The 56,472-nt window shown below is 60.5% G+C and carries 56 protein-coding genes, 1 other RNA gene, 1 pseudogene and 1 riboswitch (1 of these 59 only partly in view); of the genes and pseudogenes, 26 read left to right on the top strand and 32 right to left on the bottom strand.

Translation table 11 applies throughout. The annotated features are described in order from the left end of the window. Positions 1-1,654 carry the 5' portion of an ABC transporter substrate-binding protein gene (locus tag QMK33_RS02205; RefSeq protein ID WP_283562911.1) on the bottom strand. 74 nt of this gene lie to the left of the window's left edge, so 1,654 of the gene's 1,728 nt are visible here — the first part of the coding sequence; the start codon lies at positions 1,652-1,654; its stop codon lies off the left edge, out of view. 119 nt (positions 1,655-1,773) lie between these two features. Between QMK33_RS02205 and QMK33_RS02200 the strand changes: the two genes are divergently transcribed. Further along, positions 1,774-2,448 (top strand): DUF1361 domain-containing protein, encoded by a 675-nt coding sequence (locus tag QMK33_RS02200; protein ID WP_283562910.1) that lies wholly within the window; start codon positions 1,774-1,776, stop codon positions 2,446-2,448. Here QMK33_RS02200 and QMK33_RS02195 read toward each other — a convergent pair. Then, a complete protein-coding gene (locus tag QMK33_RS02195; protein ID WP_283562909.1) occupies positions 2,445-3,011 on the bottom strand; it encodes a hypothetical protein in 567 nt (188 codons plus the stop codon). The genes QMK33_RS02200 and QMK33_RS02195 overlap by 4 nt on opposite strands. Positions 3,012-3,039: 28 nt before the next feature. Further along, positions 3,040-3,630: a hypothetical protein gene (locus QMK33_RS02190; RefSeq protein ID WP_283562908.1), complete on the bottom strand. Its 591-nt coding sequence runs from the start codon at positions 3,628-3,630 to the stop codon at positions 3,040-3,042. 94 nt (positions 3,631-3,724) lie between these two features. Between QMK33_RS02190 and dgt the strand changes: the two genes are divergently transcribed. Together dgt and QMK33_RS02180 are read left to right on the top strand one after the other, a co-directional pair. Beyond that, positions 3,725-5,116 carry a dGTP triphosphohydrolase gene (dgt, locus tag QMK33_RS02185; protein WP_283562907.1) on the top strand — a complete coding sequence of 464 codons (1,392 nt, stop codon included), beginning with the start codon at positions 3,725-3,727 and terminating at the stop codon, positions 5,114-5,116. Between the two features lie 11 nt (positions 5,117-5,127). Further along, positions 5,128-5,478 (top strand): hypothetical protein, encoded by a 351-nt coding sequence (locus tag QMK33_RS02180; RefSeq protein ID WP_283562906.1) that lies wholly within the window; start codon positions 5,128-5,130, stop codon positions 5,476-5,478. On the opposite strand, the gene QMK33_RS02175 is transcribed toward QMK33_RS02180, so the two are convergent. From QMK33_RS02175 to guaA, 3 genes are read right to left on the bottom strand one after another with little or no spacing between them, the layout of a single operon-like run. Beyond that, positions 5,459-6,190: a type 1 glutamine amidotransferase gene (locus tag QMK33_RS02175; protein WP_283562905.1), complete on the bottom strand. Its 732-nt coding sequence runs from the start codon at positions 6,188-6,190 to the stop codon at positions 5,459-5,461. The genes QMK33_RS02180 and QMK33_RS02175 overlap by 20 nt on opposite strands. A gap of 12 nt (positions 6,191-6,202) precedes the next feature. Beyond that, a complete protein-coding gene (locus QMK33_RS02170; RefSeq protein ID WP_283562904.1) occupies positions 6,203-6,853 on the bottom strand; it encodes a DUF4291 domain-containing protein in 651 nt (216 codons plus the stop codon). A gap of 10 nt (positions 6,854-6,863) precedes the next feature. Next, positions 6,864-8,411 carry a glutamine-hydrolyzing GMP synthase gene (gene guaA / locus QMK33_RS02165; RefSeq protein WP_283562903.1) on the bottom strand — a complete coding sequence of 516 codons (1,548 nt, stop codon included), beginning with the start codon at positions 8,409-8,411 and terminating at the stop codon, positions 6,864-6,866. A 273-nt stretch (positions 8,412-8,684) separates the two neighbouring features. On the opposite strand from guaA, the gene ffs reads away from it, so the two are divergent. The 11 genes from ffs (at position 8,685) to QMK33_RS02110 (ending at position 17,685) form a co-directional block, all read left to right on the top strand. Next, positions 8,685-8,781: signal recognition particle sRNA small type (gene ffs / locus QMK33_RS02160), an RNA gene on the top strand. Between the two features lie 140 nt (positions 8,782-8,921). Continuing rightward, entirely contained in the window at positions 8,922-9,578 is a 657-nt protein-coding gene (gene fsa, locus QMK33_RS02155) for a fructose-6-phosphate aldolase (protein WP_283562902.1), read from the top strand. Positions 9,579-9,671: 93 nt separating this feature from the next. Then, on the top strand, positions 9,672-9,875 hold the full coding sequence (locus QMK33_RS02150; protein WP_283562901.1) for a fructose-6-phosphate aldolase: 204 nt from the start codon (positions 9,672-9,674) through the stop codon (positions 9,873-9,875). Between the two features lie 78 nt (positions 9,876-9,953). Next, positions 9,954-10,634: a cell division ATP-binding protein FtsE gene (locus tag QMK33_RS02145; RefSeq protein ID WP_283562900.1), complete on the top strand. Its 681-nt coding sequence runs from the start codon at positions 9,954-9,956 to the stop codon at positions 10,632-10,634. 30 nt (positions 10,635-10,664) lie between these two features. Then, complete coding sequence (locus QMK33_RS02140; RefSeq protein ID WP_283562899.1) at positions 10,665-11,549, top strand: glycosyltransferase; 885 nt, start codon at positions 10,665-10,667, stop codon at positions 11,547-11,549. Between the two features lie 41 nt (positions 11,550-11,590). Continuing rightward, positions 11,591-12,775, top strand: coding sequence for a DegT/DnrJ/EryC1/StrS family aminotransferase (locus tag QMK33_RS02135; protein ID WP_283562898.1), 1,185 nt, complete (start codon positions 11,591-11,593; stop codon positions 12,773-12,775). Position 12,776: 1 nt separating this feature from the next. Next, entirely contained in the window at positions 12,777-13,796 is a 1,020-nt protein-coding gene (locus QMK33_RS02130) for a Gfo/Idh/MocA family protein (RefSeq protein ID WP_283562897.1), read from the top strand. 18 nt (positions 13,797-13,814) lie between these two features. Then, a complete protein-coding gene (locus QMK33_RS02125) occupies positions 13,815-14,465 on the top strand; it encodes an HD domain-containing protein (protein WP_283562896.1) in 651 nt (216 codons plus the stop codon). A gap of 63 nt (positions 14,466-14,528) precedes the next feature. After that, a riboswitch (SAM riboswitch) is annotated at positions 14,529-14,637 on the top strand. Between the two features lie 218 nt (positions 14,638-14,855). Then, positions 14,856-16,316 carry an amino acid permease gene (locus QMK33_RS02120; protein ID WP_283562895.1) on the top strand — a complete coding sequence of 487 codons (1,461 nt, stop codon included), beginning with the start codon at positions 14,856-14,858 and terminating at the stop codon, positions 16,314-16,316. A gap of 128 nt (positions 16,317-16,444) precedes the next feature. Then, complete coding sequence (locus QMK33_RS02115) at positions 16,445-16,729, top strand: TIGR03643 family protein (protein ID WP_283562894.1); 285 nt, start codon at positions 16,445-16,447, stop codon at positions 16,727-16,729. A 128-nt stretch (positions 16,730-16,857) separates the two neighbouring features. Next, positions 16,858-17,685 carry a carboxypeptidase-like regulatory domain-containing protein gene (locus tag QMK33_RS02110; protein ID WP_283562893.1) on the top strand — a complete coding sequence of 276 codons (828 nt, stop codon included), beginning with the start codon at positions 16,858-16,860 and terminating at the stop codon, positions 17,683-17,685. Here QMK33_RS02110 and QMK33_RS02105 read toward each other — a convergent pair. The 13 genes from QMK33_RS02105 to QMK33_RS02045 all read right to left on the bottom strand — a co-directional run bounded on the left by QMK33_RS02105 (position 17,675) and on the right by QMK33_RS02045 (position 32,572). Further along, on the bottom strand, positions 17,675-19,153 hold the full coding sequence (locus QMK33_RS02105) for an oligosaccharide flippase family protein (protein ID WP_283562892.1): 1,479 nt from the start codon (positions 19,151-19,153) through the stop codon (positions 17,675-17,677). The genes QMK33_RS02110 and QMK33_RS02105 overlap by 11 nt on opposite strands. A 56-nt stretch (positions 19,154-19,209) precedes the next feature. Then, positions 19,210-20,586, bottom strand: a complete 1,377-nt coding sequence (locus tag QMK33_RS02100; RefSeq protein WP_283562891.1) for a DUF7033 domain-containing protein — start codon at positions 20,584-20,586, stop codon at positions 19,210-19,212. A gap of 13 nt (positions 20,587-20,599) precedes the next feature. Further along, on the bottom strand, positions 20,600-21,907 hold the full coding sequence (locus tag QMK33_RS02095) for a hypothetical protein (RefSeq protein ID WP_283562890.1): 1,308 nt from the start codon (positions 21,905-21,907) through the stop codon (positions 20,600-20,602). Between the two features lie 151 nt (positions 21,908-22,058). Beyond that, positions 22,059-22,772: a PIG-L deacetylase family protein gene (locus QMK33_RS02090; protein ID WP_283562889.1), complete on the bottom strand. Its 714-nt coding sequence runs from the start codon at positions 22,770-22,772 to the stop codon at positions 22,059-22,061. Then, on the bottom strand, positions 22,759-23,697 hold the full coding sequence (locus QMK33_RS02085) for a hypothetical protein (RefSeq protein ID WP_283562888.1): 939 nt from the start codon (positions 23,695-23,697) through the stop codon (positions 22,759-22,761). The genes QMK33_RS02090 and QMK33_RS02085 overlap by 14 nt, the downstream gene beginning before the upstream one ends. Before the next feature lie 125 nt (positions 23,698-23,822). Beyond that, the gene (pseI, locus tag QMK33_RS02080) at positions 23,823-24,872 is read right to left on the bottom strand and encodes a pseudaminic acid synthase (protein WP_283562887.1); all 1,050 of its coding nucleotides are present in this window, start codon (positions 24,870-24,872) and stop codon (positions 23,823-23,825) included. A 9-nt stretch (positions 24,873-24,881) separates the two neighbouring features. Beyond that, positions 24,882-26,405 carry a UDP-2,4-diacetamido-2,4,6-trideoxy-beta-L-altropyranose hydrolase gene (gene pseG / locus QMK33_RS02075; RefSeq protein WP_283562886.1) on the bottom strand — a complete coding sequence of 508 codons (1,524 nt, stop codon included), beginning with the start codon at positions 26,403-26,405 and terminating at the stop codon, positions 24,882-24,884. A gap of 65 nt (positions 26,406-26,470) precedes the next feature. Then, positions 26,471-27,205 carry a cytidylyltransferase domain-containing protein gene (locus QMK33_RS02070; RefSeq protein WP_283562885.1) on the bottom strand — a complete coding sequence of 245 codons (735 nt, stop codon included), beginning with the start codon at positions 27,203-27,205 and terminating at the stop codon, positions 26,471-26,473. A gap of 50 nt (positions 27,206-27,255) precedes the next feature. After that, positions 27,256-28,062, bottom strand: a complete 807-nt coding sequence (locus QMK33_RS02065) for an SDR family oxidoreductase (protein ID WP_283562884.1) — start codon at positions 28,060-28,062, stop codon at positions 27,256-27,258. Further along, a complete protein-coding gene (locus tag QMK33_RS02060) occupies positions 28,044-28,943 on the bottom strand; it encodes an aldo/keto reductase (protein ID WP_283562883.1) in 900 nt (299 codons plus the stop codon). The genes QMK33_RS02065 and QMK33_RS02060 overlap by 19 nt, the downstream gene beginning before the upstream one ends. Then, positions 28,940-30,124 (bottom strand): UDP-4-amino-4,6-dideoxy-N-acetyl-beta-L-altrosamine transaminase, encoded by a 1,185-nt coding sequence (gene pseC, locus QMK33_RS02055; protein ID WP_283562882.1) that lies wholly within the window; start codon positions 30,122-30,124, stop codon positions 28,940-28,942. Before pseC ends, QMK33_RS02060 begins: the two co-directional genes overlap by 4 nt. A gap of 40 nt (positions 30,125-30,164) precedes the next feature. Then, positions 30,165-31,187 carry a UDP-N-acetylglucosamine 4,6-dehydratase (inverting) gene (gene pseB / locus QMK33_RS02050; RefSeq protein ID WP_283562881.1) on the bottom strand — a complete coding sequence of 341 codons (1,023 nt, stop codon included), beginning with the start codon at positions 31,185-31,187 and terminating at the stop codon, positions 30,165-30,167. A 53-nt stretch (positions 31,188-31,240) separates the two neighbouring features. Then, on the bottom strand, positions 31,241-32,572 hold the full coding sequence (locus QMK33_RS02045) for a glycosyltransferase family 4 protein (protein ID WP_283562880.1): 1,332 nt from the start codon (positions 32,570-32,572) through the stop codon (positions 31,241-31,243). Between the two features lie 44 nt (positions 32,573-32,616). Here QMK33_RS02045 and QMK33_RS02040 point away from each other — a divergent pair. Beyond that, positions 32,617-33,177, top strand: a pseudogene (locus tag QMK33_RS02040) (hypothetical protein); the annotation flags it as partial. A gap of 69 nt (positions 33,178-33,246) precedes the next feature. Then, a complete protein-coding gene (ffh, locus tag QMK33_RS02035) occupies positions 33,247-34,617 on the top strand; it encodes a signal recognition particle protein (RefSeq protein ID WP_283562878.1) in 1,371 nt (456 codons plus the stop codon). Between the two features lie 65 nt (positions 34,618-34,682). Here the strand turns inward: ffh and QMK33_RS02030 are convergent, their stop codons facing one another. The 12 genes from QMK33_RS02030 to QMK33_RS01975 form a co-directional block, all read right to left on the bottom strand. Beyond that, a complete protein-coding gene (locus tag QMK33_RS02030; protein ID WP_283562877.1) occupies positions 34,683-34,994 on the bottom strand; it encodes a hypothetical protein in 312 nt (103 codons plus the stop codon). Between the two features lie 617 nt (positions 34,995-35,611). Then, complete coding sequence (gene accC / locus QMK33_RS02025) at positions 35,612-36,955, bottom strand: acetyl-CoA carboxylase biotin carboxylase subunit (protein WP_283562876.1); 1,344 nt, start codon at positions 36,953-36,955, stop codon at positions 35,612-35,614. Between the two features lie 115 nt (positions 36,956-37,070). Beyond that, complete coding sequence (gene accB / locus QMK33_RS02020) at positions 37,071-37,544, bottom strand: acetyl-CoA carboxylase biotin carboxyl carrier protein (protein WP_283563200.1); 474 nt, start codon at positions 37,542-37,544, stop codon at positions 37,071-37,073. 138 nt (positions 37,545-37,682) lie between these two features. Then, complete coding sequence (efp, locus tag QMK33_RS02015) at positions 37,683-38,246, bottom strand: elongation factor P (protein WP_283562875.1); 564 nt, start codon at positions 38,244-38,246, stop codon at positions 37,683-37,685. A gap of 120 nt (positions 38,247-38,366) precedes the next feature. Continuing rightward, on the bottom strand, positions 38,367-39,359 hold the full coding sequence (locus tag QMK33_RS02010; RefSeq protein ID WP_283562874.1) for a beta-ketoacyl-ACP synthase III: 993 nt from the start codon (positions 39,357-39,359) through the stop codon (positions 38,367-38,369). 58 nt (positions 39,360-39,417) lie between these two features. Further along, a complete protein-coding gene (plsX, locus tag QMK33_RS02005; protein ID WP_283562873.1) occupies positions 39,418-40,359 on the bottom strand; it encodes a phosphate acyltransferase PlsX in 942 nt (313 codons plus the stop codon). 122 nt (positions 40,360-40,481) lie between these two features. After that, on the bottom strand, positions 40,482-40,715 hold the full coding sequence (gene rpmF, locus QMK33_RS02000; RefSeq protein WP_283562872.1) for a 50S ribosomal protein L32: 234 nt from the start codon (positions 40,713-40,715) through the stop codon (positions 40,482-40,484). 59 nt (positions 40,716-40,774) lie between these two features. Further along, positions 40,775-41,314 carry a YceD family protein gene (locus QMK33_RS01995; protein WP_283562871.1) on the bottom strand — a complete coding sequence of 180 codons (540 nt, stop codon included), beginning with the start codon at positions 41,312-41,314 and terminating at the stop codon, positions 40,775-40,777. A 79-nt stretch (positions 41,315-41,393) separates the two neighbouring features. Beyond that, complete coding sequence (locus QMK33_RS01990) at positions 41,394-41,762, bottom strand: helix-turn-helix domain-containing protein (protein ID WP_283562870.1); 369 nt, start codon at positions 41,760-41,762, stop codon at positions 41,394-41,396. Beyond that, complete coding sequence (locus QMK33_RS01985) at positions 41,759-42,067, bottom strand: type II toxin-antitoxin system HigB family toxin (protein ID WP_283562869.1); 309 nt, start codon at positions 42,065-42,067, stop codon at positions 41,759-41,761. Before QMK33_RS01985 ends, QMK33_RS01990 begins: the two co-directional genes overlap by 4 nt. A 75-nt stretch (positions 42,068-42,142) precedes the next feature. After that, complete coding sequence (pdxA, locus tag QMK33_RS01980) at positions 42,143-43,180, bottom strand: 4-hydroxythreonine-4-phosphate dehydrogenase PdxA (RefSeq protein WP_283562868.1); 1,038 nt, start codon at positions 43,178-43,180, stop codon at positions 42,143-42,145. 130 nt (positions 43,181-43,310) lie between these two features. Further along, complete coding sequence (locus tag QMK33_RS01975) at positions 43,311-44,768, bottom strand: leucyl aminopeptidase family protein (protein WP_283562867.1); 1,458 nt, start codon at positions 44,766-44,768, stop codon at positions 43,311-43,313. A 147-nt stretch (positions 44,769-44,915) separates the two neighbouring features. Here QMK33_RS01975 and QMK33_RS01970 point away from each other — a divergent pair, with 147 nt between their 5' ends. The 10 genes from QMK33_RS01970 (at position 44,916) to QMK33_RS01920 (ending at position 54,691) form a co-directional block, all read left to right on the top strand. Then, positions 44,916-46,550 (top strand): M1 family metallopeptidase, encoded by a 1,635-nt coding sequence (locus tag QMK33_RS01970; RefSeq protein ID WP_283562866.1) that lies wholly within the window; start codon positions 44,916-44,918, stop codon positions 46,548-46,550. A gap of 63 nt (positions 46,551-46,613) precedes the next feature. Further along, complete coding sequence (locus tag QMK33_RS01965; protein ID WP_283562865.1) at positions 46,614-47,168, top strand: GNAT family N-acetyltransferase; 555 nt, start codon at positions 46,614-46,616, stop codon at positions 47,166-47,168. A 184-nt stretch (positions 47,169-47,352) separates the two neighbouring features. Then, positions 47,353-47,643 carry a hypothetical protein gene (locus QMK33_RS01960; protein WP_283562864.1) on the top strand — a complete coding sequence of 97 codons (291 nt, stop codon included), beginning with the start codon at positions 47,353-47,355 and terminating at the stop codon, positions 47,641-47,643. Positions 47,644-47,687: 44 nt separating this feature from the next. Then, entirely contained in the window at positions 47,688-48,476 is a 789-nt protein-coding gene (rsmA, locus tag QMK33_RS01955; protein WP_283562863.1) for a 16S rRNA (adenine(1518)-N(6)/adenine(1519)-N(6))-dimethyltransferase RsmA, read from the top strand. A gap of 112 nt (positions 48,477-48,588) precedes the next feature. Beyond that, a complete protein-coding gene (locus tag QMK33_RS01950) occupies positions 48,589-49,158 on the top strand; it encodes a hypothetical protein (protein WP_283562862.1) in 570 nt (189 codons plus the stop codon). Positions 49,159-49,296: 138 nt separating this feature from the next. After that, complete coding sequence (locus QMK33_RS01945) at positions 49,297-50,256, top strand: NAD(P)-dependent oxidoreductase (protein ID WP_283562861.1); 960 nt, start codon at positions 49,297-49,299, stop codon at positions 50,254-50,256. Positions 50,257-50,428: 172 nt separating this feature from the next. Further along, positions 50,429-50,902, top strand: a complete 474-nt coding sequence (gene greA, locus QMK33_RS01940) for a transcription elongation factor GreA (protein ID WP_283562860.1) — start codon at positions 50,429-50,431, stop codon at positions 50,900-50,902. A 152-nt stretch (positions 50,903-51,054) separates the two neighbouring features. Further along, on the top strand, positions 51,055-51,903 hold the full coding sequence (locus tag QMK33_RS23460) for a nuclease A inhibitor family protein (protein ID WP_349361669.1): 849 nt from the start codon (positions 51,055-51,057) through the stop codon (positions 51,901-51,903). A gap of 206 nt (positions 51,904-52,109) precedes the next feature. After that, complete coding sequence (locus QMK33_RS01925; RefSeq protein ID WP_283562859.1) at positions 52,110-53,753, top strand: M28 family peptidase; 1,644 nt, start codon at positions 52,110-52,112, stop codon at positions 53,751-53,753. Between the two features lie 98 nt (positions 53,754-53,851). After that, on the top strand, positions 53,852-54,691 hold the full coding sequence (locus QMK33_RS01920; RefSeq protein WP_283562858.1) for an alpha/beta hydrolase family protein: 840 nt from the start codon (positions 53,852-53,854) through the stop codon (positions 54,689-54,691). 120 nt (positions 54,692-54,811) lie between these two features. Here QMK33_RS01920 and QMK33_RS01915 read toward each other — a convergent pair whose 3' ends face one another. After that, on the bottom strand, positions 54,812-56,287 hold the full coding sequence (locus QMK33_RS01915) for a DNA/RNA non-specific endonuclease (protein ID WP_283562857.1): 1,476 nt from the start codon (positions 56,285-56,287) through the stop codon (positions 54,812-54,814). Positions 56,288-56,472 lie beyond the last annotated feature (185 nt).

Genomic DNA, 56,472 nt, shown 5'->3' with positions numbered 1-56,472 from the left:
GGTAGGTAAGGCCCTCGAAGATGGCGCCCGGCTGGGCCGGTGCCGTGGCCAGTGCGCCCTGGAAGGCGGGGCCGTACTGCAGCAGTGCGTTGCTGAAAAACAACAATAATTCGAAGCCTTGGTTGGCAAAAACCGAGGGTGGCAGCTTCTGCCGGGTCAGGTAGAGCTGGCGGAAGCGGCGGTAGCCCGGGGCCTGCCGGTCGAAGTAGCGGGGCTGGTAGTAATACGCCCCGCCCAGCTGGCCCAGGCCGAGGCTGGGGTTGTCGAGCCAGGTGCCGGGGGCCAGCAGCGCTGGCCGGGTGGCTGCGGGCACGGCCGCCAGCGCCGCAAAAGCAGCGGGGCCGGCCTTGCGATTATCAGAGGCTACCAACACGTGGCTGGCGCCGGCCAGCTCCGTTGCCACGAAGGCGGCGGCCAGGCTGGCGGGGTCGTCGGGGCGGAAGGCGTGGGTGGCGGCCAGCTTGCCGCCGGCCGCTTCGTAGGCGGCCTGGTAGGCGGCGGCAAAGTCGTTTTCGTCCTTGCTATCCTCGTGCAGCAGCACGGCCGGCCGGCCCGTGCCAAACGAGGTAGCCGCAAACTGCGCGGCCACGCGCCCCTGGGTAGCGGCGCTGGGTGAGTAGAGGTAGTGATAGGGGTTATCAGTCACTAAGTCAGGGTCTTGCGAAAGTGGGTTAACGCAGATAATCTGGTGGTCGCGGGCGTAGCGGGCCAGCAGTTTGGCCCCCGACTTATACACCGGGCCCACCAGCATGTCCATGCCGGCCAGCTCGGGCAGGGCCAGTACCGACTTGAGCGTCAGCGTGTCGGCGCCCGTGTCGTAGGCAAACAGCTGCACCGGGTGGCCCGCGCGCTGCAACGAATCCTGGGCCAGGCGCAGGCCGGCGTAGAAGTCGGTCACGAACTGGTTTTTGCGCTGCGTCTGCCAGGTATTGTCCTGTAATTCAAAGGGTAAGAGCACCCCGATATTATAGGTGCCCTTGCGGGGTAGCGCTTTGGGAGCGGCGGGGGCCGCGGCGGCAGTAGCGGCGGCGTAGCGGTTGCGGTCGAGCTTAAACTGCGTCACCAGTGCATCGAGCTGCTGGCGGTCGGCGTCGGAAAGCGGGCCGCTACCCAGCAGAAAATCGGCGTAGAGGCGGCCGATGAGCTTGCTTTGCGGGTAGCGCTTTTGGAGGCGCTGCCAGGTAGCGCGGTCTTGCAGCTTAGCTAAGTAGCTGGTTTGCATGGCCTCGCGCGGGGCGGCGTACTGCTCGGCGGGCAGCTGGCCCAGCGTGCGCAGGGCGGTGTCGTAGTCGCCCTGCTCAAACGATACCTGGCCTTGCAGGTACAGCGCCTCGTTGAGGCTGGGATAGCTGGGGTACTGGTTGCGGATGAGGTTGAGCATCTGCTCGGCCTCGGCCCACTGGCGGGCGCGGGTGGCGGCCACGGCGTAGAGGTAGGCCGCATCGGGGGCCTGGGAAAAGTGGTTGATGGGCTGGGCCAGCGGCTCCAGCTCCTGCATGGCCACGGCGTAGCGGCCCTGGTCGAGCTGCGCCTTGCCGGTGCGGTAGCGCGTGAGCTGGCCTTGGGCGGCGGCGCCCAGGCTCAGCAGGGCCAGGGGTAGAATAAGCAGCCGCTGCCACGGCAAGGCGGCAACGGCAGAGAACAATCGGGTCATGCAACGGGGGAGGGCCGGGGTTGGCCGCCACAAAGGTACATTGCCCTTGGCGGGCCCAAAATGCAACTGGCCCCGCCCAGCGGCCTACCTTAGATTCATCACCAGCTTCCCGTTTGCTTATGCCGCTTTCGTTGCCTGCCCTGCGTCGCCGCCTGCCGCTGCTGCTAGCCCTGGGCCTGTCGCTGGTTCTAAGCTTTGCCCTCATTGCCGGGCGGGTGCTCATCACCCAGAAGCTGTGGCTGGTATTTTTGCTCTGGAACCTGTTTTTGGCCGCCATCCCGTTTGCCCTGAGCGCGGCCCTCACGCTGGCCGCCCGCCCACCCGGCGCGCGGCTGCTGCTGCCGGTGGGCGTGGTGTGGCTGCTGTTTTTTCCGAACGCGCCCTACCTCATCACCGACCTTTTTCACCTGGAGCACCGCCCCGGCGTACCCTATTGGTACGACTTGGCCCTCATCCTGTCGTGCGCCTGGAACGGGCTGATGCTGGCCTTCGCCTCGCTGCTCGATATGCACGCGCTGGTGCGCCAGCGGCTGGGCTTCGCGGCGGGCTGGGGCTTTGTGACCATCGCGCTGGGCCTCAGTGCTTTTGGGGTGTACCTGGGCCGCTACCTGCGCTATAATTCCTGGGATGTGCTCAGCAACCCGTTTACGCTGGTGTATGATATTGTGCAGCAGTTTCTGCACCCCTTTCGCTACTGGCAGGCCTGGGGCGTGACGGTCGTTTTCTGGGCCTTTCTGCTCATTGCCTATGCCACGGTGCGGCTGCTGGGGCAATCGAAGGAGCCGGTGGGTTAGGGCTCGAAAGCCCAGTGCACGCTCACGTGGTGCTGCTGCAAAAAGCCCACGATGCGCGCGGCTTCGGCCTCGCGCAGCATCTTCCCAAACCGGATGGTTTCGGCCCCGTAGTCGAACAGAACCGAGCCGCTGCCCCATTCGCTGCGCTGATTCTTAGCAAGGCTGGTGGGCCACTCGTCGGGCTGGGTGCGCAGGTAGCGAATCTTGTGTACATCATAGTTTTGCGTAGTGCCCAGTGGCCCTACTTTCTGCCTGATGCGCAACACGCCCCCGGCCAGCGTAACCACCTCCTGGCCTACTAGCTGCCAGAAGAACAGATAGCCGAAAACCAGCAGGCCAATTAGCCACATCGCCAGCCACTTAAGCAAAAAGATGGTGGGCGAACCCATGCTCGGCGGGCCAATGGTGAGCCCCAGCACCAGCGCCCGAATGGCGAAGAAGCCCCCCACAAGCCACCCGGACAGCCAAAAAAGCAGGAAGCCCAGGAGGCAGCCCGACTTTTCGGCTTGAATACGAATGGTATGCGTGTCGAGGTTGCTGCTGAACTGGGGCTTGCGGGTCATTGGTCGGCAAGATAGTAGCCGGCAGTAGCTAAGCCGGTTTCTGCGCGGCGGCCAGGGCCGGGGCCACCAGCGCGGCGGGAAGGGCGCCCAGCTGAGCCAGCTCTTCCAGGGCCAGGCGGGCTTCGGCCGGCGCCAGGTTGCGGCCGAAGGCAATGGCCTCGGTAGCCGTGTGAAAGCAAATAACCCCGCCGTCGAAGCTCTTGGCAGAATCCCCTTTAGTGGAAGCAATGCCGGGTTCCCGAATTTCCAGCTTGCGAATATTGCGCACCTCGAAGCGCCGGTAGTAGAAAACCCAGTGCAGTAGCTGGCGCCGCACCACGACCGTGCCCTGGCCGATAGCCAGCATCTCGCGGCTCATAACCAGCAGCAGCTCTATGAGTAGCATAAAGCTCAGCAGGCCCCAAAAAACCACTCGAATAAGCCCAATGGCATTCAGCCCGAAGCCCGGCCCTACCAAGAGGCTGCCTAAAATGCGGCTCCACGGGTTGTCCGTAACCAAGACGAGCACGAAAAGCGCGGGGTACACCAGCGTTAGCCAGGCCCCGGTGTGTTGCAGAAACAGGTACACGGTGCGGCCGTCGCGTTGCCAGCGCAGGTCGCCGGCGGCGGGCTTTTTCATAAGCAATGAGAGGGGGGAGGCAGCCGCAAGGCCCGCCCGGCTGCAACTTGCGCCGCCGGGGCACTAGTTACGGCTCCTGCGTCTCAATTTCTCTATGTCACTTCCGCTTAGTTGGCCCCGCCTGCTTTCCACCCGCCGCTACCCCGACCGCCCCGCCGAGGCCCCGCAGCCCGGCCGCTCGCCCTATTTAGCTGATTATGACAGGGTTGTGTTTTCGTCGGCCTTCCGGCGCTTGCAGCGCAAAACGCAGGTAATGCCGCTGCCCGAAACCGATTTTGTGCACACCCGCCTCACGCACTCGCTCGAAACGGCCTGCGTGGGCCGCTCGCTGGGCCGCCTCTCGGCCCGCCGCGTGCTCGAAAACGAGCCCGCTATTGCGCATGAGCTCCCCGATTTTGCCCAGGATTGCGGCGACATCGTGGCCGCCGCCTGCCTGGCCCACGACATCGGCAACCCGCCCTTCGGCCACTCGGGCGAAGACGCCATTTCGGCCTATTTCACCAGCCGCGCCGCCGAGCGCTTTATCACCGGCCTCGGCACGGCCGAACAAAGTGATTTGCAGCACTTTGAAGGCAATGCCGCCGGTTTTCGCATTCTCACCCATACGTACCCGGCGCTCAGCAGCGGCTCGGCCGGGCTGGGGCTCACGTACGCCACGCTCGGCGCGTTTACCAAGTACCCGCGCCCCTCGGTTATCGACCCCGGCAAGCGGCAAAACGGGGCCAGTGAGAAGAAATACGGCCATTTTCAGGCCGAAAATCCGCGCTTCAAGCTGGTGGCCGCCGAGCTGGGCCTGCTGCCCAAAGACGGCCCGGCCGGCTTCTACCACCGCCACCCGCTGGCCTTTTTAGTGGAGGCGGCCGACGACATTTGCTACCGCATCATCGACTTTGAGGACGGCCTCAAGCTGGGCCTCATCGACCACGAGCGCGGCCTGGCGCTGCTGCGCCAGCTGCGCGCCGCCGCCCCCAACGCCCGCCCCAAAAGCGCCGGCAGCGGCGGCCTTGACTGGCGCGACTGGCAGGAGGAGCTGGGCTACCTGCGCGCCACGCTCATCGGCCAGCTCGTGGATGAAACCGCCACCCGCTTTGCCCAGCACGCGCCCGCCATCCTGGCCGGCACCTACGATGCCTCGCTCATCAAGGAGCTGAGCGGCTACGAGTTTCTGCAAGAGATTCAGCAGCTGAGCGTTAATAAACTGTATCGCTCGCGCCCGGTGCTAGAGATTGAGGCGGCTGGCTTTGAGGTGCTCGGCGGCCTGCTCGATGTGTTTCTCTCCGCTATTTTCGACAAGAAGGAAAACCACCGCTCCCGTAAATTACTCGACCTGCTACCGGCGCAATTTCGGGCCATCGGCCCGCAGGCCGGCGCGTCGGCGTACGAACAGATTTTATTGCTCACCGACTACGTGGCCGGCATGACCGACCAGCACGCGTTGAGCCTATACAAGACCATTAAGGGAATCGAACTACCAAAGGGATTTTAGCTGGTTTTGCCGTGACTGACCTCGAAAAATTGCAGCAGATGAGTCTTCATGACACTGCTATCAACTCCTTGCAGATAAACTTCGAGGCGCGTCAACTCGCACTTGTAGTTGCACCCTATAACGAAGCGCTGGATATTTATGAGGAGTTACATCTCTCGTTTTTGGGTGTCAATAAGCTGAGTAGCTCATTTTTAGAAACAAAGACTATTCCTTTCAATGAGGTAGAAGTTACGAGCCACGAGGTCACTATTTTGGCTGGAGAAATGACAGTCACATTCATTATCCTGACGGGCTTTGGGGAGCCAAGCGCCAAATTGTCTTTTGCGTTTGAGCAGGTCACGCTTAATCAGTCGAGGGCGTAAGTGTTTCTTCTTCATACAAGGCTACCATGTTTTCTAGTAGCGACTCTACCAGTTTTCGGCCCTTCCACACCGATTTTAATTTGCTGCGAATTTGGGCTGCCGTTTGCGTAAATTCTTCTTCTTGAGCGGTTTCGTGGTTTTCGAAATTAATTAATTGCTCTACCATTTCCTCCGTCATTTCGGGGTGAAACTGGAGGCCAATAATACCATCGCCCCATACGAAGCCTTGCGCCGCGCAGCCCGCCGACATGCCCACCCGCAGGGCGCCCGGCGGCACCGTAAACGTATCAACGTGCCAGTGCAATACCGTGGCTTTGTCGGGCCAGCCGCGTAATAGGGAGTGGGTGAGGGCTTTAGCCGAAAAGCGCACCGTCCAGAAGCCAATTTCTGGCTCGCCGTTGGGCCGCACCTCGCCGCCCAGCGCCTGCGCCACGAGCTGCGCTCCCAGGCAAATAGCCAGCGTGATTTTGCCCGCCCGCAGCACCGCTTGCAGAAACTCTTTTTCGGCTACCAGCCAGGGAAATCCGGCCTCGTCGTGCACGCTCATGGCCCCGCCCAAAATCAGCAGTCCATCAAAATCGGCCAGCGCTGGAAAAACCGGATTTGGCTCAAATAACCGCGTGTAGGTAAGCGGGTGGCCGTGCGCGGCCAGCCAGGCAGCGGCGTGGCCGGGCCCTTCATCGGGCAGGTGTTGGAGGCAGTGCCAGCGCATAGGGGAGGGGGGCTAAGTAGCCAGGGGGGTAATGCCGATTTTCTGCGCCAGCGTGGCGTTGGAGACGAGGTACACCCGCTCCTGCGGGATATGCAAATGCTCCAGTTGCCGATTAGCTACGTGTATTTTCTGCTGCTGCACAAAGCCAGTTACATCTTCGATACGCGTGACTTGGTACTTACCAAACTGTTCCAGCGCCTCGTTTTTGAGGCCAAGCTGCAAGGCGCGCCGAATCAGCTTGTCGCCGTAGGGGCTGTGGTCGGGGTCCCATTGCAGGCGCACGTTTTTGGTGGCTAGCTCGCGCTTCCAGGTTTCTTCCGACTCATAATTACCCGCCATGAAGTTCGAAAACACGGCTTGGCTGAGAATTTCCTCGAAGGCTGCTTTATCCAGCCACAATGCCAGTACGCGCTCCTGATTTTCCTTGCTGGCCCAGCCGCAGCGGTACATCATCCACAGGAAGTTGGGCTTAATCCACGACATGCGGCCGTAGCTGAAGCTGGGCCCGCCCAGGTACTGGTTTTCGACTGCAAACCGGGCGATAGCTGAGTTATACGCCTGGTAAACAACCACTTGTTTTTCAGTATGATGGGCAACAATATGTTGCCCATCGACTGGTAAAAACGGATGCGAGACCGAATAAAGCTCCGTGCGAAGGGTCATAGCTGGCTAGTTACTCCCACTCAATCGTAGCGGGCGGCTTCGAAGAAATATCGTACACCACGCGGTTGATGCCGCGTACCTGGTTGATAATCTTGTTGCTAACCTCGGCCAGAAACTCGTAGGGCAGGTGGGCCCAGTCGGCGGTCATGCCATCCACGCTGGTTACGGCGCGCAGGGCCACCACGCGCTCGTAGGTACGCTCGTCGCCCATCACGCCCACGCTCTGCACGGGCAGCAGCATCACACCAGCCTGCCACACTTTATCGTAGAGGCTGTGTTCTTTCAGCAGGTTAATAAACACGTTATCAGCACGTTGTAGTAAGTCCACTTTCTCGGGCGTGATGTCGCCCAGGATGCGAATGCCCAGGCCGGGGCCGGGGAAGGGGTGGCGGTTGAGAATCTCGCCAGGCAGGCCCAGCGCCGCGCCCACCTCGCGCACCTCATCCTTGAAGAGCATACGCAGCGGCTCCACTATTTTGAGGTTCATCTTCTCGGGCAGGCCGCCCACGTTGTGGTGGCTTTTGATGGTCACGGCCGGCCCGCCGTGCACCGACACCGACTCAATAACATCGGGGTAAATGGTGCCCTGGGCCAGCCAGCGCGCGCCCTCCACCTTCTGCGCCTCGCGGTCGAATACCTCAATAAAGGTGCGCCCAATGGCCTTGCGCTTGCCCTCGGGGTCGCTGATGCCGGCCAGCGCGGCGTAGAACTCGGGCGCGGCGTTCACGCCCGTCACGTTCAGGCCCAAGCCCTCGTAGGCCTTCAGCACGGCGGCAAACTCATCTTGCCGCAGCAGGCCATTATCCACAAAAATGCCGTGCAGGCGCGGGCCCACGGCCCGGTGCAGCAGCAGGGCAGCCACGCTGCTATCCACGCCGCCCGAGAGGCCCAGAATCACCTGGTCGTCGGGGCCGATGGTGGTTTGCAGGGCTTCCACCATCGAATCCACGAAGTGGTCGGGCGTCCAGCTTTGGGCACAGCCGCAAATACCCACCACAAAGTTTTCGAGCAGCTGCTTGCCCTCCGTCGAGTGCGTCACCTCGGGGTGAAACTGGATGCCGTAGGTATCCTGGCCGGGCAGCTTGTAGGCAGCTACGGCCACTTCCTTGGTGCCAGCAATAATTTGGTAATCAGCTGGTAGCGTCTTGATGGTGTCGCCGTGCGACATCCACACCTGCGTGTCGGGGTGCAGGCCCGTGAGCAGGGGCGAGGCCGCGTCGAGGCTGCTGAGCCGCGCCCGGCCATACTCGCGAATGGTGGCCGGCAGCACTTCGCCGCCGCCCTGCTGGGCCAGCAGCTGCGCGCCGTAGCAGATGCCCAGCACTGGCACCCGGCCCAGAATTGCGCTCAGGTCGGGGTTGGGCGAGTCAGCATCGCGCACCGAGCAGGGCGAGCCCGAAAGAATGACGCCCCGCAGGTCGCCAGCACTAATGCGCTCGGCCAACTGGGGGGCGTGGGTGTAGGGATGAATTTCGCAGAAAACGTGCAGCTCGCGAATGCGCCGGGCAATGAGCTGCGTGTACTGCGAACCGAAGTCGAGAATGAGTATTTGCTCCATAAATCACGGATTACGCGGATTTTAACGGATTTCACGGATTTTGTGGACGACTCGTTTATAGTCGGCCGCTTTTCGCGATATCCATCAGTATAGTGCGTGGGCTGCCTGATGGTGAAGAGTTGGCCCCGCAAAAGTACCTCCGCTGGCTTGCTTGCTCAGAAATCCTGAATCTTACACGCTGATAATGTGCACGTAAATTTTTTATAAGCAGCAATCGTCCACAAAATCCGTGAAATCCGCTAGAATCCGCGTAATCCGTGATTACCTTTGTGCCCGGCGAGTCAGAACGACCAGCTCCTACTGAACTCCCCCAGGGCCGGAAGGCAGCAAGGGTAGGTGGTTGAGCGGTGCGATTTTGGCTCGCTTTTTTTTGCCCTTTCCTATGGTTTCCAGCCGGCCCTGAGCCGCGTTTATCTGCCGATTTTAGGCAGGCAGCGCGTAGCTTTGGGCCGGCTTTTTTAGTTTAGATTGCCGCAAAGACAACCTACCCAAGTAGTTAATAGCTTACAAATGAAGTTTTTCGTTGATACGGCCAACCTGGCCGAAATTCAAGAAGCCGTAGACCTGGGCGTGCTAGATGGCGTAACTACCAACCCCTCGCTGATGGCCAAAGAAGGCATCCGCGGCACCGACGCCGTGATGGCCCACTACCGCGCCATCTGCGAGATTGTGGACGGCGACGTATCGGCCGAAGTTATCGCCACCGACTTCGAGGGCATCATTCGAGAGGGCGAGGCCCTGGCCGACCTGCACCCCAATATTGTGGTGAAAGTGCCCATGATTAAGGAAGGCATCAAAGCCATTAAGTACTTCAGCGAAAAAGGTATTCGTACCAATTGCACGCTTATTTTCTCGGCCGGGCAGGCCCTGCTGGCCGCCAAGGCCGGTGCCACCTACGTGTCGCCCTTCGTGGGTCGCCTCGACGATATCGGCGCCGACGGCCTGGGGCTGATTGCCCAGATTATCGAGATTTTTGCCAACTATGGCTACGCCACCGAGGTGCTGGCCGCCAGCGTGCGCCACGTGCCCCACCTCATTCAGTGCGCCGAACTAGGGGCCGATGTCGTAACCTGCCCGCTCAGCGTTATCACCGGCCTGCTCCACCACCCGCTCACCGACAAGGGTTTAGCTACTTTCCTGGCCGACCATAAAAAGGTAAACGCGTAGAGAATGTAGGACAAGCTTTAGCTTGCCTTTGGTCGCGTATTAGTCAAGCATACCATTACTTTACACGGCAAGCTAAAGCTTACCCTACATCTCGTGTATATCATCAAAGTAAAAGGCAAGGCCAAGATTCCGGATTACATCCAGCTGCGCGATGAGCATTTTGTGCTGATTGCTTACTTCCGGGCCGACCGGCCGCTCAAAGACCTGCACCGCTACGGCCTCGAAGGCCAAGAGGTGCCATTGGCCGCCGTTATCTCGGAGCTGGAATTTGGTAAGCTGCGTAAGCTGGAATTATAATAATCCCCGGGGTTATTTGCTTTAAAAATAGCGTATTAGGCGCATAAGTACTTGTTAACTAATGATTGCTAATTGCAAATGACCGAGCCAATTGTGGAGCTGCACGGCGCGACCATCGTGCAGGAGGAGCGGGCGGTGCTGGAGCACGTGTCTTTTGCGCTGGGCAAGAGTGAGTTTGCTTACTTGGTGGGGCGCACCGGGGCCGGCAAGTCGTCGCTGCTCAAAACCCTGTACGCCGACCTGCCGCTGCTGGTGGGCACGGGTAGCGTGGCCGGCTACGACCTGCCCGGCCTGGGCACCGGCAAGGTGCCGTATCTGCGCCGCAAGCTGGGCATCGTATTTCAGGATTTTCAGTTGCTGAGCGACCGCACGGTGGGCGAAAACCTGCTGTTTGTGCTGAATGCTACCGGCTGGCGCGGTAAGGCCCGCAAGCAGCAGCGCGTGCAGGAAGTACTGACCCAGGTGGGCCTGAGTGGCGTAGGCGGCCGCATGCCGCACCGCCTTTCGGGCGGCGAGCAGCAGCGCGTGGTAATTGCCCGCGCCCTGCTCAACGAGCCGGTGCTGCTGCTGGCCGACGAGCCCACCGGCAACCTCGACCCCGAGGTAGCGGCCGGCATCATGGAGCTGTTTGCCGAGATAAACCACGCGGGCACGGCCATTCTTATGGCGACGCACAACTTTCAGCTGCTCGAAAAGTACCCGCACCGTGTGCTCACGTGCAAGGAAGGCGCGCTGCTGGATTCGGCGCGGGCGTCGTAGGCGGTGGCCCCCATGGCTGCTGGCTTATCCGTGCTGATTCCCGTTTTCAACCGCGATGTTACGGCGCTGGTGACCAGCATAATAACGCAGGCAGCCGAGTGGACCGGCCCGCTGGAAATCCGCCTGCTGGATGACTATTCGACGAACGATTGCCGCCGCCTCAACCGGCTTCTAGCTGCCCAGCCGGGGGTGTTTTACGAAGAGCTGCCCGCCAATGTGGGTCGGGCAACTATTCGTAATAAATTAGTAAACAAGGCGTTGCATAATTGGCTGCTGCTGCTCGATAACGATAGCCTGCTGCCCGATGGGCAGTTTATTGCCCGCTATGCCCAGGCCTTGCGCACGCAGCCTACCGCGCGCCTTTTCATCGGGGGCACCGCCTACGAGGCTGCCCCGCCCGCCGACCCGGCGCTACACCTACGCTGGCTGTATGGCCGCGCCCGCGAAATGCGCCCGGCTGCCGTGCGTCAGCGCGACCCCACGGGCCAGCTCACTATCAATAATGCCTTGGTAGCAAAAGAGCTGCTGGGCCAGTTTCCGCTCGATGAGCGCCTGAGTGGCTACGGCCACGAGGACACCCATTTTGGCCTAGCGCTGGCGCAGGCGGGTGTAGCGGTGCACCACCTCGACAACCCGGTGCTGCACGACGGCCTGGAGCCCGCCGAAACTTTCCTGGATAAAAGCCGGCAGGCTGTGCGCAACCTGGCCCAGGTGCTGCGCACCGATGGGCTGGGGGCCGATACGCGGCTGGTACGTGCCGCCGCCCGCCTGCGCCGGGCGGGCCTGGCCAGCGTAGCCCAGCGAGCGCTGGCGGCGCTGGCCCCGGCCCTGCGCCGCAATCTGCGCTCGGCGCACCCCAGCCTGCGGGCGCTGGACATGCTGAAACTAAGCTGGCTACTGGCCGAGTGGCGCTAGCCGCCCTGGGCGAGTACCTTTAACTTTTACTGCGCCTGTTTATGCCGCCTGCGTTGCCTTTTTCGCCTATTTTACTACTCGACCTGGCTGCTGAGCACGCCGCCTACCAAGGCGAGCTGGATGCGGCTTGGCACGACACGCTGCGGGCGGGCGCGTTCATTCAGGGGCCGGCGGTGGGCGAGTTTGCCGCCGAGCTGAGCGCGCACATAGGCGGCGCGCACGTGGTGCCCTGCGCCAACGGCACCGATGCTCTCACACTGGCGCTGCTGAGCCTGGGGCTGCCGCCCGGCACCGAGGTAATTGTGCCGGCCTTCACCTACGTGGCCACCCTGGAGGCCGCCGCGCTGCTGGGCCTGCGCCCGGTGCTGGCCGATGTGCGCCCCGATACCTTCAACCTGGACCCGGCCGCCGTGCGGGCGGCGCTCACGCCGCGCACCGGGGCTGTGATAGCGGTGCATTTATTTGGGCAATGTGCTGATTTAGAAGATTTAATGGCTGTTTGCCAGGTGGCGGGCGTGGCGCTTATTGAGGATAATGCCCAGGCGCTGGGTGCTGTGTTTACTTTCGCCAGCGGCAAAAGGGCGTATGCCGGTACGGTGGGTGAGGTGGGCACCACTTCCTTTTTTCCGAGCAAAAACCTGGGTTGCCTCGGCGATGGTGGCGCACTCTTTACCCACGACGCGGCCCGCGCTGAGCTGCTGCGCCAGCTCGCCAACCACGGCCAAAGCCAGAAATACCACCACCAGTGCATTGGCCTCAATTCGCGTCTTGACACCCTGCAAGCGGCCCTGCTGCGCGTGAAGCTGCGCCACTTGCCCGCCGCGCAGGCCGCCCGCCAGGCCGTGGCTGCCCGCTACGATGCTACGCTAGGCGGCTTTGCAGGCCTGCAAGTTCCATTTCGCGACCCGCGCAGCAGCCACGTTTTTCATCAATATACCCTCTTGGTGGAAGGGCAGGGGCGGCGCGATGCGTTGCAGCAACAGCTTAAAGTTCAAGGTATTCCAACGGCGATTTATTACCCATTGCCGGTGCACGCGCAGCCAGCTTATGCCTATCTGGGCTACCAGGCGGGCGATTTTCCGGTGGCCGAGCGGCTGTGCGGGCAGGTCCTGTCGTTGCCCATTCATCCGGGGCTGACCGGGGAGCAGGTAGAATACGTGGCGGCGGCAATGAAGCCATTTTTTCGCACGGAATGCGCGGAGTTGAAATCAAATTATCTCCTATAGTATGTCAACTTCTCCCGTCCGCTTCGCCATCTGTGGGGTGGGCCACATTGGTCGGCGGCACGCGGCGCTGGTGGCGCGCCACGCCGGGGCGGCGCTGGTGGCCCTTATTGATGAGCGTGCGGAGTTGCGCGTGGGCCTAGTGGCCGAGTTTCCGGGCGTGCCGTTTTTTGCCTCACTCGCAGAATACCTGCAAGCCGGTCCCGCCGCCGATGTGCTCACCGTGGCCACGCCCAACGGCCTGCACGCCCCGCAGGCGGTGGCTGGCCTGCGCCATGGCCTGCACGTGGTAATTGAAAAGCCGATTGCTCTGCATACTACTGATGCTGAGCTGATTGTGCAAGCGGCTCAGCAAATGGGCCGCCTGGTTTTTGGGGTGATGCAGAACCGCTACTCGCCGCCCGCCGCCTGGCTCAAGCAGGTGGTGGACGAAGGCCGCCTGGGTGAGGTGTTTCTGGTGCAGCTCAACTGCTTCTGGAACCGCGATGCGCGCTACTACCGCCCCGGCGGCTGGAAGGGCACGCAGGCCCTCGATGGCGGCACGCTTTTTACCCAGTTCAGCCATTTCGTGGATTTGCTGTACTGGGTATTTGGCGATATTACCAACCTCGCGGCGCGGTTTCGCGATTTCACTCATGAGGGTATCACCGAGTTTGAGGACAGCGGCCTCGTCACGTTTGACCTGGTGCGCGGCGGTAGTGGCACGCTCAGCTACAGTACCGCCGTGTGGGACCGCAACCTCGAAAGCTCCCTCACGGTGGTGGCCGAGCGCGGCTCGCTCAAGCTCGGCGGCCAATACCTCGACAAAGTGGAATACTGCCACTTACAGGGTTATACCCTGCCCACCTTGCCGCCCACCAACCCCGCCAACGATTACGGTTCTTACCAGGGCTCAGCCGCTAATCATGTACAAGTAATTGATAATGTGATAGATACACTTAAGCAGCGTAGCGCCGCTACCACCAATGCGCTGGAAGGCCTGAAGGTGGTGGAAATAATTGAGCGTATCTACGCCCTGCGGTAACCTTAGCCAGCGCCAGCCATGAACCACGCCGACCTCAGCCAGCATTGGCACGTCCTCACTGCCCCGCTACTGCCCGACCACGCCCGCCGCGAGGCCGAGCTGGCCAAGCTGCTGGTGGCTTACGATGCCCCTGCGCGCCACTACCACAACTTGCAGCATATTCGCAACCTGCTCAACCAAGTGGCTGACCAGCAGCTGGAAGATAGGGTAGTGGTGGAGCTGGCCATTTGGTTTCACGATGCGGTATACAGTGCCCTGCGCTCCGACAACGAAGCCAAAAGCGCCGACTGGGCGCTGGCTTTTCTGCAAGCCACCACCCTGGCGCCCGCTCGCCAGGCGCGGGTGGCCGACCTCATCCGCCGCACCCAGGACCACACCCAGCCCCAGCCGCCCGATGATGCTGATTTGCTGCTGTTTCTGGATGCCGACTTGAGTGTTCTGGGCGCGCCCGCGGCCGATTACTGGGATTATGCCCGGCAGGTGCGCCGCGAGTACCGCCTCGTACCCGACCTGCTCTACCGCCCCGGCCGCCGCAAGGTGCTGGCCAAGCTGCTGGCCGCGCCGGTACTGTTTCACACGCCCGCCCTGCACGCGGCCTTCGCCGCCGCCGCCCGCCGCAACCTGCAAGCCGAACTGACGGCCTGGGAGCAAGGCGAATTGCCCGCTTAGGCTCACCAAACCAACATCCGGCCTTACCTTTGCGCCGTCGAGCAGGCCACCTGGCCCAGCTTGTTTTTATAAAGAGGCGCTGAGAGATAGGCTCTGCGACGCGCCGGCAACCCCCGCCCCCGCGGAACGGTGCCAACCGACCGGCCGCTAAACCATAGCGGCCATATAAAAGCCTGTGGCTCTCTGCGCTTTCGTTTCTGGTATTTCGGTTGTTTTTTTCGGCGCTGCCTCGCGGGCGGGCCAAGCGTGTTGTTGTTGAGCGCAAGCCTGACAAACGCGGACGTAACTACTTTCTTTTTTGTGGGTTGACTAGGGCTGGCTGGGTGCTTAACACCGGCCGGTGTAGTCGTTTGGACGCGGGCCGTTGAGGTGCGTGCCGCACTTTATTTTATGCTGAAAAAATCACTGGAACTCCTACGGCAGGAAGCTGCCGAATCGGGCGCGGGCACGCTCAAGCGAACGCTTAATGGCTTTAGCCTTATTGGCTTAGGCATTGGGGTAATTATTGGGGCGGGGCTGTTTTCGCTCACTGGCCTGGCGGCGGCCAACCACGCCGGGCCGGCCGTAACGCTCTCCTTCGTGGTAGCGGCCGTGGGCTGCGCATTCTCCGCCCTGTGCTACGCCGAGTTTGCGGCGCTGGTGCCGGTGGCGGGCTCGGCCTACACCTACTCGTATGCTACTATGGGTGAGCTGTTTGCCTGGATAATCGGCTGGGACCTCGTGCTCGAATACTCGGTGGGCGCGGCCACAGTGGCCATCAGCTGGTCGCAGTATTTACTCAAGTTTTTGGAGAAATACAACCTGCACTTGCCCGCGCAATTTGTGCTCTCGCCTTTTGAAACCGCCACCCTGCACGACGGCTCGGTGGTGCACGGCTACGCCAACCTGCCGGCCATGCTGGTGGTGCTGGCCATTACGGCGGTTATTATCCGGGGCACGTCGGGCTCGGCGTGGTTTAATGCGCTGGTGGTGGCCCTCAAGGTGGCCGTTGTGCTGGTATTTATTGCGCTGGGCTGGAAGTACATTGACCCGGCCAACTACCACCCCTTTATTCCGGAAAATACGGGTAAGTTTGGCGAGTTTGGCTGGAGCGGTATTTTGCGCGGCGCGGGAGTTATTTTCTTCGTGTTTATTGGGTTCGACATTGTGGCTACCATGGCCCAGGAAACCAAGAATCCGCAGCGCAATATGCCCATCGGTATTCTGGGGTCGCTGGTAGTCTGCACGATACTGTTTATCCTGTTCGGCTACGTGCTCACGGGCCTGGCCAATTATACCGAGTTTAAAAATAGCGCCGCGCCGGTGGCCATCGCCATCGAAAAAACGCCTTACGCCTGGCTCAGCGGGGCCATTATTCTGGCCATTCTCATTGGCTACACGTCCGTGATTCTGGTCGATTTGCTGGGGCAGTCGCGGGTATTTTTCTCCATGTCGAAGGACGGCTTATTGCCCCCGGCGTTCTCCAAAATTCACCCCAAGTTTCGCACGCCCGTGCAGTCCAACCTGCTGTTGGGCGCGTTCATTGCGTTGTTTGCGGGCTTCGTACCCATCAATATTGTGGGCGAAATGGTGAGCATCGGCACGCTGCTGGCCTTCGTAATGGTGTGCCTGGGCATCATCATCCTGCGCAAAACTGACCCTGATGCGCCGCGCAGCTTCCGCACGCCGTGGGTGCCGCTGGTGCCCATCCTGGGCATCATTACCTGCCTGGTGATGATGGCGAGCCTGCCCTGGGAAACCTGGTTGCGGCTAGCCGTGTGGCTGGCCATCGGCCTGGCCATCTACTACGGCTACGGCCGCAAAAACAGTAAATTGCGCCAACAGCAAGAGGCAACGCAACTAATTGACTAACAATAAGTTGTTTTAATAAATTTACCTAATAAGGTAATTGGCTGCGATATTCGGCCAACTCTTTCCGCCGCTTTTCTGTATGCCTTGGCAGCCCGGCACCCGCTGGGCTGCCAAGGCATTTTTACGTTATGGAAGAGCTACCAACTAAGGCCGAGGACATCGACCGCATCATCGAAATGGCCTGGGAAGACCGCACGCCGTTTGAGGCCATCCTGGCGCAGTTTGGGCTGCCCGAGCAAGCTGTTATCGAGTTGATGCGCCGCGAACTGAAGCCCGCCTCGTGGCGCCGCTGGCGCGAGCGGGTGCAGGGCCGCGCCACCAAGCACCAAGCCAAAAGCGCCGTGGATGACGCCCGATTTAAGTCCGGCTTGCAACGGTCCATTACGGGCAATAAAATATCCAAGCGCGGGTAGGGCGCTGGGCTGTGGGGTAGAGCCGATAAGGACAGTTTTCTGGTTCGGTCTGATAATTAACCGAGTTAATTGCTAAAGAATAAGGTAAGTGCTTTATCTTAGGACCAAAATACTATTGGCTCTTCCCGATGACCCGCTCGCTGCTCTCAACCCGGTACGCGTTAAAAATAGCCCTATGCGTCGGTTTAGTCATCACTGCCTGCTCGCGTGATAACATGACGCCGGCCGGCACCATCGCTGGCGCTATGCCACCCGTAGCGGAGGTAGTGAGCGCCACGAGCGTAACCGCCACGGCCGCCAACGGCACGGTATACACTACTGCGCCCGACCCGCAAACGGGAGCTTTCACGTTCTTTTCGGTGCCGCCGGGTACTTACACTCTGAAATTCGTGACCACCGCCACCGCCCCCGACAATTTCCCTGTGTGGGTGCCGGTGAAGGTAGTCGCTGGCACAACGACTACGCCGCAGATTCCGCTCGTCACGCACGACGGTGTTGGGCGCGGCATTATGAAATGGACACTTGATGGTAAAACGTATTCGGCTACTACCTTTATCAAGGTTCAGGGAGAGGGAAAATACTTTAATTTATGGGGCCGTACCGGCGAATTTGGTACGGCTCGGCAGGTAAGCGACTGCGGGATATATTTGCCTGAGGATGACGAAAATGGGAAATTATTTGCTGGGGCTGGCACCTATATTCTAGGTGGTCCTAATCGTACAATACCCGTCGGTTATCACGCAATTTATTTAAATAATAAGCCGGAACTGTCGTTGACTTACCAGTCCGTTTATTACACACCAGCCGGTAGCATGCGCCTCACTCGTTATGATGCACAAGCGGGCGTAGCCGCCGGTACCTTTGAATTCAAGGCACTAGCGCGTACTGGGGTTTCTATTCCAGGTGCGCCTGATGACCTGACTATAACCAACGGGGAATTTGCTGTTACTTTCTAGCACTCAGCCCCACCTTGCGCGCCAGTTGTGACACCTCCGGCACCAGCCCCGTAACCAGCAGCCCCGCCCCGTAGAGCACCGTGAGTACGCCGCCGCGCACCAGCAGCGTTAGCCAGATATTGGTGGGAACAGGGAGCACCCAGGCTACAAACGCCGCGCCGGCCGCCAGCGCCAGAATGTAGGCAATGCGCCTATCAAACGGTTGCCAGCCGAAGCTGTGCCATACAAACCAGGTGCGCCCCAGGTTGAAGATAATGAGGGCCAGCGCGTTAGAAATAGCCGCCCCGGTAAGGCCAAAACGCGGGATGAGCAGGTTGTTGAGCATAATGATGGCTGCGGTGAGCCCCAGGTTGAACACTAAATCGTAGCGGTAGCGCGGCGACGTGACCACGATAATGCCGTTTACGCCCGTGATGCCGTCGGTGAGGCGGCCGGCCAGTAGCAGCAGCACGGCCACCGTGCCCGCCGCGTAGGCTGGCTTGTGAATGAGGGCGTAGATAAATGGCAGGTTGAGGCCGATGCCCAGGGCCAGGTAGCTGCCCAGCGCGGTGGTGAGGCGGGTAGTGCGCTGGTAAAAATCCAGCATTTTATCGGTCGCGCCGTCCTTCCAATACTCGGCAATGAGCGGATGGGCCGTTTTATACAGCGCCCGAAATGGCACCGCCAGCGCCGTGCTGATGCTGAGGGCGATGGTATAAATGCCGGCATCGGCAAAGCTGTGCGCGCCCAGCATCAGCGAGTCGATGGTAACCAGCAGCGTACCCGAGATATTGCCTAGCAGTGCAAAGCCACCGTAGCGCACCAGCTCGCCAATGGGCCGCACCCGCAGCACCGCCCGCGTGGGCCGCAGGTGCAGCTCGCCAATGGCAGCTAAATAACTCAGCAGCAGCACCGAAATAGTAGCGCAGCTGCCTAGGTAAGCCAGCACGAAGCCATCGAACGACAGGTAGCCCATGCCGTAGAGCAGGGCCGCGCCCATAATGAGCAGCCGCTGCACTACATCGGTCAGAAAGGAAGAGAACGAGGTGTGAAACAGCGACTTAGTATAAGATTCGAGTAAGTTGTAGACGAGAATGCACAGCGCCAGCGCCAGCATCATGGGGTAGTGCGGCCCCAGCAGGCCCGCATCGTGGGCGTACCAGCGCAACACCAGCGGCCGGCCTAGCCACAGCCCGCTCGCCACCACCCCAAACATGGCCAGCGGCAGCGCCAGCAGCAGAACTAGGTAGCCCGAGTGCCCCGCCTCCCGGTTACGGAAGTACGGAAAATACCGCATAGTGGTGTTGGTGAAGCCCAGCGCCGACACCAGCGCGCCCATCGTGGCCAAACTCAGTAGCACCGACACCAGCCCCAGCTGCGCTGGGGCCAGCAGCCGCGGCAGCACCAGCGTAGTATTGACAAAGCCAATGCCCAGCCCGACGTACGAAATAAATGTGTTGCGCAGCCCCTGCCGCCGAACGATACCCAATTTTTTGAATTAAATATTATGAATTAAATATTATGAATTGGGCTGGGGCTTCCTAGTTAGTAAGAAATACTCGACGCTATTTCGCTTCCCGTTAAAAAAAACGCGCCTTGCTGCTGCAAATGAGTCATTATTTCGTGAAACTGCTGCGGCCCGTTTTGGGTATTTGCCGGGTCGAAGTTCTCGTTGTGCCAGAGCACCGAAGCCACGCCCCCAAACTTTTTTACTTCCGCAAAAACGGGGCGGAGTGTGGGTAAAATCTCGGCCGGGTTTAGTTGTAAATAATTCGGATGATGCAGGGTAGTATCCATAACGTTGAGCGGAATTTCTAAAAAACCGAACGCTTCTGCATTGCTAAAATCGAAGAGATAAAATGGTAAACAAAAGCTATGACGAAAGCCAAAATGCTCGGCAAACCCCAGGGTGCTATCGTAAATAAAACTTTCGGCTGCTGCTGGGCTGAAAGTGACTACAAATGGGGTGATGCGCGGTTCCCAACTCAAATAATGAAAACGGCAACCTGTGGCATTAAAAGGAATTTTTTTACCGAAAATACCTGTTTGCCCCGTGCTTGTGCCGATGCTGTTGTGCAGGCCGAGCTCACAGCCCTGTTCTTCTAACTGCCATAGCCGCTGCCGCAATTTAGGTGTGAGGCGGTAATCGGCATTAGGAGTGCCGTTGGCCGCTTTTTTACTGCTAGGCAGGATAAAAAACGTGGACTTGGCCCCGTATTGCGCCGTAGCGGCGGCCACGGCTTCCAAATTATCCCAAGCATCGGGTTGGGTAAAATGGCGCCAGGCTAATTTGCTGAATAAGCCTAGTTTGCGCTGCTTCAGGGCCGCCTTGGCCGGCGCTTTCCAAGCGCTGCGCAGGTTGTCGATATCGTGCGAGATAAACGCCGCAAAATCAGCTTGTTGGCTACCCCAGCGGCGCGGCTGCAAGGGTTGCTGGCTCACGTGCTCAATTGCCGCTCGCAGCACGTCGAAATAATAATTGACGACCGGCAGCGTCACGAAACCATGTATCTTCTGCACGCTGGCCCCGTAAGGAAATCGCCCGTGCCGGTCGCGCTCCGTCGAAAAATATTCTTGCCAGCCGCTTAGTAAATAAAACGCAGCCGAAATAATATCAGCCGCAATAAATACCTTGTCATCCTGCAAAACCAGTAGCGGTTTGTCCGGTGAATTATCGAAGAAAAACGGCACCCGCTGGCCCTGCCATTCGCGCCAGTTGGGGGCGGCCGGGTAAGGCTGTACACCCGCAAAAAATTGCTCATTGCCCGCGGCAATCTCGACCTGGAGCTGGTGGGCGGCATAGCCCACCAGCACGGCCGGCGCGCCGGGGTAAGCCAGCCGAAAATGGTCCAGCACATACGCTAGCCGCGTTTCGGTCGAAACGGAAACTGGAACCAGCGGTGGTAAAGTAGTGGGCTGCATAAGAACCACGAATTTACGCTGCTGCGGCCGGGGCGGCTAGCCACTCGGCCAACTGGCGCAGGGCCAGCGCCCGGCTGTGGCCTTCGTCGGGGGTGCCGAGGGTGGCGTTGTAATAGGCCGCCCGCTGGTAGAGGTCGGCGGGCTTGTGCTGGGCTAGGCGCGCCAGGGCCGCAGCTAGCTCGGGCAGCGAGTGGGCCCACTCGCTGAGACCGTGGGCGGCGTAGCCGTAGTAGTCGGCCAGGGTGGGCGTGGGGGTGAAGCGATAGTACACGCTAGCCACGTTGAGCAGCGTGGCTTCGAGGTGGGTGCTGGTGTCGGCAGCCACCAGCGCATCGTGGCGCAGCAGAAATTGGAATACGTTTTCCTGCTGGGGGTCAGACCATTGCAAAGCCGGGAGTGCCTGGCGCAGCGCTGTAAAATCGCGCCGGTCGCCAGGGTGGGGGCGTAGCGTAAGCGCCAGCTCTGGTAGCCCATGCAGTAGGTAGGCCAGGGCGGTGGCCAGGGCGGGCAGCTCGTCGAGTAGGTTGCAGGCCACGGCTACGCGGCGCACCCGCGGCGTGAGGTTGCGCTGGTTCAAAAAAGCGTCGGCCTTGGGCATGCCCACCAGCGCCACGCGGCCGCGCACGGGGCCACAGAGGCGGTATTTGTCCAGCGCGTCCTGCCCTTCGAGCAGGCTGAGGTCGAAGCCCAGCGGCGGGAAGCTGGCGCTCACGCTGGCGTGCTGCACGTAGGCGGTGGGCACGCCCTCGGCGCGGCAAGCCAGTAACAGGGCGCGGGCGTCGTCGTTGTGGTCGTTGGCAAAAACCACGGCTTGCGGGCGGTAGTGCCGCAGCGCTCGGCGGTACACTTCGTAGTAGCCCACGGCATAAAAAATGAGGTCAAAAAACCGCAGCGCCCGGCTGCCTACCTGGCGGCGCAAGCCCAGCAGTGCGGCGGGGTACTGCCCGTAATACAGCAGCTTACGCCGTAGCGAAAGCCGGTTGACTACCGCTCCGTAGCGCCCGATATTCTTCCCCTGACCCGCCACCAGCACGGCGTCGAGCCGGGCGTCGGCAATGAATTTTAGCGCCTCGTAATTATTGGCGCTCACCACGTAGAGCCACACCGCGCCGCGCAGCTGGCCGGGGTTTTTGATGGGTTGAAATAGGTGCCCCACCAGCCGCAGCCCCGCATAGCCGGCTACCCGCGCCAGCCGCTTCAGCGGGTTGGCTGGCGAAATACCCGCCAGCACCGCCACCGGAAACGCCGCGAAATGGTCGCTCAAGCGCACGTAGAGGATGTCGCGCAGCCGGGTAATTAGGTGGGGTAATTGGTTGGGCATTAATAAACTATTGATTGAAAATTAAGAACGTCATGCTGAACGTAGTGAAGCATCTCGCTCGCCTCGTTGGATGAAGCGAGCGAGATGCTTCACTGCGTTCAGCATGACGTACTATTTTGATAGTAAGCATCACCCATACTAACCCTAAGCCTTACCCAATGTGCCGCACTAGCATAAACGCTTCGGCCAGGGGCTGGCCCGTGACCACGCCCCAGCGCTGGGCCAGCAGGCGCAGCGCCTCGGGCGAGCGGGGGTGCGGAAAGGCGCGCTTTTCAAACTCGTAGGCTTCCATCCCGGCGATTTTGGCGGCCACATCTTCCTCATTCACAGCGAGAAAGAAATTGGGGAGAAAGGGCTGCGGGTAGCTGGCGGCCTGCCACTCGGTGGAGGAGGGCGTTTCGCAGGACAGGATGGTGCGGGGTGGCTCGCCGGGCAGCGGGCGGCAGGCCGTAACCACCGCCTCGAAGGTGCGGCGGTGGTCGATGTTGGTGTCGCCGCCGTGGTGCGTGAAAATGAGGCGGGGCTGAAACGTCTCCTTTTCGTGCTCCACTACTTTGATAATATCCAGTAAATCAACTGAATCGAAGCGGTTGTCGGCAAAGTCGTAGATGCCCGTGGAGGCGTAGCCGATGGCCGTGGCGGCCCGCGCAATGTTGGCGCGGTGGGTGGCTAGGTCGGCGGCCCAGTGGGCGGTGTCGCGGGTGGCGGTGCGCGAGGTGAGGCCTTCGCCCAAAATCACGGCCCGCGCCTCGCAGCCGTGCCGCTGCACCAGCCGGTGAATGGTGGCTCCGAGGCCCAGCAGCTCGTCGTCGGGGTGCGCTACTACAACCAGAATCTTCTGGTTATCAAGGCTAAATGAAGTCATCGGGCGAATGGAGCAGGCGGCGGTACTCGTCGGGCAGGGTCGATTTGAAGGGCTTGCCAGTGAAAAACTTGATGCCGCGGCGGCGCAGGTAATCGCGGAAATCCTCCTCAATGCGGGTAAACGTGCCAAAAGCCTTCAGCGTGGCCAGGTGAAACACCACCTCATTGCAGGTAATGGTCTGGTTATCCTCATCATAGCTAATGTCGGCGCTCAGCTCTTTGTAGTCGGCCAGCTCGGCGTAGTCGGCCACTAGCTGGCGCACCAGGGCGGCGTTGCGCGTCGCATCGTCGTTGGGGTAGGCGTTTTCGCGCAGCACTTTCACCGGAATGCCGCCGGCCAGGCAGCCATCAGGTAAATCTTTGTTAATCAGAGAGTTAGTGCCCACTACCACGTTGTTGCCGATGCGCCGGTTGGGCAATACGGTGGTGCGGGCCGGCAGCCACACGTGGTGCCCGATGCTGACGGGGCCAAAATCGGCCGGGAAGCCGTCGAGCACCGGCAAAAACGAGCCGTGCGTCCAGATGGCCACGTCTTCGCCCACGCCCACGTACTCGCCAATGTCGATGCGGTGGTTAGTATTCAGCGTGATGCGGGCGCAAATCATCGAGTATGACCCCACCGTGAGGTGCGCGTTGGGACTAAACTTACCGCCGTGCCCCACCGTCACGTGCGAATCCCAAAACACGTACTCGCCCAGCTGGATAGTGCGGGCCGTGAGGTTGTTATGGCTGCCAATGGTAGTCAGCGCACCAATTTCGAGGCGCTGGCCCACCAGAAAAGAATTGTGCTCGCCGATGGTCACGTTGTCGCCAATTACGCACTCGGTGGCCCGAATGGTGGTGTGCGGCCCCACCTGCACGTTGTGGCCCAGCGTAAGATGCTCGGCAATGATGTAGCTGCCGTTTTCGAAGCGGTGAATCTGCATAAAGTAAATGAGTAAATGAGTAAGGTAGGTTGGGAGGCGAGTGGATAAATAAGTAGAGCTCCGAGGGCAAGCAGCCACTTTTGATGGCCTTCCCCTTACTCATTTACTGGTTACTCATTTACTGGTTACAGCATATCCCAGCCCAGGGCCGTGCCCCGGCGGAGCGCGCGGCGGGCGGGCCGGCCCAGCACCTGGGGCAGCAAGTGCGGGGCCAGGCCGTGGCCGGGCCGAATAACGCGCACGTTATCAGTGGTTAAGTTTTCGCCCTCGGCCACGTCCTGCACCACGTAGAGCGAGCGGCGGAAGGCCAGCGACTTGCGCTCGGCAGCGGTGGGGCCGTAGTATACGCCGCCCAGCGCCTGCTGGGCCTGGCGGCACTCGTGCACGAGATGGGCCATTTCGGCGGGCTCCATCGAGAAGGAGCCGTCGGGGCCGCCGTCGGCGCGGCTCAGGGTGAGGTGCTTTTCGATGACGGTGGCCCCGAGCACGGTGGCGGCCACGCTCACGCCGGTGCCCATGGTGTGGTCCGACAGACCAACTTGACAATCAAAGAGTTCGCGCAGGTGCGGAATGGTGCGCAGGTTGGTGTTGAGCGGCTCGGCGGGGTAAGTGCTGGTGCATTTGAGCAGCACGAGCTGCTCATTACCCTCGCCCCGCACAATGCTGACCACGCGCTCTAAATCGGCCAGGTCGGCCATGCCAGTCGAGACGATGATGGGCTTGCCGGTTTGGGCGGCGCGCCGAATCAGGGCCGGCCAGTTGTTCTCGAAGGACGCGATTTTGTAGGCCGGGCAGCCCACGCTTTCCAAAAACTCGATGGCCTCGATGCCAAACGGTGAGCTGAAGCCCACCATGCCGCGCTCCTGGGCGCGGGCAAAAATGGCGGCGTGCCACTCGAAGGGCGTGAAGTTGGTGGTATACAGCTCGTAGAGCGACTGGCCTTCCCAGTCCTGGTTGGCCCCACGCACCACAAAATCGGGCTCGCGGCTGTCGAGCGTGAGCATGTCGGGCGTGCTGGTCTGAATTTTCAGGCCCTGGCAGCCGGCATCGGCCGCGGCATCCACAATGGCGAGGGCGCGCTCCAGCGACTGGCCGTGGTTGCCCGACATTTCGGCGATGATAAAGGGCGGCTGGCCAGCCCCAATGCGGTGGCCTCCCAACAGAATATCCTGCATAACAAGTAGTTAAAAATCAAGCGCAAAGTCAAGCGGAAAGTCGAGCCGAAATACTTCGTACGCTTCGCCCCGCAAAGTAACGGCCGCCTGCCGCACAAACCGCAACCCTTCAAACACCCGCGCCGAGGCCACGTTACCAGCCTGCACCTGGCCCAGCACCGCGCCGCCCGCCAGGCGGGGCCGGTCGTGGCGCAGGCGCTGCAAGGCCCGCCGCAGCAGCACCGCCCCCAGCCCCCGGCCCCGGTGCGCCGCCGCCACCGAGTAGTCAATCAGCCCCGGCGAGTCCGGCCCGTCAAACTCCACGCGCACCTGCCCCACCGGCTCGCCGCCAGCCGTGCTCAAGATATACAGGTAAGAATCAGCATCTTGCAAGCGCCGCCTAAACCAGGCCACGTGCGTTTCCCAGGCAATGGGCTCGGGATGAATGGCGTATTGGCGCACGGCCGGGTCGTTGGCCCAGCCGAAGTACAGCGCCGCATCGGCGGCCGTAGCGCGGCGTAATATATACTGTTGACTAGCAGCTAATTCGCCAAAAATGCTTTGCAGGCGCTCGCCGGCCCGGCCATCAAATAGTGCCCGTTGCCGGGGCCGCTGGCGGGCGGCCAGGGCTGGTAATTCAGCCTCGGAAAGCGCCAGGCCGGCGGCCAGCGGCAGGGCCAGTTCCTGGCGCGTGAGAAACTCGAACAGCGCCCGCTGATTGTCGGCCGTGGGGTGCAGCAGTACTGCGCCACCCGCCGCGCAACACTCGTAGGCCACGCCGCTGGGCGGGCACACGAATACCTGGCAGGTGCGTAAGAGCGCAGCTAAATCCGTAGCTGATAAGTTATTACGTAAAATCACCTGCGCATCGGCGGCCGTAGCTGCTTGCAGCGCCGCCAGGTGCGGGTAGGCGGCTCCCGTCACCACTGCCACCTGGTAGGCCGAAAACTGCCGCCGCAGTTGCGGCAGCAGCGCCAGCGTCTGGTTGCCGGGGTCGGCCCCGCCCATGTTGAGAAACAGCCGGCGCGGCGCATCGTCGGGCAGGGCGGGGGCCGGCTGCCAAAAGGCGGGCCGCAGCAGCGCATAGGCCGGCCCCGGGCAAAGGCGCGCCAGCGGCACTTGGCTATAAGCCACCGGGGCCACGCCGCCCGCCTGGTTGAGCACCACGTCGGCCCAGGTGGGCGCGGTAATCAGGTCATCAAGGCACACCAGGGCGGCCCCGGTGGCGGCCAGCCGCCGCTGGTAGGCCGGGCCAAAGTGATAGCCATCGAGTACCAGTATATCAGTGGCAGATACTTGATTGGCAAGCCATTCAGCTTCGGATAGTCCGGGCGGAACGTCAGCCGGTACGGTTTGTACGGTAATGCCGACAGCGGTCAGTTGCTGCGCAATCGTTGGGGCCGGTTCGCGTATGATAAATGTGGCTGCCAAGGCCGGTTGCAGCGCCTGGGCCAGCGCCTGGCACCGTACTAAGTGGCCCAGGCCGGTAATCGTGGAGCCATCAACCCGAAACAGGAGGCGGCCGGAGGTAACAGAAGAAGTAGGGAGCGACACTACCCGCGAAAGTACGGCCGGCGCTCAAAAGGGTGGCGTTGGCTCGGCAGCGCGGCCGCCTGTCGTTACCGCTGCACGTTGTCGCCGTTGACGGCCGCCAGCCAGGGGTAGCGCGCCAGTAGTGCGGGCAGGCCGGTGGGGTTAGTCAGTGAGAAATTGGGGCCTAACTCACTGAATAACAAGCTTAGCAACGCGTAGTCGCTGGGATAGTCTATGGTGAGGCGCAAAGCTGCTACGGCGGGCGGCACCGCCAGGGCCAGGGTTTCGAGGCGGAACAGCTCGGGGTGGCGGCGCAGGTAGGGCGTCACGTGCTCGCGCTCGTCGGGCAGGGTAGCTTCGTGGTGGGCGCGCAGTAGGGCAGCGGCGCTTAATATTTCGAGATTAGTGCCTAAGGGTAAGCCGCTTGTATGCGTGTAGTCGGCCCCGGTGGCGAGATGGTGGGCCACGGCGGCATCCATAAAAGCCGGGTCGATGGCCGGGTTGTCGGCAGTGAGGCGCACTAGCGTAGTAAAGGCGCCGGCCTGCACCAGCGCGCCCGCAAAGCGGCCCAGTACATCCTGTTCATCACCCCGAAATACGCCCGTGCCCAGCCGGTGGGCCAGCGCCGCTAGTGGGTCGTCGAGCGGCTGGTTGGTGGTGGCTACCATCACTTCGCTCACCGCCGCGGCCCGCCGCGCCCGGCCCACCACGTGGCCCAGAATGGTTTGCTCATCGCCCAGGGCCGATAACGGTAGCGGCAGCTGCGACTTGCCCGGCAACCGCGACGACCCCAGGCGCGCTTGGATAAGTACTAGTACCATAGTAAGTTATGCGTAGTAAACGAGCAAAAATCTATAATTGTTAATTCCCGCTAGCGAATAGTCCAGCCGCCATCCACCACCAGGTTGTGGCCGGTTACGAAGTTGGCAGCGGCCGAGCTGAGAAACACGAACGCGCCGGCCAAATCCTGCGGCTCGCCCACCCGCTCCAGCGGAATGCGCCGCCGCAACTCGCCCTCAAATTCCACTTCTTTCCGCACCGCATCCGACGGAAAAGCCCCCGGCGATACGCAGTTGACCTGAATATTCTCGGGGCCCAGGTAAGAAGCGAAGTACTTGGTTAGCTGAATCATAGCGGCCTTACCCGCGCCGTAGTGCGGCGGGTTCAGGAACTGGGGGTGCGCGTCGTAGGCCGCAAAATCGGGGGCTACCACGCCGTACATGGAGGCCACGTTGATGATTTTGCCGCCGCCCGCCTCGCGCAGGTAGGGCAGCACCTCGCGCAGGCAGCGGTAGGCCGTGCCCACCGAGCCGTCGAGGCCCAGGGCAAAGTCGGCATCGGGCAGCGCGTCGGGCTGCTGGCCCCGGCTATAAAACGCGTTGTTGATGAGCACGCTGGGCGGCCCGTACAGGTCGAAGCTCTGGCGAAAAGCAGCCTGCACCGAAGCCGTTTCGGAAACGTCGCAAAATAGAAAGTGCACGTTGTCAGTATCTTTCCCGAAAACGTTGGTAAACTTTTCGGCGCTGCGGCCCAGCACGATTACCCGCGCGCCGTGGGCGAGCAGGCCCGCCGCAATGGCCCGGCCCAGGTGCCCGTAGCCGCCCGTGAGCAGCACGGTGCGGCCGGTGAGGTCGAATAGATTGCGGTAAAACGGGTCGGTCAGGGGCGCGGCGGCCATGCGTAGGGGAGGATAAGCGTGTCGGTAGGCTCGGCCAGCTCCAGCAGGGCCGGCCGCAGGTTTTCGGCCGCGTCCAGGTAGGCGGCGGCCGAGAGGTTTTCGTGCAAATTAGCCACCGAATCGACCCCAATCACGGCCCGCGCCACGCCCGGCGCGCCGGCCGCAAACAGCAACAGCGCGGCCGGCAGCGGCACTCCGGCTCCGGCGGCCAGCGCCCGCAGGCGCGTCAGTTTCGGGGCCAGCGGCTGGAAGAAGGCGGGCAGCGTGGCCGGCTCGCGCAGCAGCAACCCTTGTAGGAAAGCCGACCGCACGTGCACCTCCACGCCCCGCGCGGCCAGTCGGGGCAGTACTTCGGCAAAGCGCTGGTCCAGAATGTTATACGGCACCTGCACCAGGTCCACATCCCAGGCCTGGGCCAGCAGCCATTCGGCCTCGTGCGGGTGGTAGAGCGACACGCCGATGCGCGCCACCTGCCCGGCCGTCCGCGCCGCTTGCAGCGCCGGCCAGGCCGCCGGCTCGGCCCGCAAAGGCCCGAAGGCATGGAACATAACCCCGTACAGCCGCGTGCGCCGCAGGCGGGCCAGCGACTCGGCCAGGTGCTGGTTTACCGCTGCCGCCGGGCCCGCCGGCACTTTGGTAATAACCTCGAAATTAGGGTTTTCGCCGGCTAGCTCACCCAGTCGCGCTTCGCTGTTGCCGTAGGCGCTGGCCGTGTCGAGCAGGGTGAGGCCAGCGGCCTGGGCAGCGGCCAGTATTGCCGCCACGGCGGCGGGCGCCGGCTGCCCGGCCTGGTTGTTTAGGCCGTAGGCCAGGCCAAACTGCGCGGTGCCCAGGGCCAGCCGCTGCGTCAGGGCGTGCAGGGCGGCCGGGGTGGGGCTCACGCGACGGGGTTGTGAGCCATGAACTCGCGCACGCAGTCGATAACGTAGGCCTGCTCGGCGTCGGTGAGGGTGGGGTAGAGTGGCAGGCTCAAGCAGCGGGCATAGTAGGCCTCGGCGTGCGGAAAATCGCCGAATTTCCAGCCCAGGTTTTCGTAGTACGGCATTCGGTGCACGGGCACGTAATGTACCTGAGTCAGAATGTTGTTGGTGCGCAAAAACTCGTAGAGTCCGCGGCGGTTGGCCACCTGCACTACGTACAAATGGTAGGCGTGCCCCGGCCGGCCGGGGGCCAGCACGTCCACGCCGGGCAGGGCGGCAAACGCGGCGTCGTACTGCGCTGCCAACTCGCGGCGGCGAGCCAGCCCGGCCTCAGCGCGGGCCAGTTGGCTGATGCCTAATGCGCAGAGGATGTCGGAGATACGGTAGTTATAGCCGAGCTCCTGCATTTCCATGTACCAGCCGCCCTCGTCTTGGCGCAACAGGCCCGTTGCCTCGCGCTCGATGCCGTGGGTGCGCAGGCGGCGTAGGCGGTGGTAGAGGGCCTCGTCGTTGGTGGTGACCATGCCGCCCTCGCCGGTGGCAATGTGCTTTACGGGGTGAAAGCTGAAGATGGCCAGCTCGGCCAGCTGCCCACTACCGCACTGCTGCTGAGCGCCTTGGCTATCCACAAAAAAGCCGCCCGGCGCGTGGCAGGCATCCTCAATTAGCCAGAGGCCAAAATCGTCGGCCAGGGCCCGCGCCGCTTCCATATCCACGGCCAGCCCGGCAAAATCAACCGGAATGAGGCCGGTATAATAGCCTTTAGGGTGGGCTTCCAGTAATTCTCTAACTGCCTGTAAATCAATAAGTCCCGTAACGGGGTCAATATCCGCAAAGTGCACTTCGCCCCCGCAGTAGCGCACGCAATTGGCCGAGGCCGCGAAGGTAATGGGCGTGGTAATGACGCGCTGCCCCGGCTGCACATTCAGCGCCAGCGCGCATAGGTGCAGGGCGGCCGTGCCGTTGCTCACGGCCACGGCGTAGCGCGCCCCCACGTAGGTCGCAAATTTTTCTTCAAACTCTTGAACACGAGGGCCTTGGGTCAAAAAGTCGGAGCGCAACGTAGCCACCACGGCCGCCACGTCTTCGTCCGTAATGTGCTGGCGGCCGTAGGGCAGCGGCTGGGCTGGGCGGTTTTCCAAATTGATTAGTTTGTATAATAACTAATTAACGAACAGTTATTTATACCTCGAAGTTGGCGTCAACGTGCAGCCGAATCTCGTCCCGAATCTGTTCGGCCGATAGCCACTCGCTGTTGTTGGCGGAGTCGTAGTGGAAATCGGTGGCTACACGCTTGCCGTTGAAGTGCTTGATAAAGTCTTCCTCTTTCCAACCAGCTGAGGTAGTGGGGAGTATGACGTAGTAACGGTCGAGCTCTACCGTGCTCAATGCGTCGGTTTGGGTTATCATTTCCTCGTGCAGCTTCTCGCCCGGCCGAATGCCCACTATCTTCTGCTCACAGTCGGGCCCGATGGCGCGGGCTACTTCCGTGATTCTATACGAAGGAATTTTGGGTACGAAAATCTCACCGCCCCACGAGTGCTCCAGCGCATAAAGCACCAAATCAACACCTTCCTCCAGCGAAATGTTAAAGCGCGTCATGTCGGGGTGCGTAATGGGCAGTACGCCCGAGTGCCGCTGCTGCAAAAAGAACGGCACCACCGACCCGCGCGAGCCAATTACGTTGCCGTAGCGCACTACTGATAGCCGTAAGTCTCTGCTGCCTTTCATGTTATTGGCCGCCACGAAGAGCTTATCAGAGCACAGCTTCGTAGCGCCGTAGAGGTTGATGGGCGCGGCCGCCTTGTCGGTGCTCAGCGCCACTACCTCCTTCACGCCGCAGTCGAGGGCGGCGTTAATCACGTTTTCGGCCCCGAAGATGTTGGTTTTGATACACTCCATCGGGTTGTATTCGGCGGCCGGCACCTGCTTGAGGGCGGCCGCGTGGATGATGATATCCACGCCTTCGCAGGCCCGATGCAGGCGCTCGCCGTCGCGCACATCGCCGATAAAAAACCGGATGGCCGGGTACTCGCTGTGCGGAAACTCCTGGCTCATCTCGTACTGTTTCAGCTCATCACGCGAAAACACAATCATCCGCCGCACTCCGGGGTACAGCTTAAATACGGTGCGCACAAACTGCTTACCAAACGAGCCGGTGCCACCGGTAATGAGCAAAGACTTGCCGTTGAGGTCGAGGGCCATGAAAATAGTCGAAATGAAACCGCAAAAATAGGCCGCCCGGCGTTGGCAAGCGGCTAGGTGCGCTTGGCCCGGCGGCCGGCGCGCACTAGCTCAGCAAGTTGCGCCGCCTGGGCCTGCCGCGAGTAGCGGGCCGCGCCCGCCGCGGCGGGCAGGTCGAGGTTGGGGCTGCGCAGCCAGCGTTGCGCCAGTTGGTCCAGGGTGCGGCGCATCAGGTCGTAATCGTCGTAGGGCAGGGCTTGGCCCGCGCCCGCTTCGCGCAGAATTTTGTCGGCGTCGGAGCCGGCCGGGCTCACGCACAACACCGGCTTATGCGCCGCCAAATATTCAAAAATCTTGCCCGGCAAAATGCCTTTGTTCAGCGCCACGTCAGGAATTCCCATCAATAACACGCTGCTATTCAATAAGTAAGTAACCGACTCCTGATGCGGTACAAAGGGCAGGAACTCGGTAACCGGGCCGAGGCCCGCGGCCGCCACCTGGCTGCGCACGCCCTCATCTACCTGCCCTACAAAGCGCAGGCGCAGCGGCAAGGCCGGGTAGGCCGCAGCGCAGGCCACCAAGGCCCGCAGCAGCTCCCCGATGCGGTAGCGCGCCGTGATGGTACCCGTGTGCGTGATGCGCAGGCAGTCGGTCGGCGGGGCCGAAACCCCTTGAAAATCAGCTTCATCGTAGCCATTGGGCAGCACCACTATTTTGCCCTTGGCCAGGTCGGGCAGCTTGCGGCGAAACAGCCGCTCGGTTTCGGGCGAGGTTACCAGCACGGCATCGGCCCTGCGCAGCACCTGGCTTTCGTAGCGGGCATCGAGCCAGGCAGCGGCGGCCGTGCGGTGCAGGTCCTTGGTGTAGTAGATGTCGGTCCAGGGGTCGCGCAGGTCGGCCAGCCAGCGCAGGCCGTGCTTCCGTTGCAGCTCTAAACCAATAAGTTGGGTAGAGTGCGGCGGCGAAGAAGTCAGCACCGCATCGAACGTGGCACCCTGGGCCAGTAGCTTTTCCACGGCGGCCAGCGCGTAGGCGTTCCAGCCCCGGCGCGGGTCCGGAATAAACAAGTTGCCCCGCACAAAGCGCATGGCTTTTTGGGTAAAGCCCGGCGTGCCCTCGTTGGCAAAGCCGCCGTGCGGCACGGCCCGGCCGGTCAGCTTTTGGTACGAGCCAAACGGCTCCAGCGTGGCCGTGCGGATAACGCGCACGCTGGCCGGCACCTCGCGCAGCAGGCTTTCGTCGCGCACCGGGTAGGTGGCCTGGTCGGGGTCCACGGTAATCACGGTGGGCTCCACGCCCAGGCCAGGCAGGTATTTCACCCATTTCAGGCAGCGCTGCACGCCGGCCCCGCCCGAAGGTGGCCAGTAGTAGGTAATGACGAGCAGGCGGAGCGGAGGGGAATTCAAAGTGTGCAAAACTACGTTTAGATGCTTATTGCTTCTCCCGTAACTTTGGACTTTCACCAAATAGCCAGTTAGACATGAGCGACGACCAAATGCTGGAATTCATGGCGCAAGTCAGTGATTTTATGCGCTCGACTGACCGGCGATTTGAGCAAACAAACCGGCAAATCGACCAGCTCATCACGGTGATGCACAATGGCTTCGAGCGGGTAAACTCCCAAATGAGCGGCTTGACTTCCCAAGTGGGTGACTTGACTTCCCAAGTGGGTGGCTTGACTTCCCAAGTGAGTGACTTGACTTCCCAAATGAGTGGCTTGACTTCCCAGATGAGTGGCTTGACTTCCCAAATGAGTGACTTAACTTCCCAAGTGAGTGATTTAACGGAAGAAGTTCGCGGCACGAACAAGCGGATAGACCGGCTGACGGACGAAACGAGTGCTATTCGCCGCCGCCTAGATGCCACCTTCGACCAAGCTGGCCACCTCACCGAGCAAACGGAGGAGGCTGCCCTGCGCATCTCACACGTTGAGAAAACCCAGCAGCCCACCAATGCCGAACTGCACCAGCGTCTGCTAGCAGTAGAAACCAAGCTTAACCAAGCTTCCTAAGCCCCAATACAGCCGATAGCAGCCGTCCAAATCTGCGAAATCAGCGCAATCTGTTTAAATCTGCGATTTATGTTTGATAACCTCTCCTCCAAGCTCGATAAGGCCATCAAGACCCTCAAGGGTCAGGGTTCCATCTCCGAAATCAACATTGCCGCCACCGTTAAGGAAATTCGCCGGGCACTGGTCGATGCCGACGTTAACTACAAGGTTGCCAAGGAAGTAACCGACAAGATTAAGGACGAGGCAATGGGCCGCGACGTGCTCACAGCCATCTCGCCGGGCCAGCTCATGGTCAAAATCGTCTACGATGAGTTGACCCTGCTCATGGGCGGCGAGAAGCAGGATATAGTCATCAAGGGCGACCCGGCCGTGGTGCTGCTCTCGGGCCTGCAAGGCTCGGGCAAAACGACCTTCGCCGGCAAGCTGGCTACCTTCATTAAGAAGCAAAACCGCACGGTGCTGCTGGTAGCCTGCGACGTGTACCGCCCCGCCGCCATCGAACAGCTCAAGGTGCTCGGCGAGCAGATTGGGGTAGAAGTGTACTCGGAGCCGGAGAACAAAAATCCGGTCGAAATTTCGCAAAACGCGATTGCCTACGCCAAGAAAAACAACAAGAAAGTAGTCATCGTGGACACCGCCGGCCGCCTGGCCGTGGACGAGCAGATGATGCGCGAAATCGAGGCCGTCAAAAAAGCCATCAATCCCAGCGAAACGCTGTTTGTGGTGGATTCCATGACCGGCCAGGACGCCGTAAACACCGCCAAAACCTTCAACGACCGCCTTAATTTCGATGGTGTAGTACTCACCAAGCTCGACGGCGACAGCCGCGGCGGTGCCGCCCTCTCGATTCGCGCAGTAGTCGAAAAGCCCATCAAATTCATCTCGACGGGCGAGAAGATGGAGGCGCTCGACCTCTTCTACCCCGACCGCATGGCCCAGCGCATCTTGGGCATGGGCGACGTAATCTCGCTCGTAGAGCGTGCCCAGCAGCAGTTCGACGAGGATGAGGCCAAGCGTATCAACGCCAAGATTCGCAAAAACCAGTTCGATTTCAACGACTTCCTCGGCCAGTTGGAGCAAATTAAGAAAATGGGCAACCTGAAGGACTTGGTGGGCATGATTCCCGGCGCGTCCAAGATGATGAAAGATGTCGAAATTGACGACGACGCCTTCAAGCCCGTGGAAAGCATCATCAAGAGCATGACCAAGCAGGAGCGCGCCCAGCCCGACCTCATCAACGGCTCGCGCCGCCGCCGCCTTGCGGCCGGTTCCGGCACCGACATTCAGCAGGTAAACGCCCTCATGAAGCAATTTGAGGACATGCGCAAAATGATGCGCACCATGAATAAAATGAGCCAGACCAAAGGCGGCATGGCCCAAATGGCCAAAATGATGGGTGGTATGAAAGGCGGCGGTATGCCCGGCATGGGCCGCCGCTAAGCCAGCAAATTCAATTACCAAATAAAAATAAATCCCCGACCAAGTCATTGGTCGGGGATTTATTTTTATTTGGTAATTGAAATACGCGGAATATCCTTTTCTCGCAAATCAATATCAGTTGGTAAAGGCTGCTTGGTAAACTCATCAAAGCAAACCGTACCCAAGCCTTTAAACTTCATTTGCGGGTCGTTGATAATGATTACGTGCGGAAAAGTGCCGTATTCTTTATCATCCCGCATTAGAGTTTGCTGGCTGCCAAGGCTAGGGTCATTTAGCACGTTGGCATACACCAGCTGGCCTTGGGGCGCTTGCTTAAAATAAAGCACCTTGCTCTCAATGTGGCCATTACAAGGGTCTGAGCAACCAGTCAAAGACAAGAATAACGCACTTAACATGCTGGTTACTATGAGTCGACTATGCATAATTGAAAAGCGGCTGAATGCAAATTATACGATTGAGAATAAGGCGAAGCGTGTGACTGTGCCAATGCTCGTTACTCGCTCGGTCTACTTACGCTACCAATAGGAGGTAATTCGCTTTCGGTATAGTACTCTCTTTTTTTTGAATTATCACAAGTGGTCATCAGTAGTGCTAGCCAAGCGAAGAGCCCGATACTTATAAAGTAGCGGAATTGCCAGCCGTCTAGTGCACGAAGTATTAACGCGCTGGGTAGAGGGGCGAGAAAAACTATTAGAAGAGGCCAGTCCTCGCCTGCGTAGTGCAACTCCCAGCTTTCCGGATGTGGATTATCATTCATACTTACCCAAGCCTCTTTATGCGAGTAGCCACTCACAATTGGGTTTTGTAAGACATATGTTTTTACAAGTGCGGTTACTAAAAATATGGCTAGCCACATTGCTGGTGCTAGTGATAATCTACCTATACCTAGTACTCGCCTGTTATAAAGCCACACGCCATACATTACGCCAAGGCAGAGAAGTAGGACAGTAAATTCCATGACTCTGCACAAGAGCGAGCAGTAAAAAAACAAAAACTACACCACCGAAAAGTCAAATGAATCTAAAAACTTCGTTGTAAAATTACCAGCTTTGAAATCCTCGCTATCCATCAGCGCCAAGTGAAATGGGATGGTCGTTTTCACGCCCTCTACCACAAATTCGCTCAAAGCGCGCTTCATTTTTACGATGCACTCCTCGCGGGTTTGGGCCACGGTGATGAGTTTGGCAATCATGGAGTCGTAGTTGGGCGGAATCTGGTAGCCGGCATACACGTGGGTATCCACGCGCACGCCGTGGCCGCCGGGAATGTGCAGCGTGGTGATGCGGCCCGGCGCGGGGCGGAAGTTGTTGCGCGGGTCTTCGGCGTTGATGCGGCACTCCATGGCGTGCATCTTGGGGAAGTAGTTTTTGCCCGAAATCGGAATGCCGGCCGCTACTTTAATCTGCTCTTTGATAAGGTCATAATTAACGATTTCCTCGGTCACCGGGTGCTCTACCTGGATGCGGGTGTTCATTTCCATGAAGTAGAAATCGCGATTGGCATCGACCAAAAACTCGATGGTACCTACGCCCTCGTACCCAATGGCCGAGGCGCCAGCAATGGCCGCCGCGCCCATGCGCTCACGCAGGTCGTCGGTCATGAAGGGGGAGGGGGCCTCCTCCACTAGCTTCTGGTGGCGGCGCTGAATGGAGCAGTCGCGCTCCGAGAGGTGGCACACATGGCCGAACTGGTCGCCTACAATCTGAATTTCGATGTGGCGCGGCTCCACCACAAATTTCTCCAAGTACATGCCATCGTTGCCGAAGGCCGCCTTGGATTCAGTACGTGCATCGTCCCAGGCTTTCTGAAATTCGTCGTCGCCGTTGATGATGCGCATGCCGCGCCCGCCGCCGCCCGCCGTGGCCTTGATGATGACGGGGTATTTGATTTCGTTGGCAATTTTCTTGCCCTGCTCCACTGAGTCCAGCAAGCCCACCGAGCCGGGCACTACTGGTACACCAGCCTTAATCATGGTGGCTTTGGCGGTAGCCTTGTCGCCCATCTGGTTTATCATCTCGGGCGTAGCCCCGATAAACTTGATGCCGTTTTCCTGGCAAATACGCGAGAACTCCGCGTTCTCGCTCAGGAAACCGTAGCCGGGGTGAATGGCATCGGCATTGGTAATCTCGGCGGCCGCGATGAGGGTGGGAATATTGAGGTAGCTATGGCTGCTGGCGGGTGGCCCGATGCACACGGCCTCATCGGCAAAGCGCACGTGCAGGCTCTCCTTGTCGGCAGTCGAGTACACGGCCACCGTTTTGATGCCCATCTCGCGGCAAGTGCGAATAACACGCAGGGCAATTTCGCCCCGGTTGGCAATCAGAATTTTATTGAACACAGATTCTTGGCGTTATGAGCGATGAGGAATGAGTTAAAAAGTATGAGTTATGAACTATGAATTGCCATGTAGCTAACTCATAATTCATAACTCACACCTCATAAATCCAAAAAGACTACTCAATCAGAAACAGCGGCTGGTCGTACTCCACGGGGGTAGCGTTTTCTACCAGCACCTTCACGATGCGGCCAGCCTGCTCAGCTTCAATTTCGTTGAACAGCTTCATGGCTTCAATGATGCAGATAACCTGGCCTTTCTCCACCATGTCGCCCACCTGCGCGAAAACGGGTGTATCGGGGCCGCTGCTGCGGTAGAACGTACCAATCATCGGCGACTTGAGCGATGCGTAGCTGGCGCTGGGCGCTGCCTCAGCGGCCGGGGCCACGGGGGCAGCTGGTAGTGCTGGGGCGGCCGCCAGTGGAGCAGCCTGCTGAAGCGCCGCGGCTTGAGCCGCGCCCACCGTTACAATCTGCTTGGTGTTGGGCTCGCGCTGCACCGAGATTTTAAACTCCTCGGTTTCAATATTAACCTTATTGAGGCCCGATTTGGCGATGAAGTCGAGTAATTCTTGGAGTTCTTTAGCTTTCATGGCAGCGTCTTTTTTGGGCGGGTTTTTGGAAGGTTCTTTCGACATGGGGGAGAGAAAGTAGCGTGGACTCTGCGAGTCCGCGCGTGGTTTCGTTGAACAACGTTCTCACGCGCGGACTCGCAGAGTCCACGCTACCACTTACTTAACGCGCTCTACGTACGAGTAGTCGCTGGTTTTGATGCGAATTTTGGTGTCCGTATCAACAAACAGCGGTACCTGAATGCGGGCTCCCGTTTCGACGGTGGCCGCCTTTAGGGTGTTGGTGGCCGTGTCGCCGCGCAGGCCGGGCTCGGTGTAAGTTACCACGAGGTCCACGGTGGTGGGCAGCTCGGCGGTGAGGGGCTGCTCGGTTTCGGCGTGCATGAGAATAGTCACGACCTGACCCTCCTTCATAAGGTCGGCGAAGGGCACCATTTCCTCGTTCAGCACAATCTGCTCGAAGGTGTCATTATCCATGAACGTATAGCCGTAGTCGTCCTTGAACAAATACTGGTGCGGGCGCTGCTCCACGCGGGCGGTTTCAATCTTCACCCCGGCGTTGAAGGTGTTGTCTAACACGCGGCCCGTCTTGATATTGCGCATCTTGGTGCGCACAAAGGCGGGCCCTTTGCCGGGCTTCACGTGCTGAAACTCGGTGATGACGTGCAGGTCATTGTTGTACATGAGCACGAGCCCATTACGGAAGTCGGCGGTGGTTGCCATTGGATTTAAGCTGTTAGCTAATAGCTACTGGCCGTTAGCTTTGGTGATTTATAAAACGTTCTGTATGATGCTGTTAGTAGATAAATTTAACAGCTATAAGCTAGTGGCTAACAGCCAGATTTAGGAGTCATACGCCCATTTGATGTGCATGGCACCCCAGGTGAAGCCGCCGCCGAAGGCCGCGAAAATCAAGTTGTCGCCCTTATGTAGCTGCTTCTCGTAGTCCCAGAGGCAGAGCGGAATGGTGCCGTTGGTGGTGTTGCCGTAGCGCTGAATGTTGAGCATCACCTTTTCGGGGCCGATACCCATGCGGTGGGCAGTAGCATCAATGATACGCTTGTTGGCTTGGTGGGGCACCAGCCAGGCAATATCGTCGTGGCTAAGGCCTTGGCGAGCCATTACTTGCGCGGCCACATCGGCCATGTTGGTAACGGCAAATTTAAAAACTGTGGCACCCTCCTGGTAGATGTAGTGCTCCTTATTGGCCACGGTTTCGGCCGAGGGCGGGCGGCGGCTGCCGCCGGCTTTCTGATGCAGAAACTGCTCGCCGTTACCCTCGGTGCGCAGTACTTGGTCGAGCACGCCGTAGCCGTCGGTGTTGGGTTCCAGTAGCACGGCCCCGGCACCATCGCCGAAAATAATGCAGTTGGCGCGGTCGGTGTAGTCCACGATGGCCGACATTTTATCAGCACCCACTACGATAACCTTCTTGTACATACCTCCCTGGATGAACTGGGCACCGGTAGCGAGCGCGTACAGAAAGCCCGAGCACGCCGCATTCATGTCGTAGCTAAAGGCATTCTTGATGCCCACCGCGTTGGAGATGATGTTGGCCGTGGCCGGAAACAGCACATCGGGCGTCACGGTAGCGCAGATGAGCAGGTCCACTTCCTCGGGGCGGGTATTGGTTTTTTCCAGCAGCCGCTGCACCGCCTGAATGCCCATCACCGAGCTGCCCTGGTCTTTACCCTTCAGAATGCGGCGCTCCTTAATGCCGGTGCGCGAGGTAATCCATTCGTCGGTGGTATCGACCAGTCGCTCCAACTCTTGGTTGGTGAGCACGTAGTCGGGCACGTAGCCTCCGACTCCGGTAATGGCGGCGGTAATCTTCATGAGCGCAAAGGTGCGGCCCAAACCTCAACCGTGCGGCCCTAAGCCGCCTCGGTCAGGGTCAGGATTTGAAAGTGTCTTTAATCTTGTCTACAATCCCTGAGTAGGCCATTTGGTAGCCCTGCATCAGCATATTGCAAATAGCCAAGGGCGTGCTCACGCCGTGGCCAATAATGGCGTTATCGTTGATGCCCAGGATGGGTGAGCCGCCAATAGTTTCGTAGTTTACTTTTTCAAAGAATTCGTCGTTCAGGTTGCGGGTCACCATGATATCGTACATCGACTCAGCCATTTTCAGCATCACGTTGCCCACGTAACCATCGCAGACGATGACGTCGGCCTTGTCGTTGAACAAGTCGCGGCCCTCGATATTGCCGATGAAATGGATGTGTGGGTTCACCTTGAGCAGCTGGTAGGCGGCCTGCGTAACGAGCGGACCTTTGCCCTCCTCTTCGCCCAGGCTCATCAGGCCCACGTTGGGGCGGGCAATGCCGAGCACGTAATGCGCGTAGAGGGAGCCGAGCTCGGCAAATTGCTCCAGCATTTCGGGTTTGCAGTCGGCATTGGCCCCTGCATCAACCAAAATGCCGTAGCCACCCGCCAGCTTGGGTACGAAGTTGGCAATGGCTGGGCGCAGCACGCCGGGCACCGCCTTCACCGTAAACATGGCCCCTACAAGCATGGCACCCGTGTTGCCAGCCGAGCAAAAGGCATCGATTTCGCCGCTATGCAGCAGGCGGTAGCCCACGGCAATGCTGCTGTCCTGTTTTTGCTGGAAGGCTTTGGCGGGGTGCTCACCCATGCCAATAGTTTGCGTGGAGGGCACAAATTGGAGGGCGGCGGCGCTGGGTCCGTAGGACTGCAACAGAGGCAATACTTCGGCTTCCGTACCGATAAGCACTACCTGAGCTTTGCCGGCCAAGCGCTGGGCAGCCAGCACGGCACCGGCCACGGCAGCCTGGGGGGCGAAGTCGCCGCCCATAGCGTCGAGGGCAATTTTCATGAACGCGAATAAAGTAAAGAGTCAGCCATAGAGCGCACAGGCGCGAAACCAAACCGGGCCGGACTGCCAATCTCAAAAGAGCAGTCCGGCCCGATGGTACCGCGAAATAACAACGCTTTCGGCTATTCTTCGTCCGAGCCCGTGTCGCCAGCTGCTGCCGGGGCAGCTACTGAAGCGTAGTTTTTGATGGCCAGCTGGCCATTGTGATACAAATCACCGTCTACTACGTAGGCTTTGTGGCGCAGGTGCAGCTCGCCCGTGTTGGGGCAGATGGTCACGGCTTTAGGGGTCAGCTTGTGGTGGCTACGACGTTTGTCGCGGGTGGCGGTGGAGGTCCGGCGCTTAGGATGTGCCATGGTCTTGGTAAGGGGAAATTAAGAGTTAGGAAGTAGGAATGATGAATTAGCACAGGGTCCTAATTCAGATTTTTGAGGGCTGCCCACCGGGGGTCAGCTGGCTCATCATCATCTGGATTTTCGTTTGGAGGACGAGTTGAGAAAATGAGTTTGGTTTCGGCATCAGGGTCATCATCGGCTTCGTTTTGGAAGCGGGGATGCAGCTTTTTCATGGGCAAAGCTAGGCCGATATAATCGTAGAGGTGCTGCGCAATGTCGAGGGCCATCGTGTCGGGCGTGATTTGCATCACGTCGTCGTCTAGCTCCTTCGCCTCATCACTGTAGCGCACAAGTAGCTTATTCTCAATATCCAGCGGCTGGTCGTACTCGTCTAGGCTGCGGTCGCAGGTGAGGCGCACGGTGCCAGTGATATGCGAATTGATGGTAATAACGCGCTCGCCTTTATCGAGAACGACGTCGGCGTGTAGGTCGCCATCGGCAATAAATTCGCCTTTGGGGTCGAACTGCTCGAAGAAGTCGTGGTCGAGCTCAAAGGCAAAATTATGCGTCTTCAGCGACAGCCGGGCAATGGGCAACTCAAATTGCAGGTCCTTTTTCACAGTTAGCCGAATTAACGGGGGGCAAAGGTACGGGTTTTTGTTGGCTTTATCAAGTCGATTGGGGCGTAGTCAACCAAGCTCAGGCTGTTTTCAGGATAAACTCGGGGCTGATATCGAGCCGCTCGTAGAGTTTTTTGGCTAAGTCCATCGTGACGCGCCGCTTGCCGCTCAGGATTTGGGAGAGGCGGCCGGCGGGTACTTCCAGCAACTGGGCCAGGTCCTTTTGCTTGAGTTGGCGCTGCTGGCGCTTGAGCTCAATCATGGCGGGCAGGGTGGTGGGCTTTTTAGGAATGGGAAACATCTCTTGGCGAAGCTCATAGTCTTGGATGGCAAGAGCCAATTCAAGCGCAGGCGGCTGCAACTCGGGGTGCGCGTCAATATCCTGAACTTCAAGGGCATCGAACTGCCGCAAGGCTTCCCGATATTCTTCTACGGTGTTGATAATCATGGCTTGATGAATAAGACAGTGGAAGCAGCAACGGCATCATATTCTTGGTGAGTGCCAATGAACTTGATGTAAATAGTGCGTACAGAGAAGTTAATGGAGGCAATGAGCCGGTACCGATTACCGCGAATGTTGAACACGAAACGACCATGACCAACATAGTCGGCTGAATTGAACGACTGGCGCACCGCTACACCATTGGCCCAATCGGCGGCTAGTACATGGTGATACCATTCTTCCAAAGCGGCATCGGTATCGGGGTGTGCTTCGGCGAAAGCTCGCAATACCGTACGACTTATAATAACCATTGCGAACAACTAAAAAACGCGGCTGTTGCCAGCCGCGTTTCAAAAGTAGAAAGAAAATTTCGATTTTATAAATTTCTACCGTGCTGAGCGAGGGTCGGCCGCGCCGAGCTGGCGGGCGCGCACGATGTCGCAGGCTAGGTACACGGCGGCCCGGAAGGAAGACGGGTCGGCCACAAACTTGCCGGCGATGCCGTAGGCGGTGCCGTGGTCGGGGGAGGTGCGCACCACGGGCAGGCCGGCGGTGAAGTTGACGCCCTGCTCAAACGCCATGAGCTTGAAGGGAATAAGGCCCTGGTCGTGGTAGAGCGAGAGGGTGGCGTCGAACTGCCGGAACTGGCCGGTGCCGAAGTAGCCATCGGCCGGGTAGGGGCCGAATACGAGGTGGCCATCGTGCTCGAACTGCCGGATAACGGGCGTTACTACATCGGACTCTTCGCGGCCCAGTAGGCCGTTTTCGCCGGCGTGGGGGTTGAGGCCGAGCACGGCGATTTTGGGTTTTAGAATACCAAAATCGTGGTGCAGCGACTTGAGCAGCATGCGGATTTTGGTGCGCAGCAGGTCGCTGGTGAGGCGGGCCGACACGTCTTTGAGCGGGATGTGGCCGGTGGCGGTGGCCACGCGCAGGCTCTGGCCCTCATCGACCAGGAACATGAGGTTGTCGGCGGCCCCGAAGTAGCTGGCTAAGAACTCGGTGTGGCCAGGAAAGCGGAAGTCGTCGGCCTGGGTGTTTTCCTTGCTGATGGGGGCCGTGACGAGGGCATCGAGCAGGCCGGCCTTGAGGTCGCGGGCGGCGCAGAGCAGGCTTTCGCGGGCGGCCTGGCCGCTGGCGGGCGAGGGCTGGCCGGGGGTGAGGTGGAAGTCCTCATCCCAGCACGTAACGGCGTTGAGGCGGCCGGGGGCGATATCGGCCGCATCGCGCAGCTGCCGGAAGGTGAGGGGCTCCGTATTAGGCTCAACGGGAAAATCGTCGAACAGCGCGGTGGCAGTGCCATACACCACGGGCGTGCACTGCTGAAGCAGGCGCTCGTCGCGCAGGGTTTTATAAATGACTTCGGGGCCGATGCCGGCGAGGTCGCCCACGGAAAAGCCGAGGCGGGGAAGGATATTGGACATGACGTTTAGAATACGCCTGTCATGCTGAGCTTGTGAAGTAGCTTATTGAGTTCGAAACCGTTAAGATAAGGAATCAACGGTACGTTCTGCGGGCATAAGATGCTTCCTTCGTCAGCATGATAGACGATTTTTACGCGAGTTGTTTAGTTAGAAATTCATACAGCAAGCGCACGCCGGTGCCGGTGCCGCCTTTGCCGCGATACGAGTCGGGTGCGGTGAGGAAGGCGGGGCCGGCGATGTCGAGGTGCAGCCAGGGCGTGCCCTCGATGAAGCGCTCCAGGAACTTGGCGGCCGAGATGTGGCCGGCTTCGGCCTTGCCCAGGTTGGAGAGGTCGGCGATGTCGGACTTGATGTGTTCGGCGTAATCTTCCCAGAGCGGAAACTCGACCAGGCGCTCGTGCACGCGGTGGGCGGCGGCCAGCAGTTGCTGCGTGGTGTCGGCCTCGGCGGTGCCCATAACGGCGGCCCCTTCGGTGCCGATGGCCCGCACGGCGGCCCCGGTGAGGGTGGCCAAGTCGATAACCAGCGCGGGGTGGTATTTTTTGGCGAAGCTGAGGGCATCGGCTAGCAGCAGGCGGCCTTCGGCGTCGGTATTCTTCACTTCGACGGTGAGGCCCGAGTGCATGGTGAGTACGTCGCCGGGCACGTAGGCGAGGCCGCCGGGGCGGTTGTCGGTGGCGGGCACCAGGCCGATAACGTGCAGTGGCACGTTGTTTTTGGCCAGGGCGTAGAGCACGCCGCCCACGGCCGCGCCGCCAGCCATGTCGCACTTCATCAGGTCCATGCTGTTGGGCGTGGGCTTGAGGCTGAGGCCGCCAGTGTCAAACACTACGCCTTTGCCCACGAGCACGTAAGGATGCTCATTCTGAGCGCCTTCGGGCTTCCACTCCAAGATGCTGAAGGTGGGCGGCTCGGGCGAGCCCAGGTTTACGGCGAGCAGGCCACCCATGCGCAGGCTCTCGATGCGGGCCATGTCGAGGATGTCGGTGGTGTAGCCGGCCGCGTCGCCGGCTTCGGCCAGGCGGTCGGCAAACTGCTGGGCATTCAGCTTGTTGAGGGGCGCGTTGACAAGGTCGCGGGCGAAGGCGACGCCTTCGAGCACGTTTTGCATCGTCGTGATTTGGGCGCCGGTGGCGGCATCGCCCACGAGGCTGACGGTGGTGAGGGCGGCCGCCTGGCGCGACTTCTCGTCCGTTTTATAGCCTTCAAACTCGTAGGCAGAGAGGAACAGGCCTTCGGCCAGCGCGAGGGCGGCGTCGGTGTTTTCGCTCAAGTTTTGGATGAAAACTTCGGCGGTTTTTTCCTTTTTCAGGGCGCCTTGCAGCTGGTGGCCGGCTTTGCGCAGGGCTTCAAGGGCGAGGTCAGCGGTGCGCTTCTCTTCGAGCACCACGAAGTAGTGCTGGTGCGAAAAGTGGTTGAGGGTGATGAATTTCTGGTCGGCGGCCAGGGCGGCTTCGACGTAGGTGCGGGCCTCGGCGGGCAGGTCGGTGGCGGCGGGGCCGGGCAGGGTGGTGAGGCCGGGGGGCAGCACGAATACCTGGGTGGCGTGGGCCGGCGCGGTGGCGGCGTGGGCGAGCGTGAGGGACATAATCGGAATAAGAGGAGCGTAACTTTGGCGTGAAGGTATTGTAAAACGGAGTGGCACTCCGTTTTAGCGTCTGGGCCCGACCAAGCGGAAACGGAGTGCCACTCCGTTTTACCTACCCGAATGATTCTTCGCAAAACTCTGCGGCTTTTGCTGCCGCTTCTCGGCTCCTCGCTGCTGGCCTCGGCCCAGCTGATGCAGCCCAAAGCCGCGTTTACCCGCGCTGACTCGCTGCGCGGCGGGCAGCCGGCCGAGCGCACCTGCTACGACATCAATTATTACCACCTCGACGTGAAGCTCGACGTGGCCAACAAGGCCATCAGCGGCAGCAACCTGTTTCGCTTCACGGCCACGCGCGATTTTACCCGGCTGCAATTCGACCTGTTTGCCAACTTGGCGGTGGAGAAGGTGGACTACCACGGCCGCCCGGTGCCCTTCACCCGCGAGGCCAACGCGGTGTTCGTGACCTTTTCGCAGGCCATTAAGCAGGGTAGCCGCGACGAATTTACGGTTACCTATTCAGGCCAGCCCACCGTGGCCAAAAAAGCGCCCTGGGATGGCGGCCTCGTGTTTACCCAGGATGCGGCCGGGCAGCCGTTTGTGGCCAGCGCCTGCCAGGGCGTGGGGGCCAGCATCTGGTGGCCCACCAAGGACCAACAGGCTGACGAAGTAGATAGTATGCTCATCAGCATTGCTGTGCCCAAGGGCCTGAAGGACGTGAGCAACGGCCGCTTGCGCGGCACCGCCAAGCTGCCCGGCGGCTACACCCGCTACGACTGGGCCGTGACCAACCCCATCAACAACTACGACGTGGCGCTGAATGTGGGTAATTACGTGCATTTCAACGATTTATACCAAGGCGAGGCGGGGCCGCTGACGCTTGATTACTGGGTGCTGCCCGAAAACCTGGCCAGGGCCAAAACGCAGTTTGCCGCCAACGTAAAGCCCATGCTCAAGAGCATGGAATACTGGTTTGGCCCGTACCCGTTCTATAAGGATGGCTACAAGCTGGTGGATGCGCCGCACCTCGGCATGGAGCACCAGAGCGCCGTGGCCTACGGCAACAAGTACCAGAACGGCTACCTGGGCCACGACCGCTCGGGTACCGGCTGGGGCGACAAGTGGGACTTTATCATCATCCACGAAAGCGGCCACGAGTGGTTTGGTAACAACGTAACCAGCAAGGATATAGCTGATATGTGGGTGCACGAGAGCTTCACTACCTACTCCGAAAGCCTGTTTGTGGAAAGCCAGTTTGGCAAGCCGGCGGGGCAGGAATACCTGCACGGCCAGCGCCGCAACATCCAGAACGACGGCCCCATTATCGGCCCCTACGGCGTGAACAAGGAGGGCTCCAGCGACATGTACGACAAGGGCGCGAGCCTGCTCAACATGCTGCGCACGGCCATCAACGACGATGCCAAATGGCGCGGTATTCTGCGCGGCATCTCGCGCACCTTCTACCACCAAACCGTGACCGGCCAGCAGATTATCGACTACATCAACAAGGAAGCCGGCCGCGATTTTAGCCCCGTATTTGCCCAATACTTGCGGCACGGTAGCCTGCCGGTGCTCGAAATGCGCGTGGAGAAAAACCAGTTGCTGGGCCGCTGGGTGGCCGCCGCGCCGGGCTTCGACCTGCCCGTGCGTCTGCGCCTCAAAGGCAGTGAGTACCAGCTCGTAACGCCCACGCCCAAGTGGCAGCCGCTGCCCCTGCCCGGCGCCACCCGCGACAACGTGGAGGTCGATACCTTCAACTACTACGGCGGCGTATTGGTAGACTAAGTACCTAATTTGGATAGGTACTTAAGGGTTGATTATGACTAATTTAAAGATAATATACTTGTAATGAGTAAGTTAATCTACCGCATAGCAACCGAAATCGACGCACCCGCCATCGCCGAGCTGGCCAACCAGCACACCTACCAGCAGCTGAGCGCCCCAGCCCGGGAGAGTGGGTTTTTGACCGGCAATTTTACCGTGCCGGCGCTGGAGGCCATGCTGGCCTCGGTGCCGGGGCAGGTGGTGTACCGGCAGCACGAGCTGGTGGGCTTCGTGGTGAACTCGCGGCTGCCGGCCGAGCGCTACCCGCCGCTGGTGCAGCAACTCGTGGCGCTGCTGCCGACGTTGCGTTACCGAAATCGTCCGCTGGCCGATTACCGGTGGTTTTTCTACGGCCCGGTGCTGGTGCAGCCTGCCTACCGGGGGCAGGGGCTACTGCGGCAGCTGTTTGCGGCCAACCGGCGGGCGCTGGCCGGGCAGTTTGACGTGGGCGTGGCCTTTATTGCCGCCGAAAACGTGGCTTCGCTGCACGTGCACACGCAGAAGCTGGGGCTAGAGGCGGTGGGCAGTCTCGACTTTGCGGGCGTTATGTACGCCGTGCTGGCGTTTGAGGTGGGGTGATGCACCTGCGCTTTTGGGGCTTGGGGCGAGGGCTTCGGGCCGGCTTGCCGATATTTGGGGCACTCCTGGCCTTGTGGTGCCGCCGCTGGCCCCGCTCGCGATGCTCGGCGTTACTCGTTACAACGCAGAAAAGAATGCCTTTGCCTAACATGTTGGCTGGCTGATGAATTAAGCTTTATTCGTAATGACCCTCGAAGAGTTTGAGCGACGTGTAAGCTTCAACGGCGGCCACGATAGAGCGCTGGGTAAATGGAAAATACTTGATGTTCATCATATACCAGAAATTTTTCAGAAACAGCATGAAGTGGACTTCTACTGCTCCGACGGAAAAAGCGTGTACCTGTTGCGCATAAGGCAGAGGGCAGTAGAAGCATATGTCAAAATCACTGGCGAAATAATATACCTCATAGCTGAGCTACCGTTCGATGTGCTTGACGATAAGGTCATTGAAAAAGCGTTGGCGAAGTTTGAGTAAACAAGGAGTAAACAGGGTTTAATAATTTATTATTTTCAGACACATTGACTAGACCTACCGTTCGCCCCAAAAAGCACCTCGGCCAGCATTTTCTTGCCGACCCCAATATTGCCCGTCGCATTGTGGAGAGCCTACGCCTGCCCGATGCCGTGCGTGAGGTGCTCGAAATCGGCCCCGGCATGGGCGTGCTTACGCAGTACTTGCTGGCCAACAGCGCCTACCAGACCAGCGTGGTCGAGATTGATACCGAGTCGGTGGCCTACCTCACCGAGCACTACCCGGCGCTGACCCCGCGCATTCACGCCACCGATTTTTTGCGGCAAGACCTGGGCGTGATGTTCCCAGATACGCCGCTGGCCATCATCGGTAATTTCCCCTATAACATTAGTACCCAAATATTTTTCCAGGTGTTGGAAAGCCGCCAGCAGGTGCGCGAAGTGGTGGGTATGCTGCAAAAAGAAGTGGCCGAGCGCCTGGCCGAGCCGCCCGGCTCCAAAACCTACGGCATTTTGAGTGTGCTGCTGCAAGCCTACTACGACATCGAATACCTGTTTACGGTGCCGCCCCACGTATTTGTGCCGCCGCCCAAGGTCGAGTCGGCCGTGGTGCGCCTCACCCGCAACCAAACCGAGCGGCTGGATTGCGACGAGAAGCTGTTTTTTCGGGTGGTGAAGCAGGCGTTTTCGACCCGCCGCAAAACCCTGCGCAATGCCTTGCGGCCACTGGGCCTTTCCACGGAGACAATGGCCGACGAGATTTTTGACAAGCGCGCCGAGCAGTTGGGTGTGGCTGATTTTGTGATGCTGACCAATTTGGTGGCAAATCAGGCGTAGTGACGGGTACTTGTGCCTGCTTGGTAATCCGTATAACGTACTACTTGTTGATTGCCACTTTGTCTATTTTGCTATGCTGCGCAATTCATTATTAATCAGCGGGTTGATTTCAATGAGCTGCATCCCAGCTCAGCAAAGCCCCTACTTTGCCGGCTGCATCGAGTACGAAAACGAGTACCAGAACACGGCCGGCGAAGCGATGTACTACGCCGTGAAGCCTAGGAACTGGTTCTACGTGCAGGGCAATAATTTCAAGATGTACGACCGCAAAAAGGCGCTGCAAGAGCTATACGTGGGCGCTACCAATTCCCTCTACCACTTCGAGCAGGGCAAAGCGGTGCTGGTGGCCGACACGGCCCGGCGCTCGGCACCCGCTACCATCAACTGCTTGGCTACTACGGCCACCATCCTGGGCTACCCGTGCCAGATGCTGCAACTGGTGCGGGGCGGCGTGTCGAGCCTGGTTTTTTACTCCGATGCGGTGCGCGTGCGGCCGGCTGATTTCCGCCAGGGCCGCTCTTCAAGCTGGTACGAGCTGCTGCAAGCCACCGACGGCGCGTTGCCGCTGCGCACAATCAGCGTGAATGCCGAGCATGGCATCACGGCTACCAGCGAGGCTATTGCGGTGCGGCCTATGGCGCTGGCGGCGGCCGATTTTACCACCACCGCACCGGCGCACTAGCTTGGTTCAACCTAGGTAAACGCTACGGAGGCAGCCCGCCGGCCGGAGTTGGGTCATTTGCCTGCCCAACTTGTTAGGGAAGCGCAACTAAGTAGCCGGGTACGCTACGCCTCCAACTAGTACCCGCTTGATAACGCCATGACGCTCTGCCTGATAATCGACGATATGCACCCCTCGCTTTTGCCCATGCTCCGCAGCATCGGCGTGGAGGGCGACTACCAACCCAAGCTGCTGGCCGCCGACGTACCCGCTGCCCTGGCCGCCCGGCCCTACGCGGGCCTCCTGGTGCGCAGCAAGCTGCGCGTGGCGGCCAGCCTGCTAGCCCACGGCCCGCAGCTGCGCTACGTGGCCCGCGCCGGCGCGGGCATCGACAATATCGATGTGGACGCCCTGGCGGCGGCCGGCGTGGTGCTGGTGAATGCGCCCGAGGGCAACCGCGACGCGGTGGGCGAGTTTGCCACCGGCCAGCTGCTGGCCCTGCTGCGCCACAGCATCACGGCCGATGCCGAAGTGCGCCGCGCCGAGTGGCACCGCGAGGCCAACCGCGGCGAGGAGCTGGGCACCAAAACCGTGGGCCTGCTCGGCTACGGCCACATGGGCCGCGCCTTTGCCCGGCGGCTGCGCGGCTTCGGCTGCACCGTGCTGGCGCATGATAATGACCCCGAAGTAGTTAGTGATGGTAATGCCGAGCTGGTGCCGCTGGCCGAGTTGCATACCCGTGCCGAGGTAATAAGCATTCATATCCCGTATTCGGCGGCTAATCATGAGGTGGTAAATGAGGCGTTTCTGGCCGAATTTGCCCACCGCATCTGGTTCGTGAACACGGCCCGGGGCGAGGTGGTGGACCAGGCCGCCCTGGTGGCGCGGCTGCAAAGCGGCCAGGTGCGCGGCGCGGCCCTCGATGTGCTGGCCAACGAAAAGCTGGCCACCCTCACGCCCGCCCAGCAGGCCAGCTTCGACTACCTGCGCGCCGCCCCCCACGTGGTGCTCTCGCCCCACATCGGCGGCTGGACGCACCAAAGCTACCAGCGCATCAATGAGGTGCTGGTGGCCAAGCTCGAAAAACTACTGGCTAATGATATAGTGGTGAATGGGTAACGGCTAGGGTAGCTGGGCCCCTGGCCGCCATTATCGGGCACCAGTACCCATTCTTCATTATTTAGCCTATCTTTGTCTGACCAAGTAGGGGAGAACGGCTGGCCAATGTGCCAGCCGTTCTCTTTCTTTTTTACCTGACCCACCCGCTACGCGAAAACAGTCCTGCAATACGATGGCTACTATCAATTATTACACCGCCGAGGGCCTGCAAAAGCTGAAAGACGAACTCCAGGAGCTCAAAGTACGCGGCCGCGCCAAGGCCGCCGAAGACCTGCGCGAAGCCCGCGATAAAGGCGACCTGAGCGAGAACGCCGAGTACGACGCCGCCAAGGACGCCCAGGGCCTGCTCGAACTCAAAATATCGAAGCTCGAAGAAGTGCTGGGCAACGCCCGCGTGGTGGACGAGACGAACATGGATTTCAGCAAAGTGCTCATTCTGAGCAAGGTAAAGCTGAAAAACCTCAAAAATAACATGGTGCTCGACTACCTGCTGGTGGCCGAAGAAGAAGCCGACCTGGCCGCCGGCAAAATCTCGGTAAAGTCGCCCATCGGCAAGGGCTTGCTGGGCAAGGAAGCGGGCGACGTGGCCGAAATCACGGTGCCCGCCGGCAAGCTCCAGTTCGAGATTCTGGAAGTAGGCCGGTAAGCCGGGAGCTGAGTAAGTGCGTAAATGAGTAAGGTGGGGCGCTGGCTCCACCTTTTTTGCGTTTATTCGCCCTGTATTGCGACGTGCCGAATTACCAGGCGCCAACCAGTAGCCAACCCATTTTACTCATTTACTCCCTTACTCATTTACCGATGCCTTCCATATTTTCCCGCATCGTTTCGGGCGAGCTGCCCGCCTACAAAGTAGCCGAAGACGCTGACCACCTGGCTTTTCTCGATATTACGCCGCTGGTGGAGGGCCACACGCTCGTCATTCCTAAGAAGGAAATTGACTACATCTTCGACCTCTCGCCGCAGGCGCTGGCGGCGCTGCACGTGTTTGCGCAGCGCGTGGCCAAGGGCATGGCGGCGGCCGTTCCTTGCAAGCGCATCGGCGTAGCCGTGATTGGGCTGGAGGTGCCGCACGCCCACATTCACCTCATTCCGATGAATAAGGTGGCGGATATGAACTTCGCCAACCCTAAAATAACCGTGCCCGCCGCCCGCATGCAGGAGCTGGCCACCGCCATCGCCGCCCAGGTAGAAGGCGGCAGCGGCCTGCCCACCGCGCCAGCGGCAGCCACCCTGGTTACCGCCGCCTCCGACCCCAACGACGCCACCCTGGCCCAGCTGCAAAAGCTCACGGCCGGCCTCAACTTCATCAGTGAAGCCGATGCGCCGCTGGAAGCCGTAAGCTACGCCGCGCCCGTTGGTGACTTGGGTAACACGCAATTGCTGAAGGTATTAGGTGAGCCCGCCGATGCCCAGGTGCAAACCAAGGAGCTAACTGTGTTCCTCAGCAACCACACCGCCGACAACGGCGTAACCGGCGACGTGAAGCTGGCCAACCGCTTCAAAGCCCTCCAGATGTACCTTAAGCAGGAGCTGGACGGCGTGCAGGTTTACCGCATCGGCACTGCGCCGCAGCTGCACGCTTACGCCCTGGGCCGCGACGTAGCCGGCCGCCTGGCGGGCTTCAAAACCGTGCTTACGGAGAGCTAGCCTGCGTAACTGCTGCTCCAAAAGAACGTCTGTTAGTGCGAGCAGCGCGAAGCAATCGCACCAGAACATCGTCGTGCGGGTATCGTTCGGGGGCGATTGCCGCGCTCCACTGCGTTGCGCTCGCAATGACAGACGTTTTGCATAAGTTCTCTTTGAGCTAGTTGCGTCCGGTAAATAAGGTTGTTTTCTGAATCAAGATATTGATTATGAGTAAAATAAGCGTACTCCTGTTTACAGTGGCCCTGCTATTCGGCCGCGTGGCCGCCGCCCAGGGCATCGACCAGGTTGCAGAGGATGTGCTGTCGGCCGTGAAGCCGGGCGCGCTCGAAGCGCACGTGCGCTACCTGGCCGACGACCGCCTGCGGGGCCGCCTGCCCGGCACGCCCGGCTACCAGCTGGCCGTTGACTACGTAACCAAGCAACTCAAGGAAATGGGGGTGACGCCGGCCGGCGAGCACGGTGGCTACACCCAGCTCGTGCGCCTGCGTCGCGCCTTTGTGGAGCCGGGCGCAACGCTCGGCTACCAGCCCACGGCCGGGGCCGCGCAGCCGCTGGCCTATGGCGTGGCCGCCACCGTGTACCCCAACCCCGGCCAGGCCGAAGTCAGTGTGGAAGGCGCGCCGCTGGTGTTTGCGGGTTACGGCATCTCGGCCCCCGTGCTGAGATACGACGACTACGCCGGCCTCTCGGCCAAGGGTAAAGTGGTGGTGGTGGCCCGGCAGGCCCCCCAACAATTTGCTGATAATGAGCGCCAATATTTCATGGACCTGCGCACGGTGCTCGAAACCGCCGCCCGCCACGGCGCGGTGGGCGTGCTGCTGGTGGCTGCCCACGCCGAGGCCAAGCTGCCGGAGTATCCGAAGGGCCAGGTGAGCGCGCTGGGCGCGGGCGGCCGGGTGGTGGTGTCGCGGAGCTGCGCGGCGGGGTCGGCGCAGCTGGTGGCGGCCATCAGCCCGGCCACTTTGCAGCAGCTGTTTGCCGGCGCGGCTCTGGATACCGGCCAGGTGATGAGCATACTGCGCAGCGGAAAGCCGGCTTCGCAGGTGTTGCCGGGCCGCTTTAGTGCCCACTACCGCAGCCGCTACCAGGATGCGGATAGCTACAACGTGGTGGGCAAGATTGAGGGCTCCGACCCGCTGCTGCGCGGCACCTACGTGGTGCACAGCGCCCACCTCGACCACCTGGGTGTGGGCGCGCCCGTGGCCGGCGACTCCATCTACAACGGCGCGCACGACAATGCCACGGGCGTGGCCAGCGTGCTGGAAATAGCGCGGTTATACACCAGGCTCAAGCCGCGGCCGCGCCGCTCGGTGCTGCTGGTGCTAGTGACTGGCGAGGAGATGGGCTTGCTCGGCTCGGCCTACTTCGCGCGGTTTCCAACGGTGCCGGCGGTGTCGCTGGTGGCCGATATCAACACCGATATGCCCACCCTCATTGCCCCGTTGCTGAGCGTGGTGCCGCTGGGGGCCGACCACTCGTCGCTACTCAGGCAGGTGCAGTTGGCGGCGCGCTTGCTTCAGCTGGCCATCGAGCCCGACCCCGAGCCGACCCAAAACCGCTTTATCCGTAGCGACCAGTACAGCTTCGTGGTGCAGGGCGTGCCGGCGCTGCACATCAAGTATGGCAACCGCACGGCCGATGGCCAAAACAACCTCAGCGAAACGGTGCAGAAGTGGCGCGCCCTCACCTACCACAAGCCCCAGGATAACTACGTGGGTGGCACCTTCGACTGGGCGGCGGGCGTGAAATACGTGCAGCTCAACTTCCTCATTGGCTACCAGCTGGCCCAGGACCCGCGCTACCCCACTTGGAACAAAGGTGACTTTTTTGGGGCACGCTTTGGGAAATAAACCTGCTTGAATACCGGCGTATATGCAACTGGCTCGGGGGCCGCTAGTCTATCAAAAAGTCAGGGAAATTCTCCTGGCTTTTTCTTTCTTCAGCGCCGATGAAAACGCTCCGCGTCAGCTTGCTCTGCCTTTTTCTTTTGCAAACGGCCCTGGCGTGGGCGCTCAAACCTAGCCGCGAGTGGGCCGCCACGCCCGACTCGGTGGGCCTGGCCTACCAAAGCCTCACGCTGGCCACGCCCGACCACGCCCAGCTGGCCACCTGGGTAATTGAGCCCACCACCGCCGCCCCCGACCAGCACACCACGCTGGTGCTGGCCTATGGCGACGCCGGCAACATGGGCAACTGGGTGCACCAGGCGCGGGCCCTGGCCAGCGCGGGCTACCGCGTGTATCTGTTTGATTACCGGGGCTTTGGCCACAGCTCTGACTTTGTCATTAACCTCAACCGGCTGTATTACCACGAGTTTGCCCTGGACTTGAATACCGTGCTGGCCGATGCCAAGCGCCGCTACCCGCGCAACCGCACCGGCATCCTGGGCTTTTCGATGGGTACCATTATGAGTGCCGAGGTAGCGGCGGCCCACCGCTGCGATTTTTTTATCGCCGAAGGCTACGTGGGTAATCCACAGGCTATTGTGGCCAACGTGCTGAAAAACAAGCATAAGCAGCTCAGCCTGCCCGCCGAGGCGGCCCGCTACGCCCGCCTGGCCCCGCGCATCAACTGCCCCTGGCTGCTCATTGCGGGCACCCAGGACGTGAACACGCCGCTCGCCGACTCGGCGGCCGTGGTGCAGGCGGCGCGCCGGGGCCAGCGCCGAGAGCTTATTTCCTTTGCTGGTGAGCACTCGGCGGGCTTCTACACGCTGTCAGACAAGGAGTTTGGCGACTTGTACGTGGCGGCCATCCGGCGCTTTTTGGCGGTTGGCGGGAAGGGATAGGTGCTTTCGGCATTAGGGCGTGAGGTTGATTGGCCAAAACGGTCGTTTATACCAAAAAAAGAACGTCATGCTTCCTTGCGGTCTGCATGACGCTCTGCTAAAGCCCTGTTCAATAAAGTTTTACCGCCGCTCCGCTGCCCGGCCGCTGTCCACTACACTTTGCAATTGCGCCTGGGTGGCGGCGGGCAGGGCGCTGAAAATATCGAGGCCTGAGGCGGCTTCTATCTTGTCGACCGAGGTCAGGTATTGCGGCCACTGCGGGCTGATGCTATTGTCGTTGGGCGTATCGATGGCTAGCACGCGGCCCTGGCCGGCAATGATGCGCTGGCGGTCGTTGCTGCCTTCGGGCAGGAAAATAATGACTTTCCAGACGTGGGCAGGCACCGTTACGCGGCCCTGGTCTATGGTGCTGGCGGGGCCGTTTTTGCCAGTGCCGCCGCGGCCGTAGCTACCCATGAGCACGTAGGCTTCCTGGCCGGCCTCCACTTGGGCGCGGGTATATTCTTCGAGGTGGGCCCAGGTTTGCTGGTTGTTTTGGGGGGCCTGGGGCACCATGTTGCTCATCAGGAAGGTGGCCGAGTTGTCGTCGAGGGCGGCAGTGCGGTCGCCGCTGGGGCAGTTGTGGCCCTTGTCGAAGCCCGAGCCGCCGTAGCTCTGGGGCGTTACCTGGTAAAACTGCCGGGGTAGGCCGGGGTCAGTCCGAAAGTCGTTTTGGCGCGGCGCGTTCTTGGTAATATCGGTGCGCCCCACGTGCCAGCTCGTCCAGATGGGAATGCCGCGCTGGGCGTTGTAGCCGGTGGCAAACTGCGGCCGCGTAAGCAGGTAGTTGGTATTGTTACTGGGGTCGGAGGTGGCGCCGCTGGGGTTGCCGAGCAAGAGGTTATCGTTATCAATGCCAGCTAGTTGGCTACCAGCGCTCGGTGCCTGCACGGGCCGGACCGGGGTGGGGGCGGGCGTGTTCCGGTTTTTGAAATAATCATCCGTTGGTGCAGGCGCTGGGCTGGGAGCGGGGCGGCCGGCGGGGGCTGCTGCAACCGGGCCGCCCGCCGTTTCGAGGCGGATATCATCCAGGTTGAGGCGGCCCTTACCAGCGTCGGTTTTGCGGATTTCGAGGCGTAGCGGCTCGTTGGCCAGGCCCGCAAACAGGGCCGGGCGTAGAGCCGGGCCGGTGGCGGTTTGGGGCTGGCCGTTGCGCTGCCAGGTGCGGCCGTGGTCGCGGCTCACCCATAGCTCCCAGGTGCTGGGGCCGTCGTTGCCGTAGGCGGCCGCCAAAACGCTGATGCGCCGGATGCCGGCTGGCGCGTCAAACTGCATAGTGAGCTTGCCCCCGGCGCGCAGGCGGGCGGCGTGCTCACCGGCCTTGTGGTCTTGCTCGGTGCTGCCAATCAGGCCGTTAGTGAATAGCCAGGGGCCGGTAACCAGGGCCACGTCGGCGGTTTCGTAGGCGCTCTTGCTGCCAGTTTCGAAGGTTTCGGGGAAGGCGCCGGCCGGGGCCTGGGCCGGGCGGGCCCCGGTGGCCGCCGGGGCCGACGACTCGGCCGCCGGCTGCGAGCACGCCAGCAGCGCCGGCAGCAAAAGCAAAGTGTAAAAACGCATGGGGCGAAAGTAACAGGCGCGGGGCCAGGAACGTGAAAAAGGCCCGCAGCAACGCTACTGGTTGAAAAACATTAGATAGTCGGGTATAATTTAGCAAGTTTGATGCGAGCATCGGCCGTTTTGAATTGCCAGTTGCGGGGCTTGGGCCGCGCATTCTGGCGGTCTTGCCACTGTTCTACCACTTG

The sequence above is a fragment of the Hymenobacter sp. H14-R3 genome, from assembly GCF_030063445.1.
In the GTDB taxonomy this organism is placed as follows: Bacteria; Bacteroidota; Bacteroidia; order Cytophagales; family Hymenobacteraceae; genus Hymenobacter.
This window is presented reverse-complemented; position numbering and strand designations above follow the sequence as displayed.

Coding starts and splice junctions, on each gene's coding strand:
- pseI (WP_283562887.1), bottom strand. CDS start 24,872: ATGCAGGATATTCTGTTGGGAGGCCACCGCATTGGGGCTGGCCAGCCG.
- QMK33_RS02130 (WP_283562897.1), top strand. CDS start 12,777: ATGTCAACTTCTCCCGTCCGCTTCGCCATCTGTGGGGTGGGCCACATT.
- greA (WP_283562860.1), top strand. CDS start 50,429: ATGGCTACTATCAATTATTACACCGCCGAGGGCCTGCAAAAGCTGAAA.
- QMK33_RS02195 (WP_283562909.1), bottom strand. CDS start 3,011: ATGACCCGCAAGCCCCAGTTCAGCAGCAACCTCGACACGCATACCATT.
- accB (WP_283563200.1), bottom strand. CDS start 37,544: ATGAAAGCTAAAGAACTCCAAGAATTACTCGACTTCATCGCCAAATCG.
- QMK33_RS02145 (WP_283562900.1), top strand. CDS start 9,954: ATGACCGAGCCAATTGTGGAGCTGCACGGCGCGACCATCGTGCAGGAG.
- QMK33_RS23460 (WP_349361669.1), top strand. CDS start 51,055: ATGCCTTCCATATTTTCCCGCATCGTTTCGGGCGAGCTGCCCGCCTAC.
- QMK33_RS01920 (WP_283562858.1), top strand. CDS start 53,852: ATGAAAACGCTCCGCGTCAGCTTGCTCTGCCTTTTTCTTTTGCAAACG.
- QMK33_RS02175 (WP_283562905.1), bottom strand. CDS start 6,190: ATGCGCTGGCACTGCCTCCAACACCTGCCCGATGAAGGGCCCGGCCAC.
- QMK33_RS02200 (WP_283562910.1), top strand. CDS start 1,774: ATGCCGCTTTCGTTGCCTGCCCTGCGTCGCCGCCTGCCGCTGCTGCTA.
- QMK33_RS01950 (WP_283562862.1), top strand. CDS start 48,589: ATGAGCTGCATCCCAGCTCAGCAAAGCCCCTACTTTGCCGGCTGCATC.
- QMK33_RS01975 (WP_283562867.1), bottom strand. CDS start 44,768: ATGTCCCTCACGCTCGCCCACGCCGCCACCGCGCCGGCCCACGCCACC.
- pdxA (WP_283562868.1), bottom strand. CDS start 43,180: ATGTCCAATATCCTTCCCCGCCTCGGCTTTTCCGTGGGCGACCTCGCC.
- QMK33_RS02070 (WP_283562885.1), bottom strand. CDS start 27,205: ATGGTACTAGTACTTATCCAAGCGCGCCTGGGGTCGTCGCGGTTGCCG.
- rpmF (WP_283562872.1), bottom strand. CDS start 40,715: ATGGCACATCCTAAGCGCCGGACCTCCACCGCCACCCGCGACAAACGT.
- fsa (WP_283562902.1), top strand. CDS start 8,922: ATGAAGTTTTTCGTTGATACGGCCAACCTGGCCGAAATTCAAGAAGCC.
- QMK33_RS01990 (WP_283562870.1), bottom strand. CDS start 41,762: ATGATTATCAACACCGTAGAAGAATATCGGGAAGCCTTGCGGCAGTTC.
- QMK33_RS02010 (WP_283562874.1), bottom strand. CDS start 39,359: ATGAAGATTACCGCCGCCATTACCGGAGTCGGAGGCTACGTGCCCGAC.
- QMK33_RS02065 (WP_283562884.1), bottom strand. CDS start 28,062: ATGGCCGCCGCGCCCCTGACCGACCCGTTTTACCGCAATCTATTCGAC.
- ffh (WP_283562878.1), top strand. CDS start 33,247: ATGTTTGATAACCTCTCCTCCAAGCTCGATAAGGCCATCAAGACCCTC.
- QMK33_RS02120 (WP_283562895.1), top strand. CDS start 14,856: ATGCTGAAAAAATCACTGGAACTCCTACGGCAGGAAGCTGCCGAATCG.
- QMK33_RS01925 (WP_283562859.1), top strand. CDS start 52,110: ATGAGTAAAATAAGCGTACTCCTGTTTACAGTGGCCCTGCTATTCGGC.
- QMK33_RS01915 (WP_283562857.1), bottom strand. CDS start 56,287: ATGCGTTTTTACACTTTGCTTTTGCTGCCGGCGCTGCTGGCGTGCTCG.
- QMK33_RS01965 (WP_283562865.1), top strand. CDS start 46,614: ATGAGTAAGTTAATCTACCGCATAGCAACCGAAATCGACGCACCCGCC.
- QMK33_RS02125 (WP_283562896.1), top strand. CDS start 13,815: ATGAACCACGCCGACCTCAGCCAGCATTGGCACGTCCTCACTGCCCCG.
- QMK33_RS01945 (WP_283562861.1), top strand. CDS start 49,297: ATGACGCTCTGCCTGATAATCGACGATATGCACCCCTCGCTTTTGCCC.
- QMK33_RS02170 (WP_283562904.1), bottom strand. CDS start 6,853: ATGACCCTTCGCACGGAGCTTTATTCGGTCTCGCATCCGTTTTTACCA.
- QMK33_RS02110 (WP_283562893.1), top strand. CDS start 16,858: ATGACCCGCTCGCTGCTCTCAACCCGGTACGCGTTAAAAATAGCCCTA.
- QMK33_RS02190 (WP_283562908.1), bottom strand. CDS start 3,630: ATGAAAAAGCCCGCCGCCGGCGACCTGCGCTGGCAACGCGACGGCCGC.
- QMK33_RS02100 (WP_283562891.1), bottom strand. CDS start 20,586: ATGCAGCCCACTACTTTACCACCGCTGGTTCCAGTTTCCGTTTCGACC.
- QMK33_RS02115 (WP_283562894.1), top strand. CDS start 16,445: ATGGAAGAGCTACCAACTAAGGCCGAGGACATCGACCGCATCATCGAA.
- efp (WP_283562875.1), bottom strand. CDS start 38,246: ATGGCAACCACCGCCGACTTCCGTAATGGGCTCGTGCTCATGTACAAC.
- guaA (WP_283562903.1), bottom strand. CDS start 8,411: ATGGAGCAAATACTCATTCTCGACTTCGGTTCGCAGTACACGCAGCTC.
- pseB (WP_283562881.1), bottom strand. CDS start 31,187: ATGGCCCTCGACCTCAACGGCAAGTCTTTGCTCATTACCGGTGGCACC.
- QMK33_RS02090 (WP_283562889.1), bottom strand. CDS start 22,772: ATGACTTCATTTAGCCTTGATAACCAGAAGATTCTGGTTGTAGTAGCG.
- dgt (WP_283562907.1), top strand. CDS start 3,725: ATGTCACTTCCGCTTAGTTGGCCCCGCCTGCTTTCCACCCGCCGCTAC.
- plsX (WP_283562873.1), bottom strand. CDS start 40,359: ATGAAAATTGCCCTCGACGCTATGGGCGGCGACTTCGCCCCCCAGGCT.
- QMK33_RS02095 (WP_283562890.1), bottom strand. CDS start 21,907: ATGCCCAACCAATTACCCCACCTAATTACCCGGCTGCGCGACATCCTC.
- QMK33_RS01960 (WP_283562864.1), top strand. CDS start 47,353: ATGACCCTCGAAGAGTTTGAGCGACGTGTAAGCTTCAACGGCGGCCAC.
- QMK33_RS02085 (WP_283562888.1), bottom strand. CDS start 23,697: ATGCAGATTCACCGCTTCGAAAACGGCAGCTACATCATTGCCGAGCAT.
- QMK33_RS01985 (WP_283562869.1), bottom strand. CDS start 42,067: ATGGTTATTATAAGTCGTACGGTATTGCGAGCTTTCGCCGAAGCACAC.
- QMK33_RS02135 (WP_283562898.1), top strand. CDS start 11,591: ATGCCGCCTGCGTTGCCTTTTTCGCCTATTTTACTACTCGACCTGGCT.